Below are 52,430 nucleotides of genomic sequence, written 5' to 3'. Positions count from 1 at the left end.
AGAAGCTCAACCTCGACGACGCCATGTGCGCGCTGCGGTTCCAGTTCACCGCCCTCCAGGGGGCTCTGGTGTGGGATCGGATCGACCGCATCGCCCGTGGTCTAGACGATGAGCGCACCATGGACCAGCGCCGGGCGGATGTCGCCTTCGACCTGCTCATGGGCAAGGAGACCGGCGCACCCCAGGGCGAGGTCAAGGTCCTGGTCACCCTCCCCGCGACCACGCTGATGGGCATGGACCAGGAACCCGGGATGCTCGCCGGGTACGGGCCGATCCCCGCAGACGTGGCCCGCGACATCGCGGCCGGGGGCACGTGGAAGCGGATCCTCACCGACCCGGTGACCGGGGTAGCGGTGGACATGGGGCGCACCAACTACCGTCCCTCAGCCGCCCTCGCCGACCTCGTCCGCGCTCGGGATGTCACGTGCGTGGCGATCGGCTGCCGCCAACCGGCGCACCGCTGCGACCTGGACCATTGCGAACCCTTCGACGGCACCAACACCATCGCGGACGACCTCGGCGCGAAATGCCGACGACATCACGTGATGAAACACCACACCCGCTGGAAACGAACCCAGCTCCCCGGCGGTATCCATATCTGAACCACGCCGATGGGAAGAACGTATCTCCGTGAACCCGAACCGATAGCGGATCCCGCTCCACCGTTTTAAACCTGACCCCGGCCAGCCCGCCACCACATTAGGTGAGCGGGCTAGCGGTAGTGGATGCCCAAGGAAATCCGCGCCCGAGTCCGAAAGAATTCCCGAGGACAACCCCACGAAGCCGGAGCGGCAGCACAACCCCCAACGCCACCACCACACCACCCGACGACGGCCATTCGCGGGCTTATGGACGCTGACGCGCCCCCACGAGCGTCCATAAGCCCGCGAATGGCCCTCACCTGGCTCCTGGACCCTGCGTCACGTGGACTGGCCCTCAGCAGACCGGTTCGGGCAAAGACCGGACGGTGTAGGCGAGGTCGAGGGTGTCGGCCGTCGCCGGGTCGGTCAGCTCGACGCGCCAGGAGCCCGCGAACTGGTCGACGTCCGGCCGCATCGGGATCGTGCCCGAGAGCAGCACCGTGCCCGGCACCGCGAGCTCGCGCGCCCGTAGCTGGTCCAGCCAGTAGGACGGCGGCAGCAGCTCCGCCAGCGTGCCGCTCTGGATCACCTCGCCGTCCGCCCACGCCGTCAGCGTCAGCGTGTCGATGCGGTCGGCCACCTCCGACAGCCGCCACGCCCGCCTGCCCAGCACATCCGGTCCCGCCTGCTTGCTCCAGGCGACGCCGTGCACCTCCAGGTCCCGGTCGGTGTGGTCGCAGGCCACCGTCAGCAGCACGTCGTCGTCGGTCACGACCAGCGCCCATTCCGCTTCACCCGAGGTCTTCCCGTGCTGCGCCGGGACCGATGCGGTCTGCTGCGCGAGGTAGGGCGCGACGGGGTACAGGCACGGGGTCACCGTGGGCGCGGGCACGCCGAGCTCAGCCAACTCGGCGACGTGGGCCGCGACATCGTCCTGGCTCCGACCGGCATAACCGCCGTTGAGCAGGCATTTCACCGTCACCGGAACCCGGGAACCGTCGGGGAGTTCGAACACCAGCTCGGTCACGACCGACCTCCGCTCTTGCGCATACGAGTTGTATACAGGAAGTATCACAGGCATGGCCCAGCAACCAAGCCGCTCCGCGTTGGCCCGCGCCTTCGCCGCCAGCCTCTCGGGCACCGCACTGGAGTGGTACGACTTCGCGATCTACTCCTCGGCCGCCGCACTGGTCTTCGGCCACCTCTTCTTCCCGAGCGGCGACTCGCTGACGGAGACGCTGACCGCCTTCTCCACCTATGCGGTCGGCTACGTCTCCCGGCCACTGGGCGGGATGGTGTTCGGGCGGCTCGGCGACGTGATCGGCCGCAAACGGGTGCTGGTGATCACGTTGCTGATCACCGGAGTCGCCACGTTCCTGATCGGCGTGCTGCCGACGCACGACCACATCGGCGTGACCGCCGGGATCCTGCTCGTCCTGCTGCGCTTCGCCCAGGGCGTCGGGCTCGGCGGCGAGTGGGGCGGCGCGGTCCTGCTCTCCAGCGAGTTCGGCGACCCCAAGCGGCGCGGCTTCTGGGCCTCGGCCGCACAGGTCGGCCCTCCGGCGGGAACCCTGCTGGCCAACGGGGTTCTGGCGATCCTCACCGGTCTGCTGAGCACAGAGCAGTTCCTGTCATGGGGCTGGCGGGTGGCCTTCCTGCTCTCCGCCGTCCTCGTCCTCTTCGGACTGTGGATCCGGGTCAAGCTGGAGGAGACCCCGGTCTTCAAAGCGATCGAGGAGCAGGGGGACCGGCCGGAGGCCCCGATCCGCGAGGTGTTCAGCACCCAGACCCGCCCACTGGTCGCCGCGATCCTGTGCCGGGTCTGCCCCGACGTGCTCTACGCGCTGTTCGCGGTGTTCACCCTGACCTACACCACCAAGGTCCTGATGCTGCCGCAGAGCTGGGCCCTGACGTCGATCATGATCGGCTCCGCCGTGCAGCTGTTCCTGATCCCGCTCGCCGGGGCGCTCTCCGACACCTGGGGCCGCCGCAGGACCTATGCCGTCGCGACGGTGTGCGCGGTCGCGTGGCCGTTCGCGTTCTTCCCGCTCGCCGAGCAGCGCTCGCTGTTCCTGCTGGTCCTGGGCGTGGTCGGCGGCCTGGTGATCCACTCGTTCCTCTACGGGCCGCAGGCCGCGTTCATCTCCGAGCAGTTCGCGCCGCGCCTGCGCTACACCGGCAGCTCGCTGGCCTACACGATCGCCGGGGTCATCGGCGGCGCGGTGGCGCCGCTGCTGTTCACCTGGCTCTTCGCGAAGTTCGGCAGCTGGCTGGCGATCGCCGCCTACCTCGCCGTCACCGGTGTTGTCACCCTCGCCGGGGTCCGGCTCGGCCGCGATCCCGAGGACGCCGAGGCCGAGGACCGTGAGCTGGCTACGCGCTGAGCAGGACCCGGCGGGTGGCTTCGAGGTGCTCGGAGATCGCGGCGGCCGCGGCGGCCACGTCGGAGTCGGCGAGCGCGCGCACGATCGCCTCGTGCTCGGCGAGCACCGCGTCCCGCCTGCCCGCCGACCGGAACAGGGCGGCGACGCCGCACCGGACCTGGCGGGCGCGCAGGCCCTCGTACATCTTGATCATCAGCTCGTTGCCGGTCGCGGCGACCAGGGCGGCGTGGAACCGGCGGTCCCAGTCGATGAACTCGCGGGCGTCCCCGCCGCGGCTGAGCAGCCGTTGCCGCTCAAGGGCCTCACGCATCCCCTCGACCGGGACGGCACCGGAGTTGATCACGTGCTCCGCCGCGTGGCGCTCGACCATGCCGCGCAGCTCCATCAGCTCGGAGATCTCCCTGCCGGAGACCGGGGCGATGTAGGCGCCCTTCTTCGGCACCAGCCGGACCAGGTCCTCGGCGGCCAGCAGCAGCAACGCCTCGCGGATCGGGGTGCGGGAGACGCCGATGCGGTCGGCGACGTCCTGCTCGCTGATGAAGGTGCCCTGCTGCTCCGGGTCGCTGAGCACGGTGTCCTTGAGGAACTCGTAGGCCCGCTCGCGCCCAGACTTCATCACGCACCCCCTTGCATACAGTAAGCATACAAACAGCGTCAGGAGGAACCCGTGCGCGTCGCCCTCTGCCAGATCGTCTCCGGACCGGATCCGTCGGCCAACCTCGACCTGGTGCGCGACCACGTGCGCAAGGCCGCCGCCGAGGGCGCGGAGCTGGTCGTCTTCCCCGAGGCGACGATGGCCTGCTTCGGCGGTCCCAAGCTGGCCGAGCTCGCTGAGCCGCTGGACGGCCCCTGGGCGAGCGCCGTCCGCGAGGTCGCCGCAGAGGCCGGGGTGACCGTCCTCGCGGGCATGTTCACCCCGGAGCCGGACGGCCGCGTGCGCAACACGCTGCTGATCACCGGGCCGGACGGGCACCGCGGCTACGACAAGATCCATCTCTTCGACGCCTTCGGCTTCAAGGAGTCCGCGACCGTCGCGCCCGGCTCCGAGCAGGTCACCTTCGACGTCGGCGGCACCACCGTCGGCGCGGCGGTCTGCTACGACGTGCGCTTCCCCGAACTCTTCCGCGGCCTCGCCGACCGGGGCGCGCGGGTGATCGTGGTGACCGCGTCGTGGGGCTCCGGACCGGGCAAGCGCGAGCAGTGGGAGCTGCTGGTCCGGGCGCGGGCGCTGGACACAACGTCGTGGGTGGTCGCGGTCGGCCAGGCCGATCCGGCCACCGTCGGCGTCACCACGGAGGGCACCGCCCCGACCGGAATCGGGTTCAGCGCGATCGCCGACCCGTTCGGCCGACTGCACACGACGTTTGACGCTCAGCCCGAAACCCGGGTGATCGACATCGACCCGGACGCGGTGGAGCCCGCCCGCGCCGCGATCCCCGTGCTGGTCAACCGCAGGCTGTAGGCACGGGCGAAAATCCACCGAAAGCGACAACATCGCGGAAACAGCCTTCTCGATACTTTCGGTGGATGCGGCTGCTTATCGTCGAGGACGAGCCGGATCTCGCCACGGGTCTCAAAGCCGGGCTGGCGCACGCCGGGTACGCGGTGGACACGGCGTTGACCGGACGCGCGGGACTGGAGAAGGCCCGCACGCACTCCTACGACCTGGTCGTGCTCGACCTGAACCTGCCGGACATCGACGGGTTGGAGCTGTGCCGGCTGCTGCTGGCCGAGGCCGGTGAGCCGCCACCGCGCATCCTGATGCTCACCGCGCGCGGCAGCCTCGCGGACCGGGTGCGCGGCCTGGACCGGGGCGCGGACGACTACCTGGTGAAGCCGTTCGCGTTGGCCGAGCTCCTTGCCAGGACCAGGGTTCTGCTGCGCCGCGACCTTTACAGCGGAGGCTGCGTGCGGCGGCTGGGCGAGCTGGAAATGGACACGGCCAAGGGAACGGTGTCCCACGCCGGGCGACCGTTGTCGTTGACCCGCAAGGAGTTCGCGGTGCTGCGCTACCTGATGACGCGGCCGGGGCACATCGTGTCGGCGGAGGACCTGCTTGAGCACGTGTGGGACGAGCACGCCAACCCCTTCACCGAGACGGTCCGCGTCACCGTGGGCACGTTGCGGCGCAAGGTGACCGTGCCCGACCGGCCACCGCTGATCGAGACGGTGATCGGCCGCGGCTACCGGCTGCGGGAGGACCGGTGAGCCCTTTCCGGTGGGCGTCGACCATCCGGTTCCGGCTGACCGTCACGTACTCGGCCTGGGTGTTCGTGCTCGGGGCCGTTGTGCTCGGCGCGCTCTACCTGAGCGTGCTCGCCTCGGTGGAGAGCGCGACGAAACCGGTGACGTCCATCGAGGTGTTCAAGACGGCAGGCGGCGGGATCACCACCAGGTCCAGGGAGTTCGAGACCGCGCTGAGCGACTGGGAGCGCGAGACCACCTACGGCGCGGTCACCCTGCTCGGGAAGTACTCACTGCTGGCGCTGGGCCTGCTGTTCCTGCTCAGCCTCGTCGTCGGCTGGTGGCAGTCCGGCCGAGCGCTGCGCCCCATCCGCCAGATCACCAGCACCACCAGGGACATCACCGCCACCGACCTGACCCGCAGGATCGCGCTGGAGGGTCCCAGGGACGAGCTGCGCGTGCTCGCCGAGACCATCGACGGCATGCTGTCCCGGCTCGACGCGGCCTTCGACGACCAGCGGCGGCTGCTCGGGGACGCCTCGCACGAGCTGCGCAACCCGCTGGCCATCATCCAGACCACGCTCGACGCGGTGCTCTCCCGCGACGACGTCTCCGCCGCGCAGCGCGGCGAGGCCAGCGCGATCGTCGGCAGGGCCCTGACCAGGATGGCCGGGCTGGTCGAGGACCTGCTCGCGACGGGGCGGCGGGACGCGCTCGCCTTCGCCGAGGCCGACATCGAGCTGGCCGGGATCGCCGCCGACGCGGGGGCGGAGTACCGGATGCTCGCGGCGGACTCCGGCGTCGAGGTGGCCGAGGAGCACGCGGCGGGCCCCACCGTGATCGGCGACCGGGACGCGCTGCGGCGGGCCGTTGCCAACGTGCTGAGCAACGCCGTCCGGGTCGCGCCGAGCGGCAGCTCGGTCCTGCTCAGCTCCGGTGGCCGGGACGGCTGGTGCTGGATCGCGGTGCGCGACAGCGGGCCGGGCATCCGGCAGGAGGACCAGAGCCGGGTCTTCGACCGGTTCTGGCAGGCGCGCGAGCGGTCGGCGGCGACCACCGGGCACAGCGGGCTGGGGCTGGCGATCGTGCGGCAGATCGTCGAAGGACACGGCGGCCGGGTCAGCCTGCACAGCGTTCCAGGAGAGGGAAGCACATTCGTGCTCTGGTTTCCCGACAGCCGTTCCGCACCGACGAGCCGAGAAATCCGACCCGATGTCAATCCGCTGCACGCGGCCTCCATGTGGAAGTGAGAGCGGGGCGGCGAAAACCGCCCCGCTCTCCTCATTCATCAGCGCTTCACGCAGGTGGCTTCGAGCACAGCGGTGCCGATGAACCTGTCGTGCTCCTTCTGCACGCTGAGGGCAAGAGAGCGCTCGGTGCACTTCTCGCCGGTCCGGCGCTCGTGCTCGGCCAGCCCCTTGCGGGCGCCCGCCTGCGCGGCGACGACCGCCTTCGACGCGGTGTCGGCGATCGCCTTGCTCGCGAACACGGCGTGCCCGCCGACCGGCTTCTGGGTGACGACCTGGCTCTCCGCCGGGGCGGCGGCCAGCGCGGCAGGGGCGCCCGCCAGTGGGATCGCGACCATCAGGGCTCCGACGGCCAGGAACGACTTGAGCGAGGGCAGTGCCATGAGAACTCTCCATCTTTCGCTGCCGGAGCGAATGTCCGGCGTCGACGAAAACCAACGAGGAGAGTGAATCAGCCACACCAGAAAAGGGACCGAAAGAAAATCAGCCCCAATCCGCCATTAGCGAGAACAATGTCAAGCGGCGGTGAGGCGAAAGGCACGACGCACTAACTTCACCTCGGCCACCAGGGTCTGCCGCACGCGCTGCGGCGCACGGGCGGCGACACAGGTCTTCGCGCGGGAGCGGCTCTCCGGCGCCTCGGCGGGCGTCCGGGCCACCGCACGGGGAACGACGACGTCCAGCAGCATCGGGTTGGTCGGCAGGTCGAACAGCTCGATGTGGAAGGCGCCGTCCGGCAGGTCGAGCCCGGCGACGACGTCCGAGGCGGCCGCGGTCAGCCGGGCGAGCGCCCTCTCACCGGTGACAGCGACCCGGCCGGAGCCGACGTAGTAGAACAGTTGCGCCGCGACGATTCTGCCGTCGACCGCGATGCCGTCGACGTGGCAGACGGGGGCGGTGACCCACTCCTCGAACAGCATGTCGGCCGCCGGGTCGAGGTCGGCGAGGTCGTAGGAGGAGGTGAGCCTGCGGGTCCCCGGCGCGTCGTGCGCGACCGGCTTGGCGATCACCGGCGTGCGGAAGTCCCAGTCCTCCAGCGCGCCCCGCTCCAGCAGCTGCACGGTCGGCAGCCCGGCGGCGACGGCCCGGCGGTGCATCTCCCGCCGGTCCCGCAGCGCGGGCGCGCTTTCGGTTGCCGGCGCGGGAAGCCCGAGCGCCGCGCGCACGTGGCCGGCCAGCTCGATGCAGCGACCGTCGAGCGGGACGACGCGGTCGGGGCGCCCCCAGCGCAGCTCCATGTCCTCGATCGCGGCGCCCAGGAGCGTCTCCTCGCCGGAGCAGGTGAGCAGCCAGGCGTCGTCCCCGAGCTGGGCGCACGCCCAGTCGTGGTCCCGCACACCACTGGAGAGCAGCAGGAGGCGGGGCTGGGCGACGGAGTCAGAGGAGGAGGTGGTGGCCATGAGATACCCCCCAAAATCCGAAGAACTCTCATAAAAAAGGCTGCTTGCCCGGCAGATACTAACGGAACGAAGCGCCCATGTGGACTATCTGGGTGATCTAGTCAGCCCAATAATCCTTTAAGGTTCATCTACATCACGAGATGTAACGAAAGAAGGGGCAATTTCATCACCCCTTCCTCCGAACGGCCTACTCCAGATCCATCCCCAGGTCCAGGGCAGGAGCGGAGTGCGTCAGCCCGCCGACGGCCAGGAAGTCCACCCCGGTCTCGGCGTAGGCCCGCGCCACCGCCAGCGTCAGGCCGCCGGAGGCCTCCAGCAGGGCGGGAGCGGCCGCGGCGCGGTTGCGGCGAACCGCCTCCGCGCACTCCGCCACGGTGAAGTTGTCCAGCAGCACCAGCTCGGCGCCCTCGGCGAGGACCTCGTCGAGCTCGGCCAGCGAACCGACCTCGACCTCGCACACGAGCTCCGGCGCGTACGCCCGCGCGGACTTCAGCGCCGCCCCGACCGATCCGGCGGCGACGACGTGGTTGTCCTTGATCAGGATCGCGTCGCCGAGCCCGAGGCGGTGGTTCTGCCCGCCGCCGCACCGCACCGCGTACTTCTGCGACAACCGCATGCCGGGCAGGGTCTTCCTGCTGTCCCGCACCGCACAGCCGGTCCCCTCGACCGCGTCGACCCACGCGGCGGTCGCGGTCGCGACGCCGGAGAGGTGGCACAGCAGGTTCAGCGCCGTCCGCTCCGCGGTCAGCAGGCCGCGAACCGGCCCGCGCAGCCGCAGGGCGGACTCGCCCGCCTGGAGCCGTGAACCGTCCGGCCGCACGCCCAGGACCTGGTAGCCGCCGACGCCGAGCACCGCGTCGAACACGGCGAGCGCCAGCGGCCCGCCTGCGAGCACCCCCGGCACGCGCGGGTTGATGTCGGCGACCGCGATGGCGGTGGCGGACACCGTGGACAGCGTGGTGACGTCCGCGCCGTAGCGCAGGTCCTCGTTCAGCGCGGTGTCAACGACCCGGCGCACGTCCTCCACGTCGAGCCCCGCCGCGACGAGGTTGATCTGGGTCTCCGGCGAGAGAGCCCTCATGCCGCACCTCCCAGTGCCATCGCGCCCAGCAGCACCGGCTGACCGGACACGTCCAAGCGCAGCGGCAGGCTGCGCGACCACCGCGCGTCGTCGCGGTCGGGGTGGTCGAGCCGCACGTGACAACCACGGGACTCGGTCCGCGCCGCCGCCGCGGTCAGCAGCGCCCTCGCCGCCAGGGCCAACGCGGCGTCCTCGACCGCCCTGTGCGTCTTCAGTGGACGGTGAACGGCGGACTCCAGCACGCAGAGCGCCTTCGCGATCCCAGCCTCGTCCCTGCCGATACCCGCGTAGCGGCTCATCGCGTCCTGCAACGGCATCCGGTCCGCGACCCGCGCCGCGGGCAGGTCGCCGACCTCCACCAGCCGTGGATCACCGAGCAGCCCGGCGCCGAGGTCGAACGCGACCGCACGCGCCGCCCGCGCCCCGACCACGAGTCCTTCGAGCAGGCTGTTGGAGGCCAGGCGGTTCGCGCCGTGCAGTCCCGTGCGCGCCACCTCACCCGCGGCGTACAAGCCCGTCAACGACGTCCGACCGTCTACAGTGGACATAACACCGCCGCACGCGAAATGTGCCGCTGGGGCAACGGGAATCCCGTCCCTTGCCGGGTCGATGCCCTCCGCGAGACAGGCCGCGTGCACCGTGGGGAACCGTCGCCGGAAGGCTTCGCCGCCCAGGTGCGTGGCGTCCAGGTACACGTGGTCTGTGCCGGTCTCGGCCATCCGCCTGGTGATCGCGGCCGCGACGACGTCACGCGGAGCGAGATCGCCGAGCGGGTGCACGCCGGTCATCACCCGCGCGCCGAACGCGTCGACCAGCACCGCGCCCTCACCTCGAACGGCCTCGGTGACCAGCGGGCAGCGGCCGCGCGCACCGGCTCCGGTGAACAGGACCGTGGGGTGGAACTGCACGAACTCCACGTCCGAGACGGCGGCTCCGGCCCGCAGCGCGAGCGCGAGCCCGTCGGCGGTGGCGACCTCCGGGTTGGAGGTCGCCTGGAACAGCTGGCCGAGCCCGCCGGTGGCGAGCAGGACCGCGGGCGCCCTGAGCACTCCGGGCACCCCGGCCCCGTCGAGCACGTGCAGCCCGGCGACCTGCCCGGCTGGCGTGTGCAGCGCCTCCACCGCGATGTGGTTGTGCAGCAGGGGAACCCGGCCGTCCCGAACCGAGGCGAGCAGCGCGCGCTCCACCTCGGCCCCGGTCGCGTCACCCCCGGCGTGCACGACGCGGAACGCACTGTGCCCGCCTTCGCGGGTGCGGGCGAGCTTGTCGCCGTCCCTGCCCAGGTCGAAGGTCGCGCCGAGCCGCATCAGCCGGTCGACCGCGGCCGGACCGTCCTTGATGATCGCGGCAGCGGCCACCTCGTCGCAGAGCCCGGCCCCGGCGGTCAGGGTGTCCGCGACATGGCTGTCGACCGAGTCGCCCGCGTCGTGTTGGCCCGGCAGCACGACCGCGACGCCGCCCTGCGCCCAGCGGGTGTTGCCGTCCTCCGCGGAGGCTTTGGTGATCACCAGGACGCGCAGGCCGAGCTCGTGCGCGGTGAGCGCGGCGGTCAGCCCCGCGACGCCGGTCCCGACCACGACCAGGTCGGCGCGCGCCTCCCAGCTCGCCGAGCGGACCTCGCGCAGCGGGGCGCTCACTCGCCACCGCCGGGTGTGCCGATCTCGATCATGCGCTGCACCGCGCCCCGCGCCCTGCGCGCGGTCTCGGCGTCCACGTGCACCTCGTCGGCGTTCTCCCGCAGGCTCCGCAGCAGCGCCGCCGGAGTGATCATCTTCATGTACGGGCAGGACGCGCGGTCGTTCACGGCCCGGAAGTCGATCTCCGGGGCGGCCTTGCGCAGCTGGTGCAGCATGCCCACCTCGGTCGCCACCAGGACGGAGGTCGCCGAGGTGCTGCGCGCGGCCTTCACCATGTCGCCGGTGGAGAGGATCTTGACCTGCTCGGCGGGCACGGTGCCCTCGCCCGCGAGGTAGAGGGCCGAGGTCGCGCAGCCGCACTCGGGGTGGATGAACAGGTCCGCGTCGGGGAACGCGGCGGCCCGGTCGGCGAGCTCGGGTCCGTTGATGCCCGCGTGCACGTGGCACTCCCCGGCCCAGACGTGGATGTTGTCCCGCCCGGTCTCGCGGCGGACGTGCGCGCCGAGGAACTGGTCGGGAAGGAACAGCACCTCGCGGTCGGCGGGGATCGAGCGGACGACGTCCACCGCGTTCGACGAGGTGCAGCAGATGTCGGTCTCCGCCTTCACGTCGGCGGTGGTGTTGACGTAGGAGACCACGACCGCGCCGGGGTGCTCGGCCTTCCACGCCCGCAGCTGGTCCGCGGTGATCGAGTCGGCCAGCGAGCAGCCCGCGCGGGCGTCCGGGATGAGCACCGTCTTGTCCGGGCTGAGGATCTTCGCGGTCTCGGCCATGAAGTGCACGCCGCAGAAGACGATCGTCGAGGCGGAGCTCTCCGCGGCGATCCGGCTCAGCGCGAGGGAGTCACCGGTGTGGTCGGCGATGTCCTGGATCTCCGGCAGCTGGTAGTTGTGCGCGAGCAGCACGGCGTCGCGCTGCCTGGCCAGCGCGCGGACCTCCTCCGCCCATGCGGCGTCCGGAACGACTCCGCCGTACGGGGTCGCCACCATCGGTGTAGCCATCGAGTCCTCCTCGCTGCCTGCCGGGCGCTTGCCCATCACCCGGGTTTTCGCCTAACAAGCGAAAACGGGTTTGATGGTATCAACTGGGGCGATGGCAGTACATGAGGTGCTCGCAGCGGTGCTGCAGGTGAGAGCCGGATCACTCCAGGTGTTGTTGTGGCAGCGGGCACTGGCCCCCGACGCGGGGCGCTGGTCGCTGCCCGGTGGGAAGCTGCGCCCCGACGAGGACGTGGAGACCTCGATCCGCCGCCAGCTCGCCGAGAAGGTCGACGTCCGCCAGCTCACCCACGTCGAGCAGCTCGCGGTCTTCAGCGCCCCGGACCGGGTGCCCGGCGCGCGCGTGGTGGCGACGGCCTTCCTCGGCCTCGTCCCCTGCGACGTCGACCCGGCGCTGCCGGAGGACACCGCCTGGCACCCCGTGGAAGCCTTGCCGGAGACGGCTTTCGACCACGACGTGATCGTGCCGAGAGCGCGGGACCGCCTCCGCGCCAAGCTTTCCTACACAAACCTCGGCTTCGCGCTCGCCGGCCCGGAGTTCACCGTCTCCACGCTGCGCGAGCTCTACTCGGCGGCGCTGGGCTACAAGGTCTCCGCGACCAACCTGCAACGCGTCCTCTCCCGCCGTGGCCTGCTCGAACCCACGGGCAGCACGGCCCCGCCCGGCCCGTCCGGCGGGCGCCCGGCGGCGCTGTTCCGCTTCACCGCCCGTGGTCTCCAGGTGACCGACCCGTTCGCGGTTTTCCGTCCACCGGCCCACAACCGCCCGGCGCGCTCCGCGCGATGGCCCTAATGTCAGCGGAGTGACCGACACGCTTCCGCTGTTCCCGTTGGGCGCGGTTCTGCTGCCGGGAGCGTCCATGCCCCTGCACATCTTCGAGCCGCGCTACCGCCAGCTCGTCATCGACCTGGTGAAGGGGATGCGGCCGGACCGCACCTTCGGCGTCGTCGCGGCGCGCCAGGGCTGGGACATGCGCACCGACGACATGGCAGCGGTCCACCACGTCGGCTGCTCGGCGCTGCTGCGCGAAGCCCGCCAGCTGCCGGAGGGGCGCTACGACATCGTGGTGAAGGGGACACGCCGCTTCCGCCTGCTCGGCGTGGAGCACGACGCCGCCCCCTACCTGATGGCGGAGGTGGAGTGGCTGCCGGACGAGCCGGTCACCGACGCCGACCTGGTCGCCGACCTCGCCGACCAGGCGCGGGCGGCGCACCGCGCCTACTGCGCGACGGCGTGGCGCGAGGAGGACTGGCGCGAGCCGTGCACGTCGGAGGACATCACCACCCTGGCGCACGTGCTGGCCGAGGACTGCCTGCTGGCACTGGACGACCGCCAACAGGTCCTTGAGGAGGGCGACCCGGTCCGCCGCCTGCGCATGGTGCGCGGCCTGCTCAAGCGCGAGGCGGAGATCCTGCGTTCCCTCCGGGCGGTCCCCGCCCCGCTCTCCGAGTTCGCCGCCGACTTCGCCAAGAACTAGGACCCGCTCCGCCGTCACCCCCGGGGGGCCCCGTCGGTCGAGTCGGCACCCCTCCGCTCGCGTTTTGTAGGCGTAATGCGAATTGGGAGCGCTCCATCCCGCAACAAGGTGGCAAAACGCGAAACCCCCGACCACGCCAACCCGCGGACGCGCCAGCTCCCCGACCACGCCAGCTCCCGGACGCGCCAGCCCACGGACGCGCCAGTGCAGCGACGGGTCGAGACGAGGACTAGTGGCGGCGGCCGAGGTCGTCGGTGCCGTTCCAGGCCGCTGAGATGCCGTAGGCGAGGAGTGCTGTGGTGGGTTGCGCCAGTACCGCCCACCACAGGGTCAGTGACGGCGCCTGGAGCAGGACGTCGCCCACCTTGAGCGCGTCCGGGGTCGGGTACCACCAGCCCGCGAACAGGCCGCTCAGCTGGATGGCAAGCGCCGCGGCCGCCGCCGAGCCAAGGCCGGTGGCGATCATCATCACCGGGCCGCGCCGCCGCCGCAGCAGCCACATGCCGAAGCCGGTGAGCAGCCCGACCCCCAGTCCGATCATCAGGAACACCGCGAGCGCGTCGTAGCGGTGGTAGCTCTCCCAGGGCAGGCCGACCAGCTTGCCCTCGGAGCTGACCACCTTGCGCTCGCCCGGCGCGAGCAGGGACCACACGAACGCGACCGGGACGCCGAGCAGCGAGATGAACGAGAACGCGCTGAGCGAGGGCAACAGGTCCGCCTTCACGACCACCCTGGGCCGGGGCGGCTCGTGGTGGTAGGGGAAAGGCGGGTCGTAGTCCCCGTCGAAGTGGAGGTCGGTGTCCACCGCCGCCGGGATCCGCACCGGCACCGCGCGTCCACCTTGCTGCTCGGTCAACCCGTTCCCCTCATCGCTGCCCGGCGACCGTCTCACGTCGTCGCCGGGCTCTGTCTCTCGCCGTGCACGCCGCACCGCGCTGCCCAACCGGTCGGCGTGATCTGGACGACCATCCGGCGCCGGCACCGGCCGCAGAACCTCGGCGGGTTGATCTCCTGCCGGGCCCTGCACACCGAGTGCTCATTCTCGGTCAGCGGTTTCCCACAAGTCTCGCAGTACACGCCGGGCGCCGTCACAGGGTCTCGCTCAAGGCCTTGACCGGCATGTTCAGCTCGGTGAGCATGTCGAGGTCCTTCTGCGCGGCACGGCCGAGGTTGGTCAGGTAGTTGCCGACGATGATCGCGTTGATCCCGCCGAGCATGCCCTGCTCGGTGCCCAGGTCGCCGAAGGTCAGCTCCCGCCCGCCGGAGAAGCGCAGCAGCGCCTTCGGCAGCGCCAGCCGGAACGCCGCGACCGTGCGCAGCGCATCCTTGCCCGGCACCACCTCGTAGTGCTCATAGGGCGTCCCAGGCTGCGGGATGAGGAAGTTCATCGTGCACTCGTCCGGCCCCAGCTCGGCCAGCTGCGCGGCGAACTCGGCGCGCTGCTCGACGGTCTCGCCCATGCCGATGATCCCGCCGCAGCAGACCTCCATGCCCGCGGCGCGGACCATGAGCAGCGTCTCCCAGCGCTCCTCCCAGGTGTGCGTGGTGACCACCTTGTCGAAGTGCGAGCGCGCCGTCTCCAGGTTGTGGTTGTAGCGGTGCACGCCCATCGCGACCAGCTCGTCCACCTGATCCTGGGTGAGCATGCCCAGCGAGCAGGCGATCTGGATGTCGTTGCCGGAGGCGCGGATCGCCTCGATGCCCGCCTTGACCTGGGACAGCAGCCGCTTGTCCGGACCGCGCACCGCCGCGACGATGCAGAACTCCGTCGCGCCGGTCGCCCTGGTCTGCTCGGCGGCCTTCACCAGGCCGGGGATGTCCAGCCAGGCCGAGCGCACCGGGGTGGGGAACCGGCCGGACTGCGAGCAGAAGTGGCAGTCCTCCGGGCAGCCGCCGGTCTTGAGGCTGACGATGCCCTCGACCTCGACCTCCGGGCCGCACCAGCGCATCCGGACCTGGTGGGCGAGCTCCAGCAGCTCGGACAGGCGCTCGTCCGGCAGTCGCAGCGCGCGCAGCACGTCCGCCTCGGGCAGGCCCTCGCCGCGCTCCAGGACCACCTCGCGCGCGAGGTCGAGCACGTCGTCGTCGGTGCGTTCGGCGGCTGAGGTCACCGTGACTCCCTCGTCTCGACGGCTGCGTCGGGCAGCAGTGTGCCGCACCCCGCGCCCTCGGCACTGAGGCCCAGATCACTCCCGACGGTCAACCACCCACTCGGCGGCAGCGGCTACGGAGCGTTCCGCTCGGCGAAGGCCACGGGGTCGAACTCGCCGCCGAGCTGCGGGGCGAGCCGGGCGCGCGCGGTCCGGACGAAGTCCTCGCGCTCGTACTTGCCGAGTCCGCTCGGCAGGACGCCGAGCAGCGGGGCGCGCGCGGCGACCGGCAGGTCGAGCAGGTTGCTGCGGGTGGCGAGATCGGGCTGCTCAGGCCACGAGCCGACGACCACGCCGAGGCACTCGATTCCCCTGTGGCGCAACGCTTCCGAGGTCAAGGCGGTGGTGTTGAGCGTGCCGAGGCCCGCCGCGGCGACCAGCAGCACCGGGGCGCCGAGCGCCCACGCGAGGTCGGCGAGCGTGCCGCCGGTGTGGTCGAAGCGGACGAGCAGGCCGCCCGCGCCCTCGACCAGGACGACGTCGTGGGAGCCCTCCAGCTCGGCCGCCGCGTCGGCGGCCTTGGCCGGCCGGATCGGAGACAGGCCGGAGCGGCGCGCCGCCGCCTCGGGGGACAACGCGTCGGTGTAGCGCGAGAGCTCCACCGCGGTCAGCTCACCCGCGAGCCGCACCACCTCGTCGACGTCGCCGGGCTCGCCCGGCCGGACACCGGTCTGCGCGGGCTTGACCACCGCGACCCGCTTGCCCGCGGCGAGCGCGAGCGAGGCGACCGCGGCAGTGGCGACGGTCTTGCCGACCTCGGTGCCGGTTCCGGTGATCACGAGCAGCGTCACGCCGCGCACGCTACCCAGACTCCATGTCCGTGCATCCACTGAGGGTGAGCTACCCCGCAGCGGCGGCGGCAACCACCGCGGAGGTGATGGCCGCGATGTCGGAGTCGGTGCTCACGTACGGCGGCATGACGTAGATGAGGTCGCGGAACGGGCGCACCCACACGCCCTGCTCGATCGCGGCCTTCGACGCGGTGGCCATGTCCACGGGGTGGTCGAGCTGCACGACGCCGATCGCGCCGAGTACCCGCACGTCCGCGACGCCGGGCAGCCGCAGGGCGGGCGCGAGCCCGGCCCGCAGTCCCGCCTCGACGCGCGCCACCTCGCCCGCCCAGTCCTGCCCGAGCAGCAGGTCGATCGAGGCGTTGGCGACGGCCGAGGCGAGCGGGTTGCCCATGAACGTCGGGCCGTGGGCCAGCACCGGCAGCTCTCCGCGCGAGATCCCCTCGGCCACCTCCGTGGTGCACACCGTCGCGGCCATCGACAGGTAGCCACCGGTCAGCGCCTTGCCGAGGCACATGACGTCCGGGCTGATCCCGGCGTGGTCGGCGGCGAAGAGCGCGCCGCTGCGGCCGAAGCCCGTCGCGATCTCGTCGAAGATCAGCAGCACGTCGTTGGCCAGCGTCAGCTCGCGCAGCACGTGCAGGTACCTCGGGTTGTGGAAGCGCATGCCGCCCGCGTTCTGCACCACCGGCTCGACGATCACGGCGGCGACCTGGTCGGCGTGCCGCTCGATCTCGTCGGCGAGCAGCTGCACGTACCCGGTGTCCATGTCCGCGTCGAAGCCCGTCGGCGGGGCGGGCACGAACACCTGCTCGGCGAGCACCCCGGTCCAGAGGCTGTGCATGCCGCCGTCCGGGTCGCACAGGCTCATCGGCAGGAACGTGTCGCCGTGGTAGCCGCCGCGCCAGGTGAGCACCCGGCGCTTGTCCACTCGGCCGCGGGAACGCCAGTACTGCAAGCACATCTTGACCGCGACCTCGACGGAGACCGAGCCCGAGTCGCTGAGGAACACGTGCCGCAGCGGCTCCGGGGTGATCTCCGCCAGCCGCGAGCACAGTCGCACGGCGGGCTCGTGGGTCAGCCCGCCGAACATCACGTGGCTCATCCGGCCGAGCTGGTCGCGGACCGCCTCGTCGAGCACCGGGTGCCGGTAGCCGTGCAACGCCGACCACCACGAGGACATGCCGTCGACCAGCTCGCGCCCGTCGGCGAGCCGCAGCCGCACGCCTCGGGCGGACTCGACCACCAACGGCTCGTGCGTCCCGGGCATCGGCGCGTACGGGTGCCAGACGTGCTCTCGGTCGGCGGCAAGCAGCTGCTCAGGGGTCACCCGGACAGGTTATCCAGCCGGTCGCCTCGTCAGGACCGGCTCACGTCGCGGGCGCCCCGGGCGCGACCGGCAGCGCGTGCAGGCCGTGCATGAGCGTGGAACGACGCCAGCGGATCTCCCCGTCCCTGGCGTCCAGCCGCAGCTCGGGGAAGCGCGCCAGCAGCCGCCCGATCGCCACCTCGCCCTCGATCCTGGCCAGCGGGGCGCCGAGGCAGCGGTGCATGCCGTGGCCGAAGGCGATGTGCTCGCTCACCGGCCGGGTGATGTCAAGGCGGTCGGGGTCGGTGAAGCGCGCCCCGTCCCGGTTGGCCGAGGTGAGCGCGATGAAGACGATCTCGCCCCGGGGGATGTCGACACCGCCGATGGTGACCGGCTTCGCGGTGTAGCGCAGCGTGGTCATCGCGACCGGGCCGTCGAAGCGCAGCAGCTCCTCGACCGCCCTCGGCAGCAGGGACGGGTCCGCGCGCAGCGCGGCGAGCTGGCCGGGTTCGCGCAGCAGCGCCAGCACGCCGTTGCCGATCAGGTTGCCCGCCGTCTCGTGCCCTGCGACCAGCAGCAGGAAGACCATGGAGATCAGCTCGATCTCGCTCAGCCGGTCCTGTTCCTCGCCCGCCGTCAGCAGCGCCGAGAGCAGGTCCTCGCCAGGCATCGCGGCCTTGCCCCTGATCAGCTGCACCAGGTACGCGGCGAGCGCGATGCTGGCGTCCCGGGTGGCGTCCGGGTCCGCGGCACCGAGGATGCTGTTGGACCAGCTCCGGAAGCGGTCCCGGTCCTGGCGGGGAACGCCGAGCAGCTCGCAGATCACCGCGACCGGCAGCAGCAGGGCGTACTCGTCGATCAGGTCGACGCGGCGCTTGCCCGCCATGGCGTCGAGCAGCTCGTCGGCGATCCGGATGATCCCCGGCCGCAGCCGCTCGATCCGCTCGGCGGTGAAGACCGCGCCCACCAGCCCGCGCAGCCGGGCGTGGTCGGCGCCGTCGCTGTTGAGCATGTGGTGGGCGATGTCGGCGGAGAAGGTCAGGCCCCGCTCGGGGTCGTCGAGGTTGGCCCGGATCGCGGCGGTGAGGCCCTCGGGGTTCTTCAGCAGGCCCACGTCGTCGGCCAGCGCGGCCCTGGCGTCGTCGTACCTGGTCACCACCCAGGCGTGCAGCCCGTTCGCGGTGCGCGCCCGGTGCACGGGCCCGTCGGCCCGCAGCAGCGCCAGGACCTCGTGGGAGTTCTGCAGGTACTCGTCGGTGAACAGCGTGGCACCGGACACCCTGGGAGTCGTGGCGTCGACCGGCATCTGGCGTCCCCCTCCAGCGCGCCAGTCGCCCGGCCACGGCCGAGCGGGCGTCTCTCGCGGTTTCGGCCAGCCTATGGCGAGTTCGACGGCAGCGGCGCGATTGCCGAAAACCCTGGTCACACGACCAGGTTCGACGGAAAGGACCCGGCTGGGCGCGAAAGGCCACGCCTCGCGGTCCACTTCCGACGATTCGGCACTGACAGCGCCGCCGGTCCGCGGTTACGGTGCCGGGCGTGACCGACGCCACTGTTTCTCGCCGCACGGTGCATGTTGTCCCGCACACCCACTGGGACCGCGAGTGGTACGAACCGTTCCAGCGGTTCCGGCTCCAGCTCGTGGACCTGCTCGACACCGTCCTCCCCCGGTTGGAGGCCGATCCGCGCTTCCGGTTCACCCTGGACGGGCAGACCGCGGCCGTCGACGACTACCTGGAGGTCCGTCCGGACGCGCTGCCCAGGGTGATCGCCCTGGTGCGCTCGGGCCAGCTGGCCGTGGGGCCGTGGCGGGTGCTCGCCGACTCCTTCCTGTGCTCCGGCGAGAACCTGGTGCGCAACCTGGAGATCGGCCTGGCGCGCTCGGCGGAGCTCGGCGGCGCCATGCGCGTCGGCTACATCCCCGACCAGTTCGGCCACACCGCCCAGCTGCCGCAGATCCTGCGCGGCTTCGGCTTCGACCAGGCGTGCCTGTGGCGCGGGGTCCCCGCCCATGTCGACCACCACTCGTTCCGCTGGGTCTCCCCGGACGGCTCCGCCGTGCGCACCGAGTACCTGCCCGGCGGCTACGGCAACGCGTCAGTGCTGTTCAGCGACCCTTCAGCGACAGTAGAGCGCTCTATTTCCTTCGCCGAGCAGATGCGCGCCTGGTTCGGTGACACCGAGCCGCTCGCCATGTACGGCACCGACCACAGCGCCCCGATCCCGACGTTGCTGGAGCAGGTCGGCGCGGTTCAGGGCTCCGCGGCGGAGGTGACGCTGCGCCTGGAGACGCTGGCGGAGGCGCTGTCCGGGCGCGACCCGGAGGAGACCGGGCTGCCCGAGGTGCTCGGCGAGCTCCGCAGCCACGCGAGGGCGAACCTGTTGCCGGGCATCCTGTCCGTGCGGGTCGCCGTGAAGCGGGCGATGGCCGAGGCGGAGCGGATGGTGGAGCGCTACGCGGAGCCGCTGTCGGCGCTGTGGTGCCCGTCGGCCGCCGAACCGTTCCTGGGCATGGCGTGGCTGCGCCTGGTCGACGCCTCCTGCCACGACTCGGTGACCGGCTGCGGCGCGGACACCACGGCCCAGCAGGTCGCGGCCCGCATCGCGGAGGCGGAGCAGCTGGGCAGCGCGGTCCGCGACCGCACGCTGAACGAGCTCGCCGCCACTGCCCCGTCGGACTCGGTGGTCGTGGTCAACCCGAGCGCGCACGAGCGCACGGACCTGGTGCGCTGCCAGGTGGTCGCGCCCGACGAGTGGTCCGAGGTCGCACTCGAACTCCCCGACGGCAGCCTCGCGCCGACCCAGGAGGTCGCCCGCGCGCAGCGAAACCTCATCGACGCGACCTTCCCGGCGCAGGACCTGGTGAACGCGGTGCGCAGGCGCACCTTCGGCCAGGTCATGTACAGCCGCGCCATCCAGCGCGCGGAGATCTCCGACCACACGGTCACGTTCACCGTCGGCCGCATGGGCGATCCGGCCTACGACGTGGAGCGTTTCGCGGACGAGCTGACCGCGGCGGTCGCGGCGGCGGGCCCCGGCGAGTGGCGGCTGCGCGTGGTCGACGAGCCGAGCCGCGAGCTGCTGGCGCTGACCACCGCGCCCGCGCTGGGCTGGGCGTCGGTCCGCCCGCGCCCCGGCATTGGCGTCCTCCCCGGCGAAGTGTCCTTTGTGGACGGATCGCTGCGCAACGGCCTGGTTTCCGTCGCGGTGAACGAGGACGGCACGCTGCGCGTCACGGGCGCGGACGGCACGGTCCTGGACGGGGTCGGCCGCATCGTGGACGGCGGAGACGCGGGCGACAGCTACAACTACGGCCCGCCGATGACCGACACCCTGGTGGACAAGCCGACCGCGGTTTCCGTCGTCGAGGCCGAGCGGGGTCCGCTGCTGGGCGCGGTCGTGGTGCGCAGGTCCTACGACTGGCCGAAGGGCCTGGTGGACTTCGACGGCACGGCCCGCACCCCGGAGACGGTCGCGGTCGAGGTGACGATGCGCGTGGAGCTCCGCGTCAACGAGCCCTTCGCCCGCATCGAGGTCTCCTTCGACAACCGCAGCGTCGACCACCGCGTCCGCTTCCACCTCCCCACGGCTCGCACCGCGACGAGCTCGCACGCGGAGGGCCAGTTCTCCGTGGTGGAGCGCGCACTCGTCAACGAGGGCGGCAACGGTGAGCACCCGCTTCCAACCTTCCCCGCATCGTCCTTTGTGGACGCAGGTGGCACAGGTGTGTTGCTGCACAACGTGACCGAGTACGAAGTAAGCGAAGACGGTTCCGAACTGGCTCTGACGCTGCTGCGCGCGGTGGGGGCGATCAGCCGCAACCTCCACCCGCTACGGGCGGAGCCCGCCGGTCCGACGACGCCGATCCCCGAGGCACAGGTCCCCGGCGTGACGACGAGCTGCTTCGCCGTCCTGCCGCACGCGGGCGACTGGGCGTCGGCGAACCTGATGGACGCGGCGGAGCGCTACCGCAACCCGTTGATCACTGTGGCGGGCACTGGCGACGCGTCCGAGCTGTCGGCGGGCGAAGGCATCGCGGTGACCGGTGCGACGGCCTGCGGCTTGCGCCAGCGCGACGGCCTGGAGCTGCGACTGGTCTCGTACTCCGCCTCCGCGAGCACCGCGAAGGTCAGCCTCCCCGGCCTCGTCACCGCGGCCCGCGTCGACCTCACCGGCGCGGTGGTCGATGAACTGTCCGTTGTGGACGGTGTGGTCGAGGTCCCCATGCGCCCCTGGGAGATCACGGGCGTGCGCCTCAACCGCTGACCCGATCGACGTCTACGAGCCGCCGGTGGCCTCCGCCGGCGGCTCGTAGTCGATGCCGAGCTTCGCGCAGACGCCCTGGCACATCTGCTCGTAGACCGAGGACAGATCCGGCACCGCCATGCTGAAGTGCCCGAACACGTCCAGACACGTCGCGCCGTAGATCCGGCTCCAGCACTCGAAGAACAGCAGCACGGCGCCTCTCGGGATGGTGAAGCCGATCAGCTCCCGGTAGCGGTCGAGCTGCGCGCACAGCTCCTCGCTCAGCTCGGAGTCGGCGGGGGCCGCGAACGGCCGCAGCTTCCAGAGTCGCTCATAGGGCTCGCCGAAGGCCCATGCCAGGTGCATCCAGTCGCGCGCGAGCTCGCTGGTCACCCGGCTGGCCTCGGGGATCGGGTTGCCCAGCAGCAGGGTGAACTCGGCGCGGTTGCGCAGCGACCACGCTCGGAAGTCCCGCATCATGGCGAGGATCTGCCGCCCGGGGTGCTTGTCGAGAACCGCGGCCGATGCGGCGTGCAGTCCGTCGACGAGCTCGGTGACCAGGTCGTGCGCCAGCGCCTGGATCAGCTCGTCCCGGTTGGCGTAGTAGCGGTAGATCGCGGGCGGGGTGATGCTCAGCTCCCGCGCGATCGCGGTGAAGGCGACCGCTTCCGGGCCGTCGTTGACGAGAAGCCGTCGCGCGGTTGTCCGCAGGTCTCGATCGAGCTCGGCCCGCAGCCGGTCTCGTCTGCTCACCGCCTCGCGCACACCGCCCCCATCGCCGTTTTCCCCAGCCTAGGCGACCGCGCGGCGGCCCGGACTGTTACGGTTCCTCGCTGCGTTATGAAGCATAACTAAGTATCCCCTAATAACAGTCGCCCTGGAGCCCGCCCATGCGAGTTCGCGCCGCCGCCGTCCTTGCCGCATCGTTGCTGGTCACCAGCTGTTCCAGCGAACAGGAACAGCCGAGCCCCCAGTCAACGGAACAGCCCCCGGTGACCACGAAGCCCGCGACCCAGCTGGTCAACCCGCCGCGCCAGTTCGAGCCGAAGGGTGAGCGGGTCGGCACCACCCCCTTCACGCTGACCGGCGACGCGGTCGCCTCGGTGGACACCGGCGAGCGCCCGAAGATCCGGGTCTTCGGGCTCGACGGTGAGCCCCGCAAGGAGTTCCCGATCGAGGTCCCGCAGAAGGCCAAGGTCTCGGCGCCCTACGGCCTGGAGGACGGGTCGCTGGTGCTGCTGGCCGTCGCGCACACGGTGAAGGGCACGGGAACCAGCCAGGACCACATGCGCTACACGGTCATCGCGTACAACCCGAAGACCGGCGCCAAGGCATGGGAGAGCCCGATCGACGCGTCGGACGCCCTGCTCCTGCCGGACAACACGCCGCGCATCGTCGGCGCCGACCGGAACACCGTGGTCGTGGAAGCCGACCTGCTGAAGGTGTCCGCGACGGTCGCACTGTCCACGGTGGACGGAACCCCCAAGTGGAACAAGCCCGGGTTCACCGCGATCGGACTGGCGGGCGACATCGTCGTCGGGCACCACGTGACGAAGGGCATCACGACCGAGGCGGTCGGGCTGGCGGCAGGGGACGGCGCACAGCGCTGGACGGGCCCGAAGTTCGACGGCGAGCCCAGACACCCCTTCAGCCGCACGCGGATGGTCGGCGACCGCCTCGCCAGCTTCGCGGGCACCCCGGCGGGCGAGCTGGCCAAAACGACCACCTACCTGCTCGACACCGCGACCGGGCAGCCCAGGCTGACCCTGGACGGCCCGTGGAGCTGCGACTCCGACGACGAGAATGCCGTGGTCTGCGGGCGCAGCTTCTACGGCCAGTACATGGCCGGGTTCGACGCGACGTCGATGTCGAAGCGGTGGGAGCTGCCGGACAAGGCGGCCAAGCGCGAGGCCCCGACGCTGAACACCGCGCACAAGGGCGTGGCCTACGTGACCTCCTCCCACGGGCTGATGACGCTGGACGCCCGCACCGGCAAGGACCTCGACCCGACGCTGGGCGAGCTCGACGACCTGGACTACGTCGTTCCCGGCTACGGCATCAGCGTGGTGCGCGACACCGTCTGGGCCCACCGCGCCGTTCGCTGACCGCTGCGAACAGAACGGCCGCGGCGTTCACTGGCTCACGGAGCAGCGCAGATGGACACCACGGCGCTGTCGTGACCGAAGAGCACCATCCCGCCTTCCGCTCCCGCCGGGAGCGTGCACGACGCGCCGCGGACCGGCCGACGCGACCCCTCGGCGTCGATCACGAGGGTTCCGTCGGCGTCCACCGCGACCAACTCCCCGTCCACCGGCAGCAACACCGGCGCGTCGAGCCCGGCCGAGACCGCCGTCCGCCCCGCGCGCAGGCCGTCGAGCACAGCGAGCGCCAGCTCCCCCGGCCCCGAGGCCGCTGCGTCCACCGCGACCCACGTCGTCGGGGTGCCCGGAATCGCGTCCGAGCCGGAACGGTGCCAGTCGCTGCCCCCGATCGGCGTGACCTCGCGGCCCCACGCCTGCCACCACGCCAGTGGTCCGCCCCACCGGGGATCGAGCCAGCTGGAGTGCCACACCTCGGCCAGCGGTGCGCGCCGGGGCAGCGGGTGCCGCCACGAACAGTCCGCGCCGAGGGGGTGGTTGACCGACAGCAGGCCGCCGCGCTCCTCCACAGTGGACAGCCACTCGACGGCGGGCCGCCGGAAGTCGATCCACCCGATGTCACCGAAGGCGTTGGCGTGCCCGGACTCTGTGGTCACCTCCTGGCCGGGGACGAGCGCGATGCCGTACCGCTGCCCCACCTCGGCGAGCTCCGCGTGGTGGCTGACGGTGTTGTGGTCGGTGACCGCCAACGCCGACAGCCCACGGGAGACGGCGAGCGCGGCCAGCTCCGGGACCGTCAACGCCCCGTCCGAGTGCAGCGTGTGCGAGTGGAAGTCGGCGGGCACCCACCGCAGCCCGGGCGCGGCGGGGAGGTCGCGGACCGGAGGCCGTTGCGGCACCTTCGGCGAGTCCATCGGCGACGGCCGGGCGACGGGGGCGAACGACACGGTGACCCGGTAGTCGACGCCGTCGACCGGAACCCGGTGCAGCCCGAGCACCACGTGCCACGGGCCGGGCTCCAGCTCTCCAGGCAGGTACCCCGGAGTCGCCCAGTCCCGCGTGATGGTGAACGAGCGCCGGGCGCCGCCAGACCAGCCACGCCAGCCCGCGGCACCCTCGCACCCCAGGTCGATGACCGCACCGGAGGAGTCGTCGAACTCCAGCTCCACGGTGACCGCGGGCGCCCCCACCGGCACCTCGAAGGCCAGCCCCGGCCACATCCGCGCGGCGCGGTCCTCGCGAACCCATCGACCACTGTGGACGGTCATGTCGCCGCGACCTCGGCCGACCCGAGCAGCAGGCCCTCCTCGTCGAAGACCAGCAGGCGGCCCGGTTCCGGCGCCGCGGTGACCGTCTCGCCGACCGAGGGCTCGTGCTGTTCCGGGACGGTCAGACCGACCAGGACCTCACCGGGGCACTCGATCGACACCAGCGACGAGACGCCGAGGTTCTCCACAGTGGACACCACACCGGTGATGCCCTCGCCAGCGCCGGGGTTGAGGTACTCCGGCCGGATCCCGGCGGTGACCGGCGTCCCGTCGGCCAGCAGCACGCCGGGCGGCAGCGTCACCCGCGCGCCCGCGACCTCCACGAACCCGTCGCGCACCACGGCGTCCAGGAGGTTCATCGGGGTCGAGCCGATGAAGTTGGCGACGAAGGTGTTGGCCGGGCGCTGGAAGACCTCGCGCGGACTGCCGAGCTGACGGATCCTCCCGGACTCCATCACCGCGATCCGGTCGGCCAGCGCGAGCGCCTCGGCCTGGTCGTGGGTGACGAAGACGGTCGTGAGCCCGAGCTCGCGCTGCAACCGCTTGAGGAACGTCCGCGCCTCCAGCCGCAGTCGTGCGTCCAAGTTGGACAGTGGCTCGTCCAGCAGGAGCACCCCGGCGTCCATGGCGATCGCCCTGGCGAGCGCGACCCGCTGCTGCTGGCCTCCGGAGAGCTGGCCGGGGCGCCGGTCGAGCAGCCCGGACAGGCTCAGCCCGCCGGAGGTCTCCTCGGCCACCTCGCGCTGCCGCGCCTTGGACTCACCGCGCACCCGCAGCGGGTAACCGATGTTCTCCGCGACGGTCATGTGCGGGAACAGCGCGTAGTCCTGGAAGACCATCGCGACCTTGCGCTTGCCGGGATCGACCCCGGTGACGTCCTCTCCGCCGATCACCACCTCACCGGAGCTGGCCTGCTCCAGCCCGGCGATGGTGCGCAGCAACGTGGTCTTGCCGCAACCGGACGGACCCAGCAACGCGAAGAACTCCCCGTCGACGATCTCCAGGTCGAGCCCGTCCACCGCGCGCACCCCGTTGGGGTACACAGTGGACAGACCACGGATGTCGATTCCGGCCATCAGCTCTTGATCCCTCCGTGGAAGCGGAACCCGTAGCGCTTGCTCACCAGCACGTACAACACGACCACCGGGATCGAGTACAGCAGCGAGAACACCGGGATGACGGTGAGGTTGACGCTGCCGCCCTCGTCCTGGAGCGTGCGCAGCAGCACCGCGCCCGGCTGCTTGCCGACCTCGCGGATCAGCAGGAACGGCAACAGGAAGTTGCCCCAGGCGTTGACGAAGGCCCACACCAGGATCGTGGCGATGCCGGGGCGGGCGACGGGCAGCACGACGTGGGTGAGCACCTGGAACGGCGACGCCCCGAAGACCCGCGCGGACTCCTCGTAGGAGCGCGGGACCGAGTCCACGAAGTCCTTCAGGATGAAGATCGCAGCGGGCAACATGCCGCCCGCGATCACCAGCGCGGTGCCGAACTGCGAGTTGATCAGCCCGAGCTGGAACATCATCACGAAGATCGGCACCATCGCCGCGGTGCCGGTGACCACGCTGGACAACAGCAGCAGCACGTAGAGCATCAGGTCGCGGCCGGGAATGCGGACGCGGGAGAGCGCGTAGGCCGCGAGCGCGGCGAACGTCGCGGTGATCACCGTTGCCACCACGCAGATGACCAAGGAGTTCCACAGCGAGGTCAACGCGTACGGGTGCTCCAACGTCGTCTTGACGTTGTCCAGCGTCCAGTCCGGCCAGCGGAGCCCGAGCCCCGGTTTGCTGTCGAACGGCGCGCTGGCCAACCACAGCATCGGGATCGCGAAGAACGCCATCAGCACGGCGATCACCACGTAGAAACCGATGCGCCGCACCATCATCAGCGGACTCATGACTTCCTCCGCAGCAACCACAGGTAGACCGCGGCGACCACGAGGTTCGCCAGCAGCAGCAACAACGAGATCGCCGACGCGTAACCGAGCTGACCGCCTTCGAGCGCCTGCCGGTAGATGAACACCGGCAGCGTCTCCGAGGCGTGGTTGGGACCACCTGCGGTGAGCAGGAACGGCGAGAAGTCGTTGGCCGTCCACAAGCTGATCAGCAGCGTGTTGGTCAGCACGTGACCGCGGATGTGCGGGAAGACGATGTCGCGCACGGTCTGCCAGCCGCTCGCACCGACCACCCGCGCCGTCTCCAGCTGCGACGGCGGCACCGCGGCCAGCGCCGAGCTGTAGAGCAGCATCGAGAAGGCCGTGCCGCGCCAGGTGTTGAACACGACCAGCGACAGCATCGGGTACTCGACGAGCCACGCGGTGCCCTCCGAGCCCAGCAGCGCGTTGAGCGTGCCGCCATCGCGGTCGAGCACCGCGAACCAGAGGTAGGCCACCACCGTGCTCGGCAGGATCCACGCCAGCAGCACCAGGGACTCCACGACGCGCCGCAGGCCGGGCTTGGCCTTGCGCAGCGTCCACGCGAGCGTGAACCCCAGGATGTTCTGACCGATCACCGCCGAGCCGAGCACGAACAACGCCGTGAGCCACAACGAGTTCTGGAACAGCGCGTCGTTGAGCGCGGTGACGAAGTTGTCGATCCCGACCAGCTGCGGCGCGACCGAGTTCGGCCCGGTGAGCTGGTAGTTGGTCAGTCCGATGTAGATGGTCCAGAGCGCCGGGAAGATCAGGAACACCGCGATCAGCAGCAACGCGGGCGCGACGAACCCCACGGCGCGGGCAAGACCGAGACCGGCGACGTCGGTGGCGAACCGCTTGGCGCGGCGCGCCACCGACGGGCGTTCGGTCACGGTCGTGGTGCCCGGGTCAGCCGGAGACAACCTTGGCCTCTCCCACGACCTTGGTCAGCGCCGCCTGGTAGGCCGTCAGCGCCTCCTGGGCGGTCTTGCCGCTCACCACGTCCGCCGTCGCCTGCTGCAACGCGGCGGAGACCCTGGTGTAGTCGGCGACGCCGGGCCGGTACTCGGTGATCGGCAGCACCTTCTGCGCGACGAACGACAGCATCGGGTCCCCGGCGAGCACCTCGTTGTTGACGTCGGTGCGCTGGGTGACCTGTGCGGCACCGCCGAGCCGCGCCTTGACCGCCTCGGCGGAGTTCATCAGCTGCAACAGCTCCCACGCCTGCGCCGGGTACTTGCTGTTGGCGTTGATCAGGTTGATCGAGCCGCCGGACATGCTCACGAAGTCCTGGCCGCGCACGCCGGAGCCGGGCCGCTGCGCCGGGACCAGCGCCCAGCCCACCGAGCTGTTCCGGTCGGCCATCTTCGCCGCGCCCTTGGTCGGCTCCAGCACCGAGCGCCACAGGTAGTCGCTCTCCAGCAGGATGCCGATCTTGTTGTCGGCGAACTGGGCGAAGGACTTGTCCCGCCCCTTGGCCTCCTGCTGCAGCAACGGATCGCCCAGCCCGGAGCCGTAGATCCGTTGGTACAGGCCGAGAACGTCCTTGACGTTGCTGGTCGCGCCCTGCCACTTGCCGTCGGTCAGCAGGGGCTTGCCCGTGCCGACCAGCATCGGCAGCACGCCTTGCATGGTCGCCGCCTCGCCCATCGCGGTGCCCGCGTTGAGCTGGATCGGCGTCACGCCCGGCAGCCGCTTGAGCGCCTCACCGGCGGAGAGCAGCTCGTCCCAGCTGCGCGGCTGCCAGTCGGCGGGCAGACCGGCCCGCGCGAAGAGCTTCTTGTTGTAGAACAGCACCCGGCCGTCGGTGCCGTCCGGAACGCCGTAGCGCTTGCCCTCGAAGGAGCCGACGCTCTGCACCGCCTGCGGGATCTGCTTCCAGCCCTCCCACGCCTCGACCTTGTCCTTGCCGACGATCTCCTCAAGCGGCTTGATCTGGCTGCCGCCTGCGAACTCGCCGACCCAGATGCCGTCGATGCCCATGATGTCGGCGCCGCCACCGGTCTTCAGGTCCAGCGCGATCTTGGTCTTGTAGTCCTCGTCGCCGGCGCCGTTGCCGTCGAACCGGACGGTGGCGGTGACGCCCTTCTGTTTCTGCTGCTCCACGAACCGGGGGATCACCCAGTCGGTCACCCAGGCCGCCTTCGCGGCGTTCTTGCCACCGGCGACGGCGTTGCCGGTGATCGTCAGCGAGATCTCTGTGGCGTCGGCGTTACGGGCGGTGTCGGCGTTCTGTGGCTGTCCGAGGCACCCGCTCAGGACCATGGTCGTGGCCACGAGCGCACCGAGGGCGGCTCTCCGTCGCATTCTCAGACCTTCCTCGTCACTGAGTGGTCATCTGCAGTTGGCATCCCCTGAGGTCGGCAATCCTGGGCCAGTCCGACAACGATGACAAGAGCTGTTCCCAGACCGTTTCCTTCGCCGATGTGGGCGCGGACACGCCTCCCCCACCACTGCCACTTGATTGCTCAAGTGGCCCTGAGCAGCGGATATGTCGGGCATTGGACCGCCACTTCGGTCCAAGCGGCAGACCGAAAGCGTTAGCGCGCTCTACCAACTGCCGAGATCTCGATCTTCGGCCTGGGCCGGGAGATGCCCCTGCCCTCGGCGCGATGATCTCGGCGACGGGGTAGCGTGCCGTGCGTGGCTGTGCCCGATCCCGTCGATGCCCGTCTGCTCGCTCTGGTCGCGGAGGCGGGCCGTGCGGCAGTGCACGAAATCGCCGCGAGAGCCGGAATGGACGCCCGCGAGGTGGCCTCCCGGCTGATCGCCCTCTCCGCGACCGGCCTCCCGCTGCTCGTGGGCGTCGAGTGCGACCCGAACGGACTCAGAGCGGCGCTCGCTCCGCCCCCGCCGCCGCAGTGGGGCTACCCGCCCCCGCCCCAGCAGCCGGTGCACGGCACACCGAGCGGTGCCTACCCGGTGCACGGAACGCCCAGCGGCCCCTACCCGCCCGGGCACAGCGGCCCGTACCCGGTCCACGGTGGCCACACCGGGGCTCACCCGCCGCAGGCGTTCATGCCCGGCCCGCCGAGCACCCCGTTCCCCGCGCAGCAGCACCCGCAGAGCACGCCGTTCCCAGCGCAGCCCGTCCCGCAGCAGCCCCTGCCCCCGTCGGATCCGGTGCTGAGCACCTGGGGTCCGCCGCAGAGCTCGTCCTGGGCTCGCGGCGACCAGCAGCCCGCCACCCCGACCGGCCCCCGCACCGGCAAGATCGGCACCACCCTGGAGACCATCGGCCTCGAAGGCGAGCAGCTGGCGATCCAGCTGGTCGAGGTGGTCGACCCGGCGGACTTCCTGTTCACGGCGGCGGGCTACCGCCTCCAGGAGGGCGAACGAGCGGTCGTCGTGCACACGGAGCTGACCAACCGCGGCCAGATCCCCTTCGCCTCCCTGCCCGACCTGTACCTGATGCTGGTCGCCAAGGACGGCAGGCAGATCGCCAAGGCGCCGGTCTCGCTGTCCTCCCGCCCGCCGCACCGCATCGGTGTGCAGCCGGGAGAGACCGCGGGCGGCCACACGGTCTACGTGCTCCCCGAGTCCACCGACGTCGTCGCGGTCAGGTGGAGCGCCCGCTCCGACGACGACAAGCGCAGCCTCTCCTGGACCACCCTCGACTGACCCACCCGCTACCCGGCCATTCGCGGGCTTATGGACCGTTTCGCACGTGCTGAGACGTCCATAAGCCCGCGAATGGCGGGTATGGGTCAGGACTCGGCGCGGAGGGTTTCGAGGGCGTCGGCGAGGTCGGCGGGGTACTCGGAGACGAACTGGACCCACTGGCCGTCCGCCGGGTGGTGGAAGCCGAGGGTGCGGGCGTGCAGCCACTGGCGGGTGAGCTTGAGCCGCTTGGCCAGCACCGGGTCCGCGCCGTAGGTCAGGTCGCCGACGCACGGGTGCTTCAGCGCCGAGAAGTGGACGCGGATCTGGTGCGTGCGACCGGTCTCCAGCTTCACGTCGACCAGGGACGCCGCGCGGAACGCCTCCATCACCTCGTAGTGGGTGATCGAGTCCTTGCCGCCGTTCATCACCGCGAACTTGTAGTCGTGCTTGGGGTGGCGGTCGATCGGCGCGTCGATGGTGCCGCGGGACGGGTCGGGGTGGCCCTGGACCAAGGCGTGGTAGCCCTTGTCCACGGTGCGCTCCTTGAACGCCCGCTTCAGCACCGAGTAGGCGTGCTCGCTCTTCGCGACGACCATCACGCCCGTGGTCCCGGCGTCCAGGCGGTGCACGACCCCCTGGCGCTCCGCCGCGCCGGAGGTCGCGATGCGCACGCCCGCCGCCGCGAGGCCGCCGACCACCGTGGGGCCGGTCCAGCCGGGGCTCGGGTGGACCGCGACGCCGACCGGCTTGTCGACCACCACGATGTCGTCGTCCTCGTGCAGCACCTCAAGGCCCTCGACCGCGATGGCCTGGACCTCCACCGGGCGCTCCGGCTCCGGCAGGGTGATCTCCAGCCAGGAGCCCGCGGTGAGCCGGTCGGACTTGCCGACGGGACGGCCGTCCACCAGGACGTCGCCGTTCTCGGTGAGCCCGGCGACGACCGTGCGGGACAGGCCGAGCAGCTTCGACAGGCCCGCGTCGACGCGCATGCCCTCCAGGCCGTCCGGCACCGGCAGGGTGCGTGCGCTCACGAGCCCACCTCGCAAGCTCGGTGGATCGTGAGCGAAGCCGCTGTGGTGAATGGTTCGCTCGCAAGCTCGCTCACGACGAGGTTCCCTTCTTCGAGGACTTCTTCTCGATCAGCGTGCCGTCGTACTCCCGGCCGAGCAGCGCCATCAGCACGATCAGCGCGCCGCCGACGCAGATCGCGGAGTCGGCGACGTTGAACACCGGCCAGACCGAGCCGTCCGGGGCGAACAGCGACAGGAAGTCCACGACGTGGCCGTGCAGGAAGCCCGGCGGGCGGAACAGCCGGTCGCCGAGGTTGCCAAGCGCCCCGGCCAGCACGAGGCCGAGCCCGGCCGCCCAGCCGCCCGAGCGCAGGCGGGGCGCGAAGAACAGGATGGCAGCCGCGACCGCGGCCATGATCAGCGACAGCAGCCAGGTGTAGTCGGCGCCGATGGACCACGCCGCGCCCGGGTTGCGGACGAGCACCAGGTAGAGCGCGCCTCCGAAGAGCCGGATCGGCTCCTGGCCCTCCAGGGTGGCGACCGCCCAGAGCTTGGTGACGATGTCCAGCCCGAGCACGACCACGGCCAACCCGGCGAACAGTCCGAGTCTGCGTGGCGGCGGCTCGGGGGTCGGTGTGGTGCCCTCGGTGCTCACCGGGTCATTGTCGCTCACCCGGCCATTGTCCCTGACCAGCGTCGCGGATCAGACGTCGGCCAGGAACGGCGGCAGCGGGCGCGGGTCGTTCCGCGGAGTCCAGCGGCCGTCGACGAGCTCGTAGTTCCACTTCGGGCCGTCCGTGACGATCCGCCGCAGCGCGCCGACCACCCGCGAGACGTGCTCGGCGTTGTTGCCGAGGCCGAGGCTGATGCGCAGCGCGCGTCCGCCATCGGCGCCGCTGTCGGAGATCAGCCGCTTGGTGGCGATGTGCGCGCAGAACGCGCCGTCCCGCACGCCGATGCCGTACTCGGCGGACAGGATCGCCGCCAGCAGCCCGGCATCGTGCCCGTCGACGGTGAAGCTGACGACGCCGACCCGGTCGGGGGCCTCGTCGCCGAACAGCGTCAGCTCACGGAACCCCGGCACCGTGGCCAGACCGGCCTTGAGCTGGGTGAACAGCTTGTCCTCGTGCGCTTTGACGTCCTCCCAGCGCTGCCGCGCCAGCACTCCGCAGGCCACGGCGAGCGCGTGCACGCCGACCACGTTCGGCGAGCCCGCCTCGTGCCGCTCGGGCACCTTCGACCAGCTCACGCCCAGGTGGTCGCCCCAGTCGACGACGTTGCGGGTGGCACCGCCGCCGAGCAGGTACGGCTCTGCCTGCTGCAACCAGTCCGAGCGACCGACCAGCGCACCCGCGCCGAACGGCGCGTAGAGCTTGTGCCCGGACAGCACGACGTAGTCCACCTCGCTCGCGCTGGCGTCGACCGGTCGGTGCGGGGCGAGCTGCGCGGCGTCGAGCACCGTCCGTGCGCCGTGCGAGTGCGCGCACCGGACGAGGTCGTTGACCGGCCACACCTCGCCGGTGACGTTGGAGGCGCCGGTGATCACCACGAGGCGGGGACCGACCGGGGCTGCCTTGAGGGCTTCGTCGAGCACGCGCACGGCCTCGGCGGGCGTCGCGGGGGTGCGCAGCCGGTTGACCCGCGGACCGCGCCACGGCAGCAGCGCGGCGTGGTGGTCGGTGTCGAAGACGAAGACGCTGGTGCCCTTGGGAACGCTGCGCGCCAACAGGTTCAGCGAGTCCGTGGTGTTGCGGGTGAACACGACCGCGTCGGTCTGGCGGGCCCCGACGAAGCGGCGCACCGCGTGCCGGGCCTGCTCGTAGATGCGGGTGCAGACCTGGGAGGCGAAGCCGGCGCCCCGGTGCACGCTGGCGTACCAGGGCAGCAGCTCGTCGACGGCGTCGCGGACCTGCTCCAGGCACGGGGCGCTGGCGGCGTGGTCGAGGTTGGCGTAGGGCACCAGCTCACCGGTGACCAGCGGAACCGTCAGCCGCGAGCCCACGACGGCGGGAACCGAGGAGCGGATGGGGGCGAACGCGAGCGACACTGCGACCTCCGTGAGTCCGTCGGGACTCACCGGGGAGTCCGCGCTTGTCCGCCGTACCTCACGGCGAACCAGGTCCTCACCTAGGGCACCCCACCGCGGTTGGAGGGTTGCCGACCAGCAAGCTAGGGCTTGACGCTGGCACTCATGACCTTGCACCCGAAGCTAGCCGACGCCGGGCGAACGCGCCAGCCCCCGTCCAGATCCTGGAATGCGATCCACGGCACAACCTCCAGAAGGCGTTGCGCGCCAAGGGAAGCAGCGCGCAATGCCGAGTTGTACACCTAGCCCTGGAACCAACTGGGCAGCCGCCGAAGACCTCGCCGTGGGACAGCCCGCAGCACATGCGCCCCGGAACTGCTCCCACAAGGCAAAGCGTTCCCGGCCAGAACTCGCACAGTCTTGGCACACAAGGTAACGGGCAGGGTTGCGCTCGACCCGAGCTCCCGAACGGCGGAGGTCAGTCCCCCAGCTCGCCCTTCCACCGCGCATAGCGGCCGGCCCGGTCGACCGCTCGGATCCTGCGCTCCGCGACCTCGCGCACGTCCTCGGTGGTCACGATCAAAAGCTGGTCGCCCACCTGCACGCGCGTGGTCATCTGCGGGGTGAAGCCGGATCTCCCGCGCACCACGAGGCTCACCGTGGCACCCACCGGCAGGCGCAGCTCGCTGATGTAGACGCCGTGCAGCTTCGAGCCGTCCGGGACGCGCACCTGCAACAGCTCCGCGCCGAGCTCGTCGAGCGGGGCCGCGTCGACCTGGATCTCCTGCGGCTCGCCGCGACGCACCAACCCGAGCACGCGGGCCACCAGCGGCAGTGTCGTGCCCTGGATCAGCGTCAGCACCACCACGAGCACGAACACCACGTCGATCAGCTGCTGCGCGCCGGGAACCTCCTCGGTGACCGGGATCAGCGCGAGCACGATCGGCACCGCACCGCGAAGCCCGGACCAGGAGAGGAACACCTGTTCCCGCCACGGCACCCGGAAGGGCAGCGCCGAGGCGAACACCGACAGCGGCCGGGCGAGGAGCACCAGCACCGCACCGGTGATCAACGCCGGGACGATGACGCTGGGCAGCCGCCCCGGCGAGGCGTAGAGGCCCAGCAACACGAACAGGCCGATCTGCGAGAGCCAGCCCAGTCCTTCCACGAACGAGAGCGTGTCGGCGCGGTGCGGCAGCCTCGCGTTGCCCAGCACCAGCCCGGCGACGTAGGTGGCGAGCAGGCCTGAGGCGTGCAGCTCCTGTCCCGCCGAGTAGGCGAGCACGCAGACCGCGACTGTCGCAAGTGGATAGAGACCGGTCGCGGGGAGCGCCGCGCGACGCAGGGCCTGGCTGCCGAACCAGCCGAGCGCGATGCCGACGACCGCGCCGACCGCGAGCTCGTAGACCACCAGCCCCGGTGTCCACCAGCTGACCGGGTCGCTTCCGGCGAGGAGGACGACGGCGATGTAGACCGGCGCGTCGTTGAGCCCCGACTCCAGCTCAAGAGTCCCGGAGATCCTGCGGTGCACCCCCAAGCCGCGCAGGACGCTGAACACCGCGGCGGCGTCGGTGGAGGAGACCACCGCGCCCCACAGCAACGCGGTCCGCCAGTCGAGGCCGAGCAGCAGGTGCAGCCCAGCCCCGGTGACGCCGATGCTGACCGCGACGGCCACAGTGGACATCGCGATGCCGAGCCCGAGCGCGGGGCGGACGTTGGTCCACCGCGTCGTGAGCCCGCCTTCCGCGAGGATCACCACCAGCGCGGCGAGACCGAGGTACTGGGTCAGCCGGGCATCGCTGAAGAGGATGCCGAAGCCCGCCTCGCCGAGTAACAGCCCGATCCCGAGGTAGAGCAACAGTGACGGTAGTCCCAGCCGCACCGAGGCCCGCACCGCGAGCACCGCGATCAGCACCACCAACGAGCCGATCCCGAGTCCCAGCGACAGCTCCGTCACTCCGCCTCCAGCGCTCGCGCCGTGTTACCTGGGGTCCATTGTCGCCGCTGTGCGCAAGAACTCGGATATGACGAGTCGTTGATCTCGTGTTTCGAAAGCGGTGTAACCCTCAACCGAGCAGCTCGGCGAGCCGCCGCGCGGCGTCCTCCGGGCACGGGTCGAGCTCGATCACCTTGTCACGACCGCGATCCCCGCTCACCACGGCGACATCCTGGCGCCGCACGCCGAACGCCCTCGCCAGCGCCCGGCGCACGGCCTCATTGGCCTTCCCCTCAACAGCGGGAGCGGCAACGGCGACCACGAGCGCGGGCCGGTCCCCCGCGTCCCACCTGCCGCCGACGGAGTCCTTGCGGGCACCGGGTTTGACGCGCACCGCGAACCTGAACCCGCTCACTCACCGAGTCCCTCGCTCAGCAACGCGACCATCTCGTCGAGATAGACCCGTTGCGCCGCACGGGATCCCGGCAGCATGTCGCCCGCCATCCGCCGAAGCTGCGCGTGCCCGAGGTAGGCGGAGTACGCCATCAGCGCCCGCCGTCGCGCTTTCGGCCGCGCGAAGCCAAGTTCTCCGACCACCGCGGCGATGTAGTCGACCCGCCGCTCGGTGACGCGGTGCAGAACCGGTGCCACGAGCGGATCATCGGCCGCGGCGAGCAGCGCGAGCTCCACGGACGCGTCGGCGCCGTCCTCGGAGATCACCGTGGCGATCAGCAACCGCAGCCGCCGCAGCGGGTCCGGCTCGTCCTGCACCGCGGTGATCACCGCCTCGGTGTGCTCGGTCTCCCAGCGTTCCAGCATCGCCACCACGAGCGCGTCCCGGTTCGGGAAGTGGTGGTAGGCGCTGCCCTTGGTGGCGCCCAGCCGTGCGGCGAGCGGCTCGATCGCCACCGCCTTGAGCCCGCCATCAGCGAGGGCCAGCAGCGCCTCGGCCGTCCAGTCCCGCCGGGTCAGGCGCTTGCGCACCCCGTGCCCCGCATCACGCTTGACCGTCACGTTCCATACGCTACCGTACGGTCAGCTTCCATACGGTCCCGTATGGAAGGGCGTGGAGGTGGGGAACCATGATTCACAACGTGCACGAGCGCGAGCTCCCGGTCGACGCCGCGACCCCGGGCGCGCTGCTGGACGAGCTGCTCGACCCCGACCGCACGATCTGGCCGGTCAACCGATGGCCCATGATCGCCATGGACCGGCCGCTCGGCGTCGGTGCCCGAGGCGGCCACGGGCCGATCAGGTACGACTGCACCGCCTACGAGCCGGGCAGGCTGGTGGAGTTCACGTTCTCGCCGAAGATGGCGTTGAAGGGCACGCACACCCTGGAGGTGCTGCCCGGGCCTCGACCGGGCACGGCGATCGTCCGGCACACCGTGGCCGGAAGGACGGTGGGCACGATGCGGCTGCTGTGGCCGCTGGTGATCCGCTGGATGCACGACGCGCTGCTGGAGGACCTGCTCGACCGCGTGGCGGTCGCCGTCGGCCACCCACCGGCCCGCCCGGCGCGGTGGTCGCCGTGGGTCCGGCTGTGCCATCGGCTCTTCGAGCGCAAGTACGGCGCGAGGGTCTGACAGGCCCCGGAAACGAGTCAGTGGGGTGGGTCGCCTCTCCTGGGCGACCCACCCCACCGCGCGTCTTTCTTCGTCCTACCTGGCCCGCGAGGTCCGGTGCACGGTGGCCAGCACCGCGTCCGGGGTGCACAGCGCGCACGGGGTGAACCCCAGCTCGCGTGCCTCACGCACCGGCAGCGGCATGGTCGCGTGTCCTCGGGCCCACTCGCAGCTGGGCAAGTGGTACCTGGGCCGCTCGTCGACCACCACGACCTCGTCGGTCAGGCCCGCCACGACCAGCAGGTCGGCCGCGTCGGTGTCCTCCTCGGCGGGCTCGGGATCGTCCGATGCCAACCGAGGTCGTCCGCTGTCGCTCTCCGGCGCCGCCTCGGCAACGGCGTCATCGGGGCCGGAGTTCGCCCCTGCGCTCGCTGCCGTCGTGTCGACGGCCTTCGCCTCCCTGGCCCGTTCGTCCGCCTCAGCGGGCACGTCACGGCGCCTACGGCGTGCGGCCCAGTCCAGGACCAGCACCACCGCGGCGGCCACGCTCAGCGCCACCGAGCCCCACGCCCATCCGATCGCACCGGAGGCGAGAGCGAGGACCAACAGGCCGAAAGCGGCCAGAACCAACAGCAGGACTACGTACAGCACTTCTCAAGCACGCCCCATCACGCAGGCGCACCACGTCGGAGACCGGATCAGCCGGCCTCTGCGGCGCGCGCACCGAAGGTGTAGCCACCGCTCTGGGTGCCCCTGCCCTCGGACGGAGCGGCGGACGCACGGCCCTCCAGCTCGCCAAGCTGGGACTTCAGGAAGGTCGTCAGCCGCGTGCGGTACTCCCGCTCGAACGTGCGCAGCTTGTCGATCTCCTTCTCCAGGCTGTTCTTCTCCTGGGTGATGCTGCCCATGACCTCGGCGTGCTTGCGCTGCGCGTCGCGCTCCAGCGCGGTCGACTTCTCCAGCGCCTTGCGCTCCAGCGTCTCCGAGCGGGTGCGCGCGTCGTTGAGCATCGTCTCGGCGCGGGTGCGCGCCTCGTTGACCATGCTGTCCGCCTTGGCACGGGCCTCGGAGAGCAGCTGCTCGGACTTGGTGCGGGCCTCCGACAGCATGCCGTCGGACTCGGCCTTGGCCTCGGCGGTGAGCCGGTCGGCCATCTCCTGCGCCAGGCCGAGGACCTTGGCGGCCTGGACGTGGTGGTCGCCGCTGCCGGGCGAGGTCTGCTCCATCACGCTGGGCGGCGGGACCGGCGCCAGGCGGCGGGGCTCGTCCATCGAGCGGGCGGCGGGGACCGAACCGGCCGAACGCGAACGCGCGTCGTCCAGCTCGGAACGGGTCGAGCCGAGCTGGGCGTCCAGCTCCTCGACCTGGGCACGCAGGTCGTTGTTCTCCTCGATCAGCCGGGCGAGCTCGCTCTCGACCATGTCGAGGAACGCATCGACCTCGTCCTCGTTGTAGCCGCGTTTGCCGATGGGCGGCTTGCTGAACGCGACGTTATGAACGTCGGCGGGGGTCAACGGCATCCTCAGATCACCTCACGCACTCCTGGCTGCTGGTCAGCCTCGGGTTCCCCGTTACCCGGGGCTTACCAGTCGCATCAGTATGAACACGACCAGCAGCAGCACCATAATCGACAAGTCCAGACCGACGCCCCCGATTCGGACCATCGGAATCACTCGACGGGCCAGCTGCACGGGTGGGTCGGTCACTGTGTAGATGGTCTCCAGCGTCACCGCAACCCCGCCGGCCGGACGCCACTCACGCGCGAACGCGCGAACGAGCTCGACCACGACCCGCGCCGTGAGCAACAGCCAGAAGAAGAACAGCAGGTAGTACAGGACGACAAAGACCGGATTCACGCTTCTACTCTGCCACTTCTCAGCCCCGGTTGAGGAAGCCGCCTTCGGCGATCCGACGGCGGTCCTCCGCGGTGACGTCGACGTTCGGCGGTGAGAGCAAGAACACCTTGTTGGTGACCTTGTCGAACGCGCCGCGCAAGGCAAACGCCAGCCCTGCCGAGAAGTCCACCAGCCGACGCGCGTCGGCGTTGTCCATCTCGGTCAGGTTCAGGATCACCGGGATCCCGTCCCGGTAGTGCTCGCCGATGGTTCTGGCCTCGCTGTAGCTGCGCGGATGCAGCGTGGTGATCCGGCTCAGCGGGTGCGCGGGGTGCTCGATCGGCGGGCGGACCCTGCTGACCGGCTCGTGCTCGGGCTCCACCGCGAGCGCGCCGCGGGTCGGCGGGGTGCCGGCCCACCGGTTACTCCGCGTGCGGTCGGGCTCGACCTCGTAGTCGTCCACGTCCTCGACCAGTTCCGGCTGGTAGCGGCCGAACCTGCGACGCCGGGGAGACCGCTCGGGGTACGGCTCGTAGTCGTCGGCCTCGGCGGCGTAGTCGTCGGAGTAGTCGCGTCGGTAGTCCCGGTCGTAGGCGTCCACCTCGTCGGCGGGGACCATCCCGAAGTAGGCCTTCAGCTTCTGCAGCCCGCTCATCGCCAGCCCTTCCCCGTCGTCAGACGCGACTCCCTCACCGCCGAGAGCAGCGGTGCCGCCCCGTCGACTTGCTAGAGCGAGGCTAACCGCCGACCTCCGAGCAGGGAGGTTCCGACACGCACCAAGGTCGAGCCGTGAGCTATCGCCGCCTCAAGATCTTGACTCATGCCGGCGGAGATCTCCACGGCATTCGGGTGATCAAGGAGCAGTTTTCCGGCAGTTTCGGCAAGCGCGGCGAAGGCCCGGGCGGGCTCCCAATCCCGTGGTGCGACAGTCATCACACCCCGCAAACTGAGTTGCTCCGAACGGGCTACCCGATCGGCCAAGTCGGCCAGTTCCGGTAACGGAGAGCCACCACGCGCCGGGTCGCCGTCGATGCTCGCCTGCAGCAGCACCTCCAGCGGCCCGTCGCGCTCCCCGGCGTCCCTGGCGGCCGCGACGGCCTTCGCGAGCGCGTCGGCGAGCCTGGGGCTGTCCACGGTCTGCACCACCGACGCCCACCGCAGCACCGACCGCGCCTTGTTCCGCTGGACGTTGCCGATCATGTGCAGCCGCGGCGGTGGCCCCTGGACCAGTCCGCGCAGCTCCTCGGACTTGGCGCGGGCCTCCTGGTCCCGGTTCTCGCCGAACTCGGTCATGCCGAGCTCGGCGAGCAGGGCCACGTCGGTGGCGGGGAAGGTCTTGGTGATCGGCAGCAGCCGGACCTCGTCGGGACGGCGCCCCGCCGCGGCACAGGCGGCGGCGATCCGTTCCTGGAGCTCGGCGAGGGCCGCTGCGAGCTCCGCCCGGCGTTCGTCGGTCATGCCCGGGTCACCTCCGTGGCTCTTGTCACAAGATCGGTCGCGGCCGTCGGCGAGCCGTTGGGCCGAACAGAGCACATTCCGCCTACTCCATCCAGACCACGGCGGCCAAGCGGCCCGTCGGCGCCTGCCTGCGGTGGCTGAACAACGTCTCGTCCTCGACGGTGCACCGGGGGTCGAGCCCGATGCGGCCGACCCCGGCGTCGGCGAGCTGCTGCCAGAGCCCGGCGCGCAGGTCCAGTCCCGGGGTGCCCGAGCGGGTGCGGCACGCGCTGCCCGGCAGGTGCTTCTCGACGTCGGCCTGCATCGCGGCGGGCACCTCGTAGCACTGGCCGCACACCGAGGGTCCGAGCAGCGCCTCGATCCGGCCGGGCTCCGCTCCCTGCTCGCGCATGGCCTCGACGGTCGCGGGGACGACGCCGACCCGCGCGCCCACCCGCCCGGCGTGCACGGCGGCGACGACCCCGGCCTCGGCATCGCCGAGCAGCACCGGAACGCAGTCGGCGACCAGCGCGACCAGCGCCAGCCCCGGCTCGGTTGTGACGAGCGCGTCGGTGGCCTCGACCGGCTCGGCGGTGGGTCCCTTGACCACGCCGACCGTCCGGCCGTGCACCTGCTCCATCCACACCAGCCGGTCGGGGGTGAGCCCGATCCCCTCGGCCAGCCGCACGCGGTTGGCGCGCACGGCCGCGGGGTCGTCCCCCACGTGATCACCGAGGTTGAACGAGTCGTACGGGGCGACCGATCCGCCGCCCTGCCTAGTGGTGATCACCCGACGAACGCGCACCCTGCCCCCTCCACTCTCGCTGCCCACTTTCTACCCCCTCGCCCCATCCCGGCCATTCGCGGGCTTATGGACGCCTGAGCGCGCTCGAAAAGGTCCATAAGCCCGCGAATGGCGAAAACGGCCGGGCGGGCAGCCGGTTCCGCCGTGAGGCGGAGGAGGCTGCCGAGCCCGGCCGTTTCGGGGGTGCGGGGGTCAGCGGCGCATGAAGGGGGGGACGTCGACCTCGTCGTCCTCGGGGTCGTCGCTGACCGGGACCGAGCGCGGGGGCAGTCCGTGACCGCCGAGGCCGTGGCCGGGCAGGCCGACCGGCGGGGTCGGGTTGCTGCGCGGCGGCATCGGCTGCTGCTCGACCTGCGGCGTGGCCGGGACAGCGGGCTGCGGGGTGTAGGCGCTGGTCAGCGGCTGGGGCTGCGGCTCGGGCTGCGGGACCTGGACCTGCGGCTGCGGAGCTGGCTGGACCACGGCCTGCTGGACCGCGGGCTGCGGTTCTGGCTGCTGCTGCACCGGCTCCGGCTGGTGCTGGCCGACCTGGCCCGCCTGGGCCGAGGCCACCGCGGTGCGGCTGGTGACCGGAGCCGGCTCCAGCTTCTTGTGCGTGGGGGTGCCGCCGTCGAAGCCCGCCGCGATCACCGTGACCCGCACCTCGTCACCGAGGGAGTCGTCGATGACCGTACCGAAGATGATGTTGGCCTCGGGGTGCGCGGCCTCCTGGACCAGCGAGGCGGCCTCGTTGATCTCGAACAGGCCGAGGTCGGAGCCACCGGAGATGGACAGCAGCACGCCGTGCGCGCCCTCCATCGAGGCCTCCAGCAGCGGCGAGTTGATCGCCTTCTCCGCCGCCTGCACCGCGCGGCCCTCGCCACGGGAGGAGCCGATGCCCATCAGCGCGCTGCCCGCTCCGGACATGACGCTCTTGACGTCGGCGAAGTCCAGGTTGATCAGACCGGGGGTGGTGATCAGGTTCGTGATGCCCTGGACACCGGAGAGCAGCACCTCGTCGGCCGAGCGGAAGGCGTCCATCAGGCTCACGCCGACGTCGCCGAGCTGCAGCAGCCGGTCGTTGGGGATCACGATCAGCGTGTCGCACTCGTTGCGCAGCTGCTGGATGCCCTCTTCGGCCTGCTTGGCGCGGCGCTTGCCCTCGAAGGAGAACGGACGGGTGACCACACCGATGGTCAGCGCGCCGAGCTTGCGGGCGATCGAGGCGACGACGGGCGCGCCACCGGTGCCGGTGCCACCGCCCTCGCCCGCGGTCACGAAGACCATGTCGGCCCCCTTGAGGACCTCCTCGATCTCCTCCTTGTGGTCGTGCGCGGCCTTGCCGCCGACCTCGGGGTTGGCGCCCGCGCCGAGCCCTCTGGTCAGCTCTCTGCCGATGTCGAGCTTGACGTCGGCGTCGGACATCAGCAGGGCCTGGGCGTCGGTGTTCACCGCGATGAACTCGACGCCCTTCAGGCCAACCTCGATCATGCGGTTGACGGCGTTGACCCCACCGCCGCCGATGCCGACGACCTTGATCACCGCGAGGTAGTTGTGCGGGGGCGTCATCGGATCCGCCTTCCTGATCGTGGCTTGTGTGCATGGGAGTACTTCGGTGGTTGCGGGCTGGACCGTCGCCACCCGGCGCCAGGCCCGGATCGAACCCTCGACCTCGACAAGAGGCTTGGATCCACTGCCAACCAGAACCCCTCACCTGGCGACGTTAAGCACGCCCTGACGCGAGGTCCAGTAGCCACGCCGCGCGAGTCCGCACCCGTGACCAGGCTGACGAAAATCCCTGGCCCAGGCCACAGAGGGTCACCCAACGGTCACTCCGTCGAGCAAATCTCTGCCCAATTCGAGAATTCCGGCGTGACGGCCGGCCCCCTCGATCCCGCGAACCAGATCCCAACCGCCCCATACGTTACCGAGCGACGGGGGGCGGTGTTCGCGGTCGGTCCGGATTTTCGTCACCCGTCGCACACCAGCCGACCGGTACCGAAAGTTCGCGCAGCTCATGCCGTCACCGCCCGTAGTCCACAGTGGACACACAGGTCAGGACACCGTGGGCAGGTCCGGGGCGGAGACGTTGTAGGTCGACCCCTGCCGGGTCAGCAGCGCCAGCAGCACCTCGGCCTTGCGCGGTGACTCCGCGGTGCCACCCCACCGGACCTCGCGGTCGCCGGAGAGCGCGAGGCGGATGTCGCCGGGGCTCTCCGCGCTGATCACCTGCACCTCGGCCCGCAGCTTCTCCGGCAGCGCGGTGAGCACGCCGACCGCGGCCAGCGTCGTCGGGTCGTCCGGGGCGATGCGGGCGAGCTTGAGCAGCGGCAGGCCCGGCGGCGCGGAGGGCACCGTGCTGTACGGCGAGCCGGTGCGGTCGACCAGCTTCGTGCCGTCCTCCGCGGGGAAGACCGCGACCGGGGTGCGCTCGGTGATCGCGATCGTCACGGTGGACGGCAACGACCAGTCGACCTCGGCGGAGGCGACCACCGGCAGGGCTTTCACCCGCTCGGCCACCTCGCCGGTGCCCAGGCGCAGGATCGGGTGCCCGTCCGGGATCGCCGCCGCGGTGCGGACCTCGTCCGCGGTGATCGTCTTCGTCCCGCTGACCTCGACCGAGCGCACGCCCAGCACCGAGGTGAACAGGCCGACGTAGCCGAGGGCGAGCAGGACGAGCACGGCCAGCAGCACCATCCACGGCCGCACCCGCGAGCGGACCCGCCGGACCGGCCTGCGACCGCCCCGGCCGCGCGATGAGGGCCTGCGGCCACCGCGCGCGGAAGAACCGCCCCGCCGCCGGTCGGCGGAACGGTCCCGTGCCGAGGGCTCGCCTGTCCGGTCCGCCCTGGCCCCGCGCGTCGGTGAGGTCACGCCCCGGGCTCCCGGTCGAGCTCGGCGAGCACCTCGGGGCCGAGCATGGTCACGTCGCCCGCGCCCATCGTGATCACCAGGTCACCGGGCCTCGCCACCCGCGCCAGGTACTTCGGCGCGTCGGTGATCGACGGCTCGTAGCGCACCTCGCCCTCCGGCAGCGCGATCCGCTCGGCCACCGTCGCCCCGCTCACGCCGGGCTCCGGCTCCTCGCGGGCGCCGAAGACGTCCAGCACCACGACGTGGTCGGCCAGGGCGAGCGCCTCGGCGAACTCCTGGGCGAACAACCTGGTCCGGGAGTACAGGTGCGGCTGGAAGGCCACGATCAGCCTGCCATCGCCCGCGACCGGCCGCGCCGCGGTGAGCTGCGCCGCGACCTCGGTCGGGTGGTGGGCGTAGTCGTCGTAGACGCGCACGCCGCGGGTCTGGCCCTTGAACTCGAAGCGCCGCCGGACACCGCCGAACGCGGCGAGCCCGGAGCACAGCCCGTCCAGCGGGGCGCCGAGCTCCAGCCCGGCCAGCAGCGCGGCGACCGCGTTGGCCGCCATGTGCTCACCGGCGACCGCGACGTCGACGGTGATCGGCTCGGCAGACCCGTTCTCCGCCAGCTGCTTCGGCAGCCGCAGCGTGACCTTGCCGCCGGAGTCCGCGGGCTCGTAGCCCACGATCACCGCGTCGTTCTCGCCGGTGGCCTTGCGGCCGTAGCGGCGCACCCGCACCCCGGCGGCCTCGGCACGGTCGGCCAGCGCGGCCGAACCCTCGTCGTCGGCGCAGGCGATCAGCACACCGCCGGGCGTGATCCGCTCGACGAAGGAGTCGAACACCGCGACGTAGGCGTCGACGGTGCCGTGGTGGTCGAGGTGGTCGGCCTCCACGTTGGTCACCACCGCCACCGACGGCGAGAACACCAGGAACGAGCCGTCGCTCTCGTCGGCCTCCGCGACGAAGATCCCGCCGGAGCCGTGGTGGGCGTTGGCCCCGGACTCGTTCAGGTCGCCGCCGATGGCGAAGGACGGGTCGAGCCTGCAGTGCTGCAGCGCCACGGTCAGCATCGACGTGGTCGAGGTCTTGCCGTGCGTGCCCGCCATGCAGGCCACCCGGTGCCCGGCCATCAGCGCGGCCAGCGCCTCGGCCCTGCGCAGCACGGTGATCCCGCGCTTCTGCGCCGCGACCAGCTCCGGGTTGTCCTTGCGGATCGCGGTGGAGACCACGACCGCGGTCGGCCCGCCGGGCACCTGGTCGAGGTGCCAGGCCTCGTGGCCGAGCCCGATGTGCGCGCCCTGGGCCTTCAGCGCCAGCACGGTCCGCGAGTCCTTGGCGTCGGAGCCGGAGACCTCCGCGCCCCTGGCGAGCAGGATGCGGGCGATCCCGCTCATCCCCGCACCGCCGATGCCGACCAGGTGTGTTCTGGCCAGCCGCAGGTCAAGATCGGTCATTGCGCTCCCCCGTCGGTCAACGGCCGGTCAACGGCTCTCATCGCATAACGCCAAGCACCATGCGGGCGAGCGCCTCGTCGGCCTCCCGGTGACCGCTGCCCTGCGCCGCGGCGCCCATCTTCGCCACGCGCTCGGCGTCCCGGAGCAGCGGGATCACGGTGTCGATCACCGACTGCGGGGTCAGGTTGGCGTCGTCGATCATCAGCGCGCCACCGGCGTCCACGATCGGCTGGCCGTTGAGGGCCTGCTCACCGTTGCCGTGCGGCAGCGGCACGAACACCGCGGGCAGCCCGACGGCGGAGACCTCGGCGACGGTCATCGCGCCGGAGCGGCACAGCACCACGTCGGCCGCGGCGTAGGCGAGGTCCATCCGCTCCAGGTACGGCACCGGCTGGTAGATCGGAGCGCCCGGAACGCCCTGCACCGCGAGGGTGTTCTTCGGGCCGTGCGCGTGCAGCACGCCGATCCCGGCCTGGCCGAGCGCGACCGCCGCGCCGGAGACCGCGTTGTTCAGCGACTGCGCGCCCTGCGAGCCGCCGACCACCAGCAGCGTCGGGGCGTGCGGGTGCAGCCCGAAGTGGCGGCGGGCCTCGGCGCGCAGCGCCATCCGGTCCAGCGAGGTGATGGAGCGGCGCAGCGGGATGCCGAGCACCCGCGCGTCCGGCAGGCCGCTGCCGGGGACCGCGGCGGCGACGGCGGCGGCGAAGCGCGCGCCGACCTTGTTCGCCAGGCCCGCGCGGGCGTTGGCCTCGTGCACCACGATGGGCACCCGGCCGCGGGCCGCGAGGTAGGCGGGGAGGGCGACGTAGCCGCCGAAGCCGACCACAACGCTCGCGCCGTGCCGGTCGAAGACCTCCCTGGTCTGCTTGACCGCGCCGCGCACCTTCAGCGGCAGCTTCAGCAGGTCCGGGCTGGGCTTGCGCGGCAGCGGCACCGGCGGGATCAGCTCCAGCTGGTAGCCGCGCGCCGGAACGATCTTGGTCTCCAGGCCGCGCGCGGTGCCCAGTGCGACCACCCGCGCGTCCGGGCGGAGTCGGCGCACGGCGTCGGCCAGCGCGAGCGCGGGCTCGATGTGTCCGGCGGTACCGCCGCCCGCCACGACCACGCACGGGCCCGTGGTGCTGATGGTGCCGTCCTGCCCGTTCACTACTGAGGTACCTCCGTGTTCGCCGCCGACCCCTGGCGGGTCAACGGTTGTCCTGTGTCTGGCGCCAGTTCCCGCGCCGTCTGGTGTCCGTGGCCGCCGGGTTGCGGCGGGTTCTGCGCCGGTCGTCGAGCTGGTGCACGGCGCTGCCGCGGTGCACCGTCGGCCTGCCCGCGGGCTTCGGCGGGGTGGACGGCCGCGCGGACCTGCGGCGTGCCGGTGGCCGGTACGGCTCCGGCGCGGGCAGCCGCAGGAGGCGGCCCACTCTGCCAGGTCCCAGTGAACGCAGTGCGGCCACCGCCTCGGGCTCGTGCCGCGCGAAGTTCGCCAGCAGGCCGAACACCACCATGGTCATCACCTGTGAGGTGCCGCCGGAGGAGATCAGCGGCAGCTGGAGACCGGTGACGGGCAGCAGGCCGACCACGTAGCCCATGTTGATCGCGGCCTGGGCGACCAGCCAGACGGTGAAGGTGGCCGACACCAACCGGATCCACGGGTCGGTGTTGCGCATGGCGATCCGCAGGCCGGAGTAGGCAAGCAGACCGAACAGGGTCAGCACCAGCAGGCAGCCGACCAGGCCGAGCTCCTCGCCGATCACCGCGAAGATGAAGTCGTTGTGCACGTTGGGCAGGTACCGCCACTTGGCGCTGCCCTGGCCGAGCCCGACCCCGAGGAACCCGCCGTCGGCGAGCGCGTAGAGCGCCTGCGAGGCCTGGTAGACGGAGTCACCCGAGGCGTTCTCCGGGTCGAAGAAGGAGGTCAGCCGGTCGAGCCGGTAGCCGGCGGTCACCGCGAGCACGCCGAAGCCGGTCGCGGCCCCGAGCGCGAGCACGCCGAACAACCGCATCGGAGCCCCGGCGAACCACAGCAGCGACAGCACGATGATGATCAGCGTGACCGTGCTGCCGAGGTCCGGCTGGAGCATCAGCAGCGCGAACATCACCAGTGCCGCCGGCATCACCGGCACCAGGATGTGCCGCCACTGGTGCAGCAGCGCGCGCTTGGTCGCCAGCACGTGCCCGCCCCACAGCGCGAGCGCGATCTTGGCCGGTTCCACCGGCTGGAAGGAGACCGGGCCGATCTTGAACCAGCTGCGCGCGCCGTTGAGCGTGGCGCTGATCGGCGTCGGGATCAGCACGAAGATCAGCAGCAGCACGCTGATCACCATGAACACCAGCGTCAGCCGCCGGATCGCCCGCAGCGGCATGCGCAGGATCAGCCAGAACAGCACGAGCCCGACGACGGTGTAGGCCAGCTGCTTGACGAACACCGAGTAGGACGAGCCCTCCTTGCTGTAGGACTCGACGCTGGACGCCGACAGCACCATGATCAGGCCGAGCACGGTCAGCAGCCCGAACACGGCCAGGATCAGGTGGAACGACGCCAGCGGGCGGCTCAGCCACGCGGTCAGCGCGCTGCGCATCGACGCGGCCCTGCCCTGACGCCGCGGCCGGGCCGACCGGCGTGCCTTCTTCGGTGCCGTGGTCGTCGTCCCGTCGGTGCTTCGCGGCATCGCGCTGCTCACCCCGCCCGGTTGGTCAGGTCCCTGACAGCCTCGGCGAACGCCCGTCCCCGGTGCGCGTAGTCACCGAACATGTCCATCGACGCGGCCGCCGGGGCGAGCAGGACGACATCACCCGGTCGAGCCATTGCGCCCGCGGCGCGCACCACCTCGTTCATCGCCCCATCGTCCCCCGTCGCGACCTCGCGGACGGGAACCTCGGGTGCGTGTCGCGCCAGCGCCGCCGCGATGACCGCCCGGTCGGCGCCCAGCAGCACCACCCCGGTCAGTCGGCCGGCGGCACCCGCGACGAGCTCGTCGACGGCGGCGCCCTTGAGCAGCCCGCCCGCCACCCAGACCACCCGTTCGTGGGCGGCCAGCGAGGCGGCGGCGGCGTGCGGGTTGGTGGCCTTGGAGTCGTCGATCCAGCGCACGCCCTCGTGCTCGGTCACCAGAACCGAGCGGTGCGCGCCGGGGGTGAACTCGCGCAGCCCCTTGCGGACGGCCTCGGCGGAGACCCCGCGCGCCCTGGCGAGTGCGGCCGCGGCGAGGGCGTTGGCGACGTTGTGCGGTCCGGCCGGGTGCACGTCGGCGATGTCGGCGAGCACCGTCTCGCCGTCGCCGAACGCGCGGTCGACCAGGGCGTCGCCGCGGATGCCGAGCTGGCCGTTCTCCGGCTCGCCGAGGGTGAAGCCCACCCGGCGCCGCTTGCCATCGGAGAGCCGTGTGGACAGCTCGTCGTCGGCGTTGTAGATCGCGACCACGTCGTCGCCCGCGTAGATCCGGCCCTTCGCCCCGGCGTACTCGTCCAGGGAACCGTGCCAGTCCAGGTGGTCCTCGGAGACGTTGACGACAGCGGCGGCGTCCATCCGCAGCGAGGACGACCAGTGCAGCTGGAAGCTGGAGAGCTCGACGGCGAGCACGTCGTAGCCGGAGCGGACCGCGGCGACGACCGGCAGGCCCACGTTCCCGCACGCGACCGAGTGCACCCCGGCCGCGCGCAGGATCGAGGCCAGCATCGTGACCGTGGTCGTCTTGCCGTTGGTGCCGGTGACGGCGAGCCACGCGGGGGGGTCGGGCCGGTTCGCCGCCAGCCGCCACGCGAACTCGACCTCACCGATCACCTCGACGCCCTGCTCCGCCGCGGCGACCAGCAGCGGCGAGGTCGGACGCCAGCCGGGGCTGGTCACCACGAGGTCCGTGCCCTCAGGCGGCGCGGTCAGCCCGACAGCGGTGCGGATGCCCGCGTCGAGCCCGGCGAAGCGCTCCTGCGCGGAGTCGGTGACGGTGACCAGCGCGCCCTCGGCGAGCAGCGCCGCGGCCGCGGAGCGGCCGGAGACCCCGGCGCCCGCGACCAGGACCGACTTCCCGGCGTACAAACCATCCACTTCGGTACTCAGCCTCCGGTGAACAAGAGCCAGTCGTTGTAGAACAGGCCGAGCCCGAGCAGGCAGCAGATCCCGGCCATCAGCCAGAACCTGATGATCACCGTCGTCTCCGCCCAGCCAGCGAGCTCGAAGTGGTGGTGGAACGGGGCCATCCGGAACAACCGCCGCCGGGTGGTGCGGAAGATCGCGATCTGCAGCACGACCGACATGGCCTCGATGACGAACAGGCCACCGATGACGATCATCAGCAGCTCGGTGCGGGTGGTGATGGCCAGGCCTGCGACCAGGCCGCCGAGCGCGAGCGACCCGGTGTCACCCATGAAGATCTTGGCTGGCGCGGCGTTCCACCAGAGAAAGCCGACGCAGCCCGCCATGGCGGCGGCGGCGATCACCGCGAGGTCCAGCGGGTCGCGCACCCAGTAGCAGCCCGGGTCCAGTTTCACCGAGCAGTCGGAGCGGAACTGCCAGAAGGAGATGACGACGTAGGTGCCGAGCACCATCGCCGAGGTCCCCGCGGCGAGGCCGTCGAGGCCGTCGGTGAAGTTCACCGCGTTGGACCAGGCGCTGACCAGCAGGTAGCAGAAGACGATGAACCCGACCGTGCCGAAGGAGACCACGGCCATGTCGCGGGTGAAGGACAGGTGCACCGACGCGGGCGTGAGCCCGGTCTTGGTCTCCTTGAACTGCAACGCCAGCAGGGCGAAGGCGATGGTGACGATGAACTGGCCGACCAGCTTCGCCGTCTTGTTCAGGCCCAGGTTGCGCTGCTTGCGGATCTTGATGAAGTCGTCGAGGAAGCCGACCAGCGCCAGCCCCGTGGTCAGCAGCATCACCACCAGACCGGAGGCGGTTGGCCCGGACTCCGGTTTGGGGTTGGTGAGCTGGACGAACAGGTGGCTTCCGCCGTACCCGGCCCAGATGGCGACGATGATCGCCACACCACCCATGGTGGGCGTGCCGCGCTTGGTCTTGTGGTGCTGCGGCCCTTCCTCGCGGATCTCCTGGCCGAAGCCCTGCCGCGAGAAGACCTTGATCAGGTACGGGGTGAGCAGGATCGAGACGACGAGCGCGATGCCCGCCGCGATGAGGATGTTCCTCACTGACCGGCCTCCTGCCCGAGCAGCGCGTCGGCCACCCGCCACAGTCCGGCGACCTTGGAGGCCTTCACCAGCACCACGTCCCCTGGTCGAACCTGATCACGCAGCAACTCGATGGCCGCGTCGACGTCCGGCACGAGAACGGACTCCTCTCCCCACGAGCCTTCCAGGTAGGCGCCCTGATGCATCGGGGCCGCCTGCTCTCCGACGACGACGAGACGGCTGACGTCCAGCCGGACGGCGTAGCGGCCGATCCCGTCATGGGCAGCGATGTGATCATCGCCGAGCTCGCCCATCACTCCGAGGACGGCCCAGCCGCGCCGGGGTTGCGTCGCATCGGCGACTCCACCCGGTGGTTGGGCGCCGTGCCCGCGGGTCATGGCCGCGAGGGTCTTCAGCGCGGCGCGCATCGACTCCGGGTTGGCGTTGTAGGAGTCGTTGACCACCGTGACGCCGTCGGCGCGGGTGGTGACCTCCATGCGGCGCTGGGAAACCCGTTGCGCGTCGGACAACCGCTTGGCGACGTCCTCGACGGTCGCGCCCAGTTCGAGCGCGACGGCGGCGGCGCTGAGCGCGTTGCCGACGTGGTGCTCCCCGTGCAGGCCGAGCGCGACCTCGGCGCTGCCGTGCGGGGTCACCAGCAGGAAGCGCGCCCGCGCCTGCTCGTCCAGCTCGACGTTCTCGGCCCGCACGTCGGCCTCGCGCGACTGTCCGACCAGGACGACCTTCGCCTTGGTGCGCGCGGCCATCGCCGCGACCAGCGGGTCGTCGGCGTTGAGCACCGCGACGCCCTCGGCGGGCAGCTCCTCGACCAGCTCGCCCTTGGTGCGCGCGATCTCCTCCCGCGAGCCGAACTCGCCGAGGTGCGCGCTGCCGACGTTGAGCACCACGCCGATCCGGGGCGGGGCCACGTGGCAGAGCTGGGCGATGTGCCCGACCCCGCGCGCGGAGAGCTCCAGCACCAGGAAGCGGGTGTCGGCGTCGGAGCGCAGCGCCGTCCACGGGTGGCCCAGCTCGTTGTTGAAGGACCCGGGCGGCGCGACGGTCGGTCCCATCGGGCCGAGCACCTGCGCGATGAGGTCCTTCGTGGAGGTCTTGCCGGAGGAGCCGGTCACGCCGACCACGGCCAGCTCGGCCTCGGCGGCGAGCCGGTCGACGACGTGCCGGGCGAGCGCTGCGAGCGCGGCCAGCACGGCGGCGCCGGAACCGTCGGTGTCGCCGGTGAGCGCGACGGAGCCGTGGTGCGCCTCGCTGACCGGCGGCACGATCACGGCGGGCGCGTCGACCTCACGAGCGGCGAGCACCCCGGCGGCGCCGGAGGTGACGGCCTTCGCGGCGAAGTCGTGCCCGTCGACCTTCTCCCCCGGCAGCGCGACGAACAGGCCGCCCGCGGTGAGCTGGCGGGAGTCGAACTCGACGGAGCCGGTCACCACCGGGCTGCCGTCGGTGTTGTGCAGTCGGCCGCCGACCGCCTTGGCGATCTCGGCCAAACTGAGCGGGATCACGCGTCGTCCTTCCCGAAGATGCCGAAGCGCTCGTCGATGGCGTCGGCGAGGACGTGGCGGTCGTCGAAGGGATGCACGACCCCGGCGATCTCCTGCCCGGTCTCGTGCCCCTTGCCCGCCACCACGACGATGTCGCCTGGCCGCGCGCGACGAACGGCCTCGTGGATGGCGGCGCGGCGGTCACCGATCTCGACCACCTCGCCGCGTTCGTCTTGTGGCACGTCCAGCGCGCCCTGGTACATCGCCGCGCGAATGGCGGCGGGGTCCTCACTACGAGGGTTGTCGTCGGTGACCACGGTCAGCTCGGCGCGGCGCGCGGCGGCCTCACCCATGATCGGCCGCTTGGCCTTGTCCCGGTCACCGCCGCACCCGAGCACGACGATCACCTTGCCACCGGTGCCCGCGCGGTCGAGCTGGTCCCGCACGGTGTCCAGCACCGCCGACACCGCCGCGGGCTTGTGCGAGTAGTCCACCAGCGCGACGAAGTCCTGCCCGCGGTTGACCCGTTCCATCCGCCCGGGCACG

Annotated in this window: 51 protein-coding genes and 1 riboswitch (1 of these 52 cut by a window edge); of the genes, 11 read left to right on the top strand and 40 right to left on the bottom strand. The window is 71.4% G+C overall.

Translation table 11 applies throughout. From position 1 onward, the window contains the following. On the top strand, nucleotides 1–602 hold a 602-nt coding region (locus ACFFQA_RS30660), incomplete at its 5' end, for an HNH endonuclease signature motif containing protein (protein WP_377859883.1). 334 nt (nucleotides 603–936) lie between these two features. On the opposite strand, the gene ACFFQA_RS30655 is transcribed toward ACFFQA_RS30660, so the two are convergent. Continuing rightward, a complete protein-coding gene (locus tag ACFFQA_RS30655; protein WP_377859882.1) occupies nucleotides 937–1,608 on the bottom strand; it encodes a DUF2848 domain-containing protein in 672 nt (223 codons plus the stop codon). A gap of 52 nt (nucleotides 1,609–1,660) precedes the next feature. Between ACFFQA_RS30655 and ACFFQA_RS30650 the strand changes: the two genes are divergently transcribed. Then, nucleotides 1,661–2,965, top strand: a complete 1,305-nt coding sequence (locus tag ACFFQA_RS30650) for an MFS transporter (protein ID WP_377859881.1) — start codon at nucleotides 1,661–1,663, stop codon at nucleotides 2,963–2,965. Here the strand turns inward: ACFFQA_RS30650 and ACFFQA_RS30645 are convergent. After that, a complete protein-coding gene (locus ACFFQA_RS30645; protein ID WP_377859880.1) occupies nucleotides 2,955–3,581 on the bottom strand; it encodes a GntR family transcriptional regulator in 627 nt (208 codons plus the stop codon). The two genes, ACFFQA_RS30650 and ACFFQA_RS30645, sit on opposite strands and share 11 nt — an antisense overlap. A 51-nt stretch (nucleotides 3,582–3,632) precedes the next feature. Between ACFFQA_RS30645 and ACFFQA_RS30640 the strand changes: the two genes are divergently transcribed. The 3 genes from ACFFQA_RS30640 to ACFFQA_RS30630 all read left to right on the top strand — a co-directional run bounded on the left by ACFFQA_RS30640 (nucleotide 3,633) and on the right by ACFFQA_RS30630 (nucleotide 6,399). After that, nucleotides 3,633–4,427, top strand: a complete 795-nt coding sequence (locus tag ACFFQA_RS30640; protein WP_377859878.1) for a carbon-nitrogen hydrolase family protein — start codon at nucleotides 3,633–3,635, stop codon at nucleotides 4,425–4,427. Nucleotides 4,428–4,492: 65 nt separating this feature from the next. Beyond that, on the top strand, nucleotides 4,493–5,173 hold the full coding sequence (locus tag ACFFQA_RS30635) for a response regulator transcription factor (protein WP_377859876.1): 681 nt from the start codon (nucleotides 4,493–4,495) through the stop codon (nucleotides 5,171–5,173). Further along, nucleotides 5,170–6,399: a sensor histidine kinase gene (locus ACFFQA_RS30630; protein WP_377859874.1), complete on the top strand. Its 1,230-nt coding sequence runs from the start codon at nucleotides 5,170–5,172 to the stop codon at nucleotides 6,397–6,399. The genes ACFFQA_RS30635 and ACFFQA_RS30630 overlap by 4 nt, the downstream gene beginning before the upstream one ends. A gap of 38 nt (nucleotides 6,400–6,437) precedes the next feature. On the opposite strand, the gene ACFFQA_RS30625 is transcribed toward ACFFQA_RS30630, so the two are convergent. From ACFFQA_RS30625 to nadA, 5 genes are all read right to left on the bottom strand, one after another. Beyond that, complete coding sequence (locus ACFFQA_RS30625) at nucleotides 6,438–6,779, bottom strand: hypothetical protein (protein ID WP_377859872.1); 342 nt, start codon at nucleotides 6,777–6,779, stop codon at nucleotides 6,438–6,440. A 132-nt stretch (nucleotides 6,780–6,911) separates the two neighbouring features. Further along, nucleotides 6,912–7,796 carry an ATP-grasp domain-containing protein gene (locus ACFFQA_RS30620; protein WP_377859870.1) on the bottom strand — a complete coding sequence of 295 codons (885 nt, stop codon included), beginning with the start codon at nucleotides 7,794–7,796 and terminating at the stop codon, nucleotides 6,912–6,914. Between the two features lie 187 nt (nucleotides 7,797–7,983). Continuing rightward, complete coding sequence (gene nadC, locus ACFFQA_RS30615) at nucleotides 7,984–8,877, bottom strand: carboxylating nicotinate-nucleotide diphosphorylase (RefSeq protein WP_377859868.1); 894 nt, start codon at nucleotides 8,875–8,877, stop codon at nucleotides 7,984–7,986. Continuing rightward, nucleotides 8,874–10,514, bottom strand: coding sequence for an L-aspartate oxidase (locus ACFFQA_RS30610; RefSeq protein ID WP_377859866.1), 1,641 nt, complete (start codon nucleotides 10,512–10,514; stop codon nucleotides 8,874–8,876). The genes nadC and ACFFQA_RS30610 overlap by 4 nt, the downstream gene beginning before the upstream one ends. Then, nucleotides 10,511–11,503 (bottom strand): quinolinate synthase NadA, encoded by a 993-nt coding sequence (nadA, locus tag ACFFQA_RS30605; RefSeq protein ID WP_377859930.1) that lies wholly within the window; start codon nucleotides 11,501–11,503, stop codon nucleotides 10,511–10,513. The genes ACFFQA_RS30610 and nadA overlap by 4 nt, the downstream gene beginning before the upstream one ends. Nucleotides 11,504–11,606: 103 nt before the next feature. Here nadA and ACFFQA_RS30600 point away from each other — a divergent pair, with 103 nt between their 5' ends. Together ACFFQA_RS30600 and ACFFQA_RS30595 are read left to right on the top strand one after the other, a co-directional pair. Beyond that, the gene (locus ACFFQA_RS30600; protein ID WP_377859864.1) at nucleotides 11,607–12,305 is read left to right on the top strand and encodes an NUDIX hydrolase; all 699 of its coding nucleotides are present in this window, start codon (nucleotides 11,607–11,609) and stop codon (nucleotides 12,303–12,305) included. Nucleotides 12,306–12,315: 10 nt separating this feature from the next. Beyond that, nucleotides 12,316–12,990, top strand: coding sequence for an LON peptidase substrate-binding domain-containing protein (locus ACFFQA_RS30595; protein WP_377859862.1), 675 nt, complete (start codon nucleotides 12,316–12,318; stop codon nucleotides 12,988–12,990). Between the two features lie 229 nt (nucleotides 12,991–13,219). Here the strand turns inward: ACFFQA_RS30595 and ACFFQA_RS30590 are convergent, their stop codons facing one another. The 6 genes from ACFFQA_RS30590 to ACFFQA_RS30570 form a co-directional block, all read right to left on the bottom strand. Next, a complete protein-coding gene (locus ACFFQA_RS30590) occupies nucleotides 13,220–13,846 on the bottom strand; it encodes a DUF2567 domain-containing protein (protein ID WP_377859861.1) in 627 nt (208 codons plus the stop codon). Between the two features lie 32 nt (nucleotides 13,847–13,878). Further along, complete coding sequence (bsaP, locus tag ACFFQA_RS38065) at nucleotides 13,879–14,067, bottom strand: biotin synthase auxiliary protein BsaP (protein WP_446681694.1); 189 nt, start codon at nucleotides 14,065–14,067, stop codon at nucleotides 13,879–13,881. An 11-nt stretch (nucleotides 14,068–14,078) separates the two neighbouring features. Next, nucleotides 14,079–15,101, bottom strand: coding sequence for a biotin synthase BioB (bioB, locus tag ACFFQA_RS30585; RefSeq protein ID WP_377859859.1), 1,023 nt, complete (start codon nucleotides 15,099–15,101; stop codon nucleotides 14,079–14,081). Between the two features lie 113 nt (nucleotides 15,102–15,214). Then, nucleotides 15,215–15,931, bottom strand: coding sequence for a dethiobiotin synthase (bioD, locus tag ACFFQA_RS30580; protein ID WP_377859857.1), 717 nt, complete (start codon nucleotides 15,929–15,931; stop codon nucleotides 15,215–15,217). 49 nt (nucleotides 15,932–15,980) lie between these two features. Continuing rightward, nucleotides 15,981–17,261 carry an adenosylmethionine--8-amino-7-oxononanoate transaminase gene (locus ACFFQA_RS30575; RefSeq protein WP_377859855.1) on the bottom strand — a complete coding sequence of 427 codons (1,281 nt, stop codon included), beginning with the start codon at nucleotides 17,259–17,261 and terminating at the stop codon, nucleotides 15,981–15,983. 40 nt (nucleotides 17,262–17,301) lie between these two features. Continuing rightward, nucleotides 17,302–18,546 (bottom strand): cytochrome P450 family protein, encoded by a 1,245-nt coding sequence (locus ACFFQA_RS30570; protein ID WP_377859853.1) that lies wholly within the window; start codon nucleotides 18,544–18,546, stop codon nucleotides 17,302–17,304. Between the two features lie 233 nt (nucleotides 18,547–18,779). Here ACFFQA_RS30570 and ACFFQA_RS30565 point away from each other — a divergent pair, with 233 nt between their 5' ends. After that, a complete protein-coding gene (locus tag ACFFQA_RS30565; protein WP_377859851.1) occupies nucleotides 18,780–21,506 on the top strand; it encodes a glycoside hydrolase family 38 N-terminal domain-containing protein in 2,727 nt (908 codons plus the stop codon). Nucleotides 21,507–21,518: 12 nt separating this feature from the next. On the opposite strand, the gene ACFFQA_RS30560 is transcribed toward ACFFQA_RS30565, so the two are convergent. Beyond that, nucleotides 21,519–22,238 (bottom strand): TetR/AcrR family transcriptional regulator, encoded by a 720-nt coding sequence (locus ACFFQA_RS30560; RefSeq protein ID WP_377859849.1) that lies wholly within the window; start codon nucleotides 22,236–22,238, stop codon nucleotides 21,519–21,521. 137 nt (nucleotides 22,239–22,375) lie between these two features. On the opposite strand from ACFFQA_RS30560, the gene ACFFQA_RS30555 reads away from it, so the two are divergent. Next, complete coding sequence (locus tag ACFFQA_RS30555; RefSeq protein WP_377859847.1) at nucleotides 22,376–23,590, top strand: outer membrane protein assembly factor BamB family protein; 1,215 nt, start codon at nucleotides 22,376–22,378, stop codon at nucleotides 23,588–23,590. Nucleotides 23,591–23,625: 35 nt separating this feature from the next. Here ACFFQA_RS30555 and ACFFQA_RS30550 read toward each other — a convergent pair whose 3' ends face one another. Genes ACFFQA_RS30550 through ACFFQA_RS30530 form a run of 5 tightly spaced genes read right to left on the bottom strand, consistent with a single transcriptional unit; the run spans nucleotide 23,626 to nucleotide 29,071 of the window. Beyond that, complete coding sequence (locus tag ACFFQA_RS30550) at nucleotides 23,626–24,852, bottom strand: CehA/McbA family metallohydrolase (RefSeq protein ID WP_377859845.1); 1,227 nt, start codon at nucleotides 24,850–24,852, stop codon at nucleotides 23,626–23,628. Further along, complete coding sequence (locus tag ACFFQA_RS30545; RefSeq protein WP_377859843.1) at nucleotides 24,849–25,928, bottom strand: ABC transporter ATP-binding protein; 1,080 nt, start codon at nucleotides 25,926–25,928, stop codon at nucleotides 24,849–24,851. The genes ACFFQA_RS30550 and ACFFQA_RS30545 overlap by 4 nt, the downstream gene beginning before the upstream one ends. Beyond that, complete coding sequence (locus ACFFQA_RS30540) at nucleotides 25,928–26,749, bottom strand: carbohydrate ABC transporter permease (protein ID WP_377859842.1); 822 nt, start codon at nucleotides 26,747–26,749, stop codon at nucleotides 25,928–25,930. Before ACFFQA_RS30540 ends, ACFFQA_RS30545 begins: the two co-directional genes overlap by 1 nt. After that, nucleotides 26,746–27,687 (bottom strand): carbohydrate ABC transporter permease, encoded by a 942-nt coding sequence (locus ACFFQA_RS30535; protein ID WP_377859840.1) that lies wholly within the window; start codon nucleotides 27,685–27,687, stop codon nucleotides 26,746–26,748. Before ACFFQA_RS30535 ends, ACFFQA_RS30540 begins: the two co-directional genes overlap by 4 nt. Further along, nucleotides 27,674–29,071, bottom strand: a complete 1,398-nt coding sequence (locus ACFFQA_RS30530) for an extracellular solute-binding protein (protein ID WP_377859838.1) — start codon at nucleotides 29,069–29,071, stop codon at nucleotides 27,674–27,676. Before ACFFQA_RS30530 ends, ACFFQA_RS30535 begins: the two co-directional genes overlap by 14 nt. Nucleotides 29,072–29,407: 336 nt before the next feature. Here ACFFQA_RS30530 and ACFFQA_RS30525 point away from each other — a divergent pair, with 336 nt between their 5' ends. Continuing rightward, nucleotides 29,408–30,385, top strand: coding sequence for an Lrp/AsnC family transcriptional regulator (locus ACFFQA_RS30525; RefSeq protein WP_377859836.1), 978 nt, complete (start codon nucleotides 29,408–29,410; stop codon nucleotides 30,383–30,385). A gap of 86 nt (nucleotides 30,386–30,471) precedes the next feature. Here the strand turns inward: ACFFQA_RS30525 and ACFFQA_RS30520 are convergent, their stop codons facing one another. From ACFFQA_RS30520 to ACFFQA_RS30495, 6 genes are all read right to left on the bottom strand, one after another. After that, on the bottom strand, nucleotides 30,472–31,398 hold the full coding sequence (locus ACFFQA_RS30520; protein WP_377859834.1) for an RluA family pseudouridine synthase: 927 nt from the start codon (nucleotides 31,396–31,398) through the stop codon (nucleotides 30,472–30,474). Between the two features lie 70 nt (nucleotides 31,399–31,468). After that, nucleotides 31,469–32,050, bottom strand: coding sequence for a signal peptidase II (gene lspA, locus ACFFQA_RS30515; protein WP_377859832.1), 582 nt, complete (start codon nucleotides 32,048–32,050; stop codon nucleotides 31,469–31,471). 30 nt (nucleotides 32,051–32,080) lie between these two features. Then, a complete protein-coding gene (locus ACFFQA_RS30510; protein WP_377859830.1) occupies nucleotides 32,081–33,424 on the bottom strand; it encodes an aminotransferase class V-fold PLP-dependent enzyme in 1,344 nt (447 codons plus the stop codon). Nucleotides 33,425–33,459: 35 nt separating this feature from the next. Beyond that, a riboswitch (SAM riboswitch) is annotated at nucleotides 33,460–33,574 on the bottom strand. 307 nt (nucleotides 33,575–33,881) lie between these two features. After that, on the bottom strand, nucleotides 33,882–35,360 hold the full coding sequence (locus tag ACFFQA_RS30505) for a potassium/proton antiporter (RefSeq protein WP_377859828.1): 1,479 nt from the start codon (nucleotides 35,358–35,360) through the stop codon (nucleotides 33,882–33,884). 109 nt (nucleotides 35,361–35,469) lie between these two features. Next, a complete protein-coding gene (locus tag ACFFQA_RS30500) occupies nucleotides 35,470–35,754 on the bottom strand; it encodes a DUF167 domain-containing protein (RefSeq protein WP_377859826.1) in 285 nt (94 codons plus the stop codon). Further along, a complete protein-coding gene (locus ACFFQA_RS30495; protein ID WP_377859825.1) occupies nucleotides 35,751–36,353 on the bottom strand; it encodes a TetR/AcrR family transcriptional regulator in 603 nt (200 codons plus the stop codon). Before ACFFQA_RS30495 ends, ACFFQA_RS30500 begins: the two co-directional genes overlap by 4 nt. Nucleotides 36,354–36,421: 68 nt before the next feature. Between ACFFQA_RS30495 and ACFFQA_RS30490 the strand changes: the two genes are divergently transcribed. Beyond that, nucleotides 36,422–36,925, top strand: a complete 504-nt coding sequence (locus ACFFQA_RS30490; protein WP_377859823.1) for an SRPBCC family protein — start codon at nucleotides 36,422–36,424, stop codon at nucleotides 36,923–36,925. Nucleotides 36,926–37,000: 75 nt separating this feature from the next. Here the strand turns inward: ACFFQA_RS30490 and ACFFQA_RS30485 are convergent, their stop codons facing one another. The 15 genes from ACFFQA_RS30485 to ACFFQA_RS30415 form a co-directional block, all read right to left on the bottom strand. Further along, complete coding sequence (locus ACFFQA_RS30485; protein ID WP_377859821.1) at nucleotides 37,001–37,555, bottom strand: hypothetical protein; 555 nt, start codon at nucleotides 37,553–37,555, stop codon at nucleotides 37,001–37,003. A 47-nt stretch (nucleotides 37,556–37,602) separates the two neighbouring features. After that, nucleotides 37,603–38,424 (bottom strand): DivIVA-like cell division protein Wag31, encoded by an 822-nt coding sequence (wag31, locus tag ACFFQA_RS30480; protein WP_377859819.1) that lies wholly within the window; start codon nucleotides 38,422–38,424, stop codon nucleotides 37,603–37,605. Between the two features lie 51 nt (nucleotides 38,425–38,475). Next, on the bottom strand, nucleotides 38,476–38,760 hold the full coding sequence (locus ACFFQA_RS30475; RefSeq protein WP_377859817.1) for a YggT family protein: 285 nt from the start codon (nucleotides 38,758–38,760) through the stop codon (nucleotides 38,476–38,478). 19 nt (nucleotides 38,761–38,779) lie between these two features. Continuing rightward, nucleotides 38,780–39,394, bottom strand: a complete 615-nt coding sequence (locus ACFFQA_RS30470) for a cell division protein SepF (RefSeq protein WP_377859815.1) — start codon at nucleotides 39,392–39,394, stop codon at nucleotides 38,780–38,782. Between the two features lie 71 nt (nucleotides 39,395–39,465). Beyond that, nucleotides 39,466–40,197 (bottom strand): YggS family pyridoxal phosphate-dependent enzyme, encoded by a 732-nt coding sequence (locus ACFFQA_RS30465; RefSeq protein WP_377859813.1) that lies wholly within the window; start codon nucleotides 40,195–40,197, stop codon nucleotides 39,466–39,468. A gap of 82 nt (nucleotides 40,198–40,279) precedes the next feature. Next, nucleotides 40,280–40,981 carry a peptidoglycan editing factor PgeF gene (pgeF, locus tag ACFFQA_RS30460; RefSeq protein WP_377859811.1) on the bottom strand — a complete coding sequence of 234 codons (702 nt, stop codon included), beginning with the start codon at nucleotides 40,979–40,981 and terminating at the stop codon, nucleotides 40,280–40,282. A 192-nt stretch (nucleotides 40,982–41,173) separates the two neighbouring features. Continuing rightward, the gene (gene ftsZ, locus ACFFQA_RS30455; RefSeq protein WP_377859810.1) at nucleotides 41,174–42,529 is read right to left on the bottom strand and encodes a cell division protein FtsZ; all 1,356 of its coding nucleotides are present in this window, start codon (nucleotides 42,527–42,529) and stop codon (nucleotides 41,174–41,176) included. Between the two features lie 486 nt (nucleotides 42,530–43,015). Continuing rightward, on the bottom strand, nucleotides 43,016–43,834 hold the full coding sequence (locus ACFFQA_RS30450; protein WP_377859808.1) for a cell division protein FtsQ/DivIB: 819 nt from the start codon (nucleotides 43,832–43,834) through the stop codon (nucleotides 43,016–43,018). Next, nucleotides 43,831–45,270 carry a UDP-N-acetylmuramate--L-alanine ligase gene (murC, locus tag ACFFQA_RS30445; RefSeq protein WP_377859806.1) on the bottom strand — a complete coding sequence of 480 codons (1,440 nt, stop codon included), beginning with the start codon at nucleotides 45,268–45,270 and terminating at the stop codon, nucleotides 43,831–43,833. Before murC ends, ACFFQA_RS30450 begins: the two co-directional genes overlap by 4 nt. Before the next feature lie 37 nt (nucleotides 45,271–45,307). Further along, nucleotides 45,308–46,417, bottom strand: a complete 1,110-nt coding sequence (gene murG / locus ACFFQA_RS30440; RefSeq protein WP_377859804.1) for an undecaprenyldiphospho-muramoylpentapeptide beta-N-acetylglucosaminyltransferase — start codon at nucleotides 46,415–46,417, stop codon at nucleotides 45,308–45,310. A 40-nt stretch (nucleotides 46,418–46,457) separates the two neighbouring features. Continuing rightward, a complete protein-coding gene (ftsW, locus tag ACFFQA_RS30435) occupies nucleotides 46,458–47,927 on the bottom strand; it encodes a putative lipid II flippase FtsW (protein ID WP_377859802.1) in 1,470 nt (489 codons plus the stop codon). Between the two features lie 8 nt (nucleotides 47,928–47,935). Beyond that, the gene (gene murD, locus ACFFQA_RS30430) at nucleotides 47,936–49,294 is read right to left on the bottom strand and encodes a UDP-N-acetylmuramoyl-L-alanine--D-glutamate ligase (RefSeq protein ID WP_377859928.1); all 1,359 of its coding nucleotides are present in this window, start codon (nucleotides 49,292–49,294) and stop codon (nucleotides 47,936–47,938) included. Nucleotides 49,295–49,311: 17 nt separating this feature from the next. Then, the gene (gene mraY / locus ACFFQA_RS30425) at nucleotides 49,312–50,403 is read right to left on the bottom strand and encodes a phospho-N-acetylmuramoyl-pentapeptide-transferase (RefSeq protein WP_377859800.1); all 1,092 of its coding nucleotides are present in this window, start codon (nucleotides 50,401–50,403) and stop codon (nucleotides 49,312–49,314) included. Further along, complete coding sequence (locus tag ACFFQA_RS30420) at nucleotides 50,400–51,905, bottom strand: UDP-N-acetylmuramoyl-tripeptide--D-alanyl-D-alanine ligase (protein WP_377859798.1); 1,506 nt, start codon at nucleotides 51,903–51,905, stop codon at nucleotides 50,400–50,402. The genes mraY and ACFFQA_RS30420 overlap by 4 nt, the downstream gene beginning before the upstream one ends. Beyond that, a protein-coding gene (locus tag ACFFQA_RS30415; protein WP_377859926.1) for a UDP-N-acetylmuramoyl-L-alanyl-D-glutamate--2,6-diaminopimelate ligase crosses the window boundary here: on the bottom strand, nucleotides 51,902–52,430 show its final stretch. It continues 920 nt past the right edge of the window; 529 of the gene's 1,449 nt are visible here — the last part of the coding sequence; its start codon lies beyond the right edge, outside the window; the stop codon is at nucleotides 51,902–51,904. Before ACFFQA_RS30415 ends, ACFFQA_RS30420 begins: the two co-directional genes overlap by 4 nt.

This window comes from Allokutzneria oryzae (assembly GCF_042429765.1).
Taxonomy (GTDB): domain Bacteria; phylum Actinomycetota; class Actinomycetes; order Mycobacteriales; family Pseudonocardiaceae; genus Allokutzneria; species Allokutzneria oryzae.
This window is presented reverse-complemented; position numbering and strand designations above follow the sequence as displayed.

What these genes read in the sequence shown, in the direction of transcription:
- ACFFQA_RS30530 (WP_377859838.1), bottom strand. Translation starts at nt 29,071, where the DNA reads ATGCGACGGAGAGCCGCCCTCGGTGCGCTCGTGGCCACGACCATGGTC.
- ACFFQA_RS30470 (WP_377859815.1), bottom strand. Translation starts at nt 39,394, where the DNA reads ATGAGCGGGCTGCAGAAGCTGAAGGCCTACTTCGGGATGGTCCCCGCC.
- ACFFQA_RS30550 (WP_377859845.1), bottom strand. Translation starts at nt 24,852, where the DNA reads ATGACCGTCCACAGTGGTCGATGGGTTCGCGAGGACCGCGCCGCGCGG.
- nadA (WP_377859930.1), bottom strand. Translation starts at nt 11,503, where the DNA reads ATGGTGGCGACCCCGTACGGCGGAGTCGTTCCGGACGCCGCATGGGCG.
- ACFFQA_RS30625 (WP_377859872.1), bottom strand. Translation starts at nt 6,779, where the DNA reads ATGGCACTGCCCTCGCTCAAGTCGTTCCTGGCCGTCGGAGCCCTGATG.
- ACFFQA_RS30645 (WP_377859880.1), bottom strand. Translation starts at nt 3,581, where the DNA reads ATGAAGTCTGGGCGCGAGCGGGCCTACGAGTTCCTCAAGGACACCGTG.
- ftsZ (WP_377859810.1), bottom strand. Translation starts at nt 42,529, where the DNA reads ATGACGCCCCCGCACAACTACCTCGCGGTGATCAAGGTCGTCGGCATC.
- ftsW (WP_377859802.1), bottom strand. Translation starts at nt 47,927, where the DNA reads ATGCCGCGAAGCACCGACGGGACGACGACCACGGCACCGAAGAAGGCA.
- ACFFQA_RS30555 (WP_377859847.1), top strand. Translation starts at nt 22,376, where the DNA reads ATGCGAGTTCGCGCCGCCGCCGTCCTTGCCGCATCGTTGCTGGTCACC.
- murC (WP_377859806.1), bottom strand. Translation starts at nt 45,270, where the DNA reads ATGACCGATCTTGACCTGCGGCTGGCCAGAACACACCTGGTCGGCATC.
- ACFFQA_RS30540 (WP_377859842.1), bottom strand. Translation starts at nt 26,749, where the DNA reads ATGAGTCCGCTGATGATGGTGCGGCGCATCGGTTTCTACGTGGTGATC.
- ACFFQA_RS30650 (WP_377859881.1), top strand. Translation starts at nt 1,661, where the DNA reads ATGGCCCAGCAACCAAGCCGCTCCGCGTTGGCCCGCGCCTTCGCCGCC.
- ACFFQA_RS30465 (WP_377859813.1), bottom strand. Translation starts at nt 40,197, where the DNA reads ATGACCGACGAACGCCGGGCGGAGCTCGCAGCGGCCCTCGCCGAGCTC.
- ACFFQA_RS30620 (WP_377859870.1), bottom strand. Translation starts at nt 7,796, where the DNA reads ATGGCCACCACCTCCTCCTCTGACTCCGTCGCCCAGCCCCGCCTCCTG.
- ACFFQA_RS30570 (WP_377859853.1), bottom strand. Translation starts at nt 18,546, where the DNA reads ATGCCGGTCGACGCCACGACTCCCAGGGTGTCCGGTGCCACGCTGTTC.
- ACFFQA_RS30635 (WP_377859876.1), top strand. Translation starts at nt 4,493, where the DNA reads ATGCGGCTGCTTATCGTCGAGGACGAGCCGGATCTCGCCACGGGTCTC.
- nadC (WP_377859868.1), bottom strand. Translation starts at nt 8,877, where the DNA reads ATGAGGGCTCTCTCGCCGGAGACCCAGATCAACCTCGTCGCGGCGGGG.
- ACFFQA_RS30600 (WP_377859864.1), top strand. Translation starts at nt 11,607, where the DNA reads ATGGCAGTACATGAGGTGCTCGCAGCGGTGCTGCAGGTGAGAGCCGGA.
- ACFFQA_RS30490 (WP_377859823.1), top strand. Translation starts at nt 36,422, where the DNA reads ATGATTCACAACGTGCACGAGCGCGAGCTCCCGGTCGACGCCGCGACC.
- wag31 (WP_377859819.1), bottom strand. Translation starts at nt 38,424, where the DNA reads ATGCCGTTGACCCCCGCCGACGTTCATAACGTCGCGTTCAGCAAGCCG.
- ACFFQA_RS30545 (WP_377859843.1), bottom strand. Translation starts at nt 25,928, where the DNA reads ATGGCCGGAATCGACATCCGTGGTCTGTCCACTGTGTACCCCAACGGG.